Source organism: Rhizobium redzepovicii, assembly GCF_019793435.1.
Lineage (GTDB): Bacteria > Pseudomonadota > Alphaproteobacteria > Rhizobiales > Rhizobiaceae > Rhizobium > Rhizobium redzepovicii.
Genome location: NZ_JAILYH010000015.1, coordinates 164,762 through 205,970, shown reverse-complemented (window position 1 = coordinate 205,970; position 41,209 = coordinate 164,762). Strand labels below are relative to the sequence as shown.

Genomic DNA, 41,209 nt, shown 5'->3' with positions numbered 1-41,209 from the left:
CCCCAACCCCACCGCCACCGGCAAACACAACACACACCGCAACCCCACCACCCCATTCGCCTCCAACACCAAAGACCCGCCGTAAAGCCCCGCAAGTTCGCTCACGATACTCAGCCCAAACCCATTCCCCGGCACTTGCTCATCCTCCCGCACGCCAGGGAGCAGCACAGCATCCAGCCGGTCTGCCGGTATCCCCGGCCCGTCGTCCTCGATCGTGATACGGGCGGTCGGGCCGTCGCGGCGGGCGCGGAGGGTGACGTGGGAGGTGGCCCATTTGAAGGCGTTGTCGATCAGGTTTCCGAGCATTTCCTCGACATCGCTTTCGTCGCAGGCGACGCGCAGGCCTTTGGCGATATCGGTGTCGAAGGCGATCTTGCGCTCGGCATGAATCTGGCTGATGGCCCGGTGGAGATCGGCGACCGAGGCCGCCAGGTCGATGCTGGCGACATTGTCCGTCGAGGCCATCACGCGGCGAGCGGCGGCGAGGTGGTGTTTGATCCTGTTGTCGATCCGGGCGGCGAGGCTGCGTAAGGCGCCTTGCGGATCGTTTTTCTCGTCGAGCGCCAGCAACAGGCTCGCCACCGGCGTTTTGAGGCCGTGGGCGAGGTTGGCGAACTGCATGCGGGTTGCCGCGAGCCGCTCCTCATTGGCCGCCAGCAACGCATTGGTTTTCAGCGCGAGCGGCGCAAGCTCGACGGTCGCCTCATCGGGCAGGCGGGCGCGTTCTCCCCGGTTGATGGCATCGATATTGGCTGCCATGGATTTCAAGGGGCGCAGGCCGAAGCGGATCTGCCAGAGCGTGCCGGCCATCAGCACGAGGCCGAGCAGCAGCATGGAGGGAACCAGCCAGAAGAGCGCGCGGAGCGCGGGGCCGACGAGGGCGATCATCGGCGCCGTCGTGGTGATTGTCAGCGTCATGCCGTCGATGCTGCGGATGGCCTGCCGAAGATAGAGCGGTCGTCTTCCGCGATCACCGCCCGTGCCTGATGTCGGCATGCCCATCAGCACATGGCGCAGATCCTGCCGGGGCGGCGGCGCGTCGATCGTGCCGTTCATCAGGGAGCGGGAGGTCAGGCGCTGTTGCCCGTCGTCGATCTGCCAGTACCAGCCGGATGACGGGCGATCGAAGGGCGGTGCGTCGAGCGGCGCGGACAAGGTGATCCTGCCTTGCGCATCGCGCGTCACCGCGCCGGCAAGGGCGCCGATCTGGGTGTCCAGACGCTGATCGACCTGCTCGCGCACCACCGTCTTCAGCGCCAGCCAGAGCACGATCGCGGCCACAACGAGCGCCAGCGTCACGAAGATGCCGGAGAACATCAGCAGCCGGCCGGCGATCGATCTCGGTTTGAGGGCGGGGGCCTTCATGATGCCGACGTCAGCATATAGCCGCGGCCGCGCACCGTCTCGATGCGATCACCCCCGAGCTTCTTGCGCAGCCGGGCGATGATCACTTCGATGGAATTGGAGTCGACCTCGGCATCACCGTCATAGACGCGCTCGGTCAGCTCCCGCCGGTCGACGACCATCTCCTTGCGCAGCATCAGGCAGGAGAGCACTCGCCATTCCAGCGCCGTCAACTTCAGCGGCAGGCCGTCGAGTTCGAAGGTGCCGAGCTGGGCATCGAAGACCAGCGCGCCGCAGGTCAGCCGCGCGGCGGCGTGGCCGGCCGCCCGGCGCACCAGGGCGCGCAGGCGCAACACCAGCTCTTCCACCTTGAAGGGCTTGGCGAGAAAATCATCGGCGCCGGCCTTGAAGCTTGCGACCTTGTCCGGCCAGCCGTCGCGCGCCGTCAGCACCAGAACCGGCAGGTCGCGGCTGCCATCGCGCCATTCCTTCAGCACGCTGACGCCATCGATCTTCGGCAGGCCGAGGTCAAGGATCGCGACATCGAAGAGTTCGGTCAGGCCCGCATGGAGAGCGTCCTCGCCGTTGCGCGCGATATCGACCACGAAGTTTTCCGATCGCAACACGGCGGCGATCCGGCCGCTGAGGTCTTCGTCATCTTCGACGAGCAATACGCGCATGGGGCAGGGCTTTCCTCAAGGCTGGGCATCTCTGGGGACAGGCCAAAACTATCGGGCCGAGCTTAACTCAATCTGAACGGAGAGGTTCAGGCGGGCGAGGGGACGGGGCGGTTAGAGTGCGGCAACGACTGATGCAAGGAGCAGATATATGCCGAATGAAGACCAGGACAACGTGCATACCGAGGGCGCAGCCATGCCCATCCCGCCAAGACAGCGCCGGCGTCGGCTGGCGCTTCCCATCATCGCCGCCGCCGTGGCGCTGGTCATTGGGGCTGCCGGGGGCGCCGGTGCTGTCAAAATGATGCGTCCGACGCCGGAAATGGCGCCGCTGACGCCGGTGGCGATTTCGGCCATGCCCGCATCGAGCCTCGTGACGATCAAAGGCAAGGTCGCCGAGATCTACGGCAACAAGTTCGTGTTGCAGGACGACAGCGGCAAGGCGCTTATTGAAGCCGGCCGAGCCGGTGAGGGCGGCACTCTCGTTAGCCGTGACGAAGCTGTCACCGTACAGGGACGCTTCGACGACGGCTTCGTGCGTGCGAGCTACCTCGTTCGCCAGGACGGACGAACCGAAGCGCTGGGTCCGCCGAAAGGTCCGCCGCATAGACGATTTGAGGATTTCGATCACAGGCCTTGACGGGCCATGAACCATAGCCGCGCTGCGGTGTTTACAGACATGCTTCTCAATTCCGGCAAAGGAACAATTCCCATGCAAAGATTTCTCCTATCAGGCCTTGCTCTTGCCGCACTCGCCGGCGCCGCCTTCGCTCAACAACCGCCCACCCCGCCGCCCGCCGCGACCCCACCCGCTGCGGTCGACCCGGCCTCGCCACCGCCACCGCCGCCAACGAACCCGTCTGCTTCCGCCGATGACGAGCGGATGATGGGCGAGCCGGATGCGCGGCCGGGAGATCGGCCCGATGATCGGTGGCATCGTTCTAGAGACGATATGGGTTTCCGTGACGACAGAGGCTTCCGTGGTTTCCGTGGTCATCGCCCGTCACCGCCACCGCCGTCCAAGGCAGCGCATTTCCGGATCGAGGATGGGAACACCCGGATCGATCTGAAATGCGCCGAGGACGAACCGATGAAGGCCTGCGCCGATCTGCTGCTCCAGGTGATGGACCGCCTGCAGGGCCAGGACTAGGCTTGAACATCCTGGCATAGCCGGGACGCCGCACGACATTGCAACCGTCCGCGTTCTCTCGCGGGCGGCTTTGCGAAGGCCACCGTCGCCGACAGCCGCCATTCGTCTCCTCCGCAAGCATTGACGGCGGCCCGATTTGGCTTTAGCTGTGACGCTATGAAAATCGCAATGGTTCTGGCATTGGTGATCGGGCGCATGGGCAGGATGGTGTAACCATCCGGCGAAAGCACCCATGCGCGGTAAGCAGGCTCCTGACGGGGCCTTTTTTTATGCCCTGAATCCGGGGCGGGCGCCTCGTCGGACTTTCCACACATCATCACACTGATCAAGGAACGGAACCATGAGATCCCGTCATTCCATCGACACCCCGCGCGCGCAGATGACCGGCGCTGAAATCGTTCTCCAGGCGCTGAGAGACAATGGCGTCAAGCATATATTCGGCTATCCCGGCGCTGCCGTACTGCCGATCTACGACGAGCTTTTCCAGCAGGAAGACATCAGACACATTCTGGTTCGCCATGAACAGGGAGCCGGCCATGCCGCCGAGGGGTACGCCCGGTCAACGGGCAAGGTCGGCGTTATGCTGGTGACCTCAGGACCCGGCGTCACCAACGCGATCACGCCCCTTCAGGACGCCTTGATGGATTCCGTGCCGCTCGTCTGCCTGTCCGGTCAGGTGCCGACGACGCTGATCGGGTCCGATGCGTTTCAGGAATGCGATACCGTCGGCATCACCCGAGCCTGCACGAAACACAATCGGCTGGTCAACGACGTCAATGAGCTCGCGGCGGTCATCCACGAGGCCTTTCGCATCGCCGGATCAGGCCGGCCCGGACCCGTTCTGGTCGACATGCCCAAAGACGTGCTGTTTGCAAGCGGCAGTTATTCACTGCGTGAGGCTGTCGCCCCGGGACCGAGCTACCAGCCGGACAACAGCTGCGGCATCAGGGAGATCGAGGCTGCAATCGCTTTGATGACAGCGGCACGCAGGCCGGTTATCTGCGTGGGCGGCGGCGTCATCAATTCCGGTCCCGAAGCGGTAAATCGGCTGCGCGAGCTGGTCGATCTCACCGGCTTTCCCGTCACGTCGACGCTGATGGGGCTCGGCGCCTATCCGGCTTCCGGCCCGAACTGGCTGAAGATGGCCGGGCTTCACGGCTCCGATGAGGCCAACATGGCAATGCAGGACTGCGACCTCATGCTGTGCATCGGGGCGCGCTTCGACGGCGGGCTGGCCGTCGGCGTCGATGGTTTTTCACCGCATTCCCGGAAGATTCAGATCGATATCGATGCTGCCTCGCTCAACAAGACCGTGCGCGCCGATATCGGTATCCAGGGCGATGCGGGCGGCGTGCTTGCCGAATTCCTTCGTCTCTGGCGAGCGCTGCCGCGGGCGCCGGACCGGGCGAGATTGGCCGACTGGTGGAGCATGATTGCGGGCTGGCGCGCACGGCGATCGTTTTCCTATGCGGTGCGCGAGGACGTCATCATGCCGCAATATGCCATCGAGCGGCTTTACGACCTGACGAAGGATCGGGATACCTACATCACGACGGAGGTCGGCCAGCATCAGATCTGGGCGGCGCAATATTACGGCTTCGAGCAGCCGAACCGCTGGATGACATCAGGCGGCCTGGGGACGATGGGATACGGGCTGCCTGCCGCCCTCGGCGTGCAGATCGCCAATCCCGACAGCCTCGTCATCGACATGGCCGGTGACGCCTCCGTGCAGATGACGATGAAGGAAATGTCGGCCGCCGTGCAGCACAACGCGCCCATCAAGATCTTCATTCTCAACAGCGGCGATCAGGGATCGGTTCGGCAGCACGGAAATCCGGATTTCGTGAAACTGGCGGAAGCCTATGGCGGACACGGCATTCGCTGCGAGAGGCCCGCCGAACTCGATGATGCGATCCTGGAGATGATCGAGGTGAACATGCCTGTTCTGTTCGACTGCCGCGTCGCCGAACTCGCCGACCGCCTGCCGATGATCGGGCCGGGCCGGGCGCGCAACGAGATGCTGCTGTCCGGCGAGGTTGGCGCCGCGCTGTTTGCCGCGTCAGCTGATGGAGTGGGGCGCGTCGAAAGCGCGTCGCATCAAACTTGATTCATGCGACGCGCTTTAGCTCTTTGGTTGAATGGATGTCGTTCTCCCGGAACCGCTGCACACTTCCTGGCGACATGCATTAGCGGCTTTGGAGCATGGTTTGAAAATGTCAGTCGCAGCGGTGGATTCTGCGACTGGCGTCGAGTCATCAGGCCGCCGCCGATGTGGCCTTGTGCCGGCAGCATCATCGCGGCGCCAACCTGATCTCGCTCAATATCTCCACAGGCGGAAACCGGACACAATCGACGGCATCGAAATTTACCGAGAACTGCATGCTATTTTCGTTCGCCCATTTGATCGCGGCCGCTGATTTCGCCTCCGGCACTTTCGCTGCAATGGTGCAGTGAGGCGCCCAATTGCCGGGTCGATAGTGCCCATGACAGAAGGCAGGATCAATCTTTCGATGGAAAGCCGCGTGCAGTTGGAGAAGAGCGTCGTCTGGGATCGGGCGCGCCCAGAGAACGAGGAACTCGTTCTGAAAATAGCCGATGCCCGAAAAGGCTAAGGTGACGGTGGAGCGCGCGCGGAAAACACTTTCAAGCGCCTCGCCCAATCGATCTGCATCAAACGCCTGATAAACTGCGAGGGTCAGATGGGGAGGATAATTCAAGGTCCGCATCGAAGCCGTCTCTTCGAATGCCGCCGCTTCATCCCAGAGTTTGAAAACCGGCGATGCGGTCTCGTTCAGACATTTGAGGCTGATCCCGTAAGGCATTTGCGAGCGTTATCCAGTCCATCGCGCCTGGACTTTAGGCCGATATTGTTGCCGATGTCGAGCGCCCGGTCGGAGCTAACGGAGGCGGCCGGCATTGCTGGATATCGCGTGGGTTTTGTGTGTTTTCCGCCGCGGATTCGACTATCATGGGATGCTTGAACGATAGGATGCACGGCATGATCGATCATATCACCATGGCGGTCAGTGACCTTGAAAAGAGCAAGGTATTTTATGAACGCGCTTTCGACCCTCTGGGCTACCTTCGGGAAGGAAGGCGTTTTCTGGGCTTTCGATGTCGGTGGCAGCCTCTTCGAAATCCAGCACACTGACGACAAGCCGCCTCTGACCCGTTTGCACGTTGCCTTCCGGGTCCGAAGCAGGGCGGAGGTCGAGGCATTTTATCGCGCAGCACTTGAAGCCGGCGCAAGGGACAATGGTGCGCCCGGCCCGCGGCCGGAATATGCCGACAACTACTATGCCTGCTTCGTTCTCGATCCTGACGGTTACAATATCGAGGCTATGCTCAACGAGCCGGCGGCGTGAGGGTGACGACGCAGGCTGCGAACCTTGTGCGCAAGGGCGGCCAACGGATGACGCATGTGCCGCCGCTCGATCCGTTGTCGACGCTTATCGAGAATTTCCAGCAGCGCGGCGGCACGATCTGGGCCTGCCCGCCCTGCGTCACCTCGCGCGGTTATACGCAGGAAGACATGCTCGACGGCATCGTCATCGTCGGCGCCAGCGCCATGCATGCCGAAATCAAAGAGGGCGCGGCAACGCTGTCGTTTTGACTGGCTGCGCCGGGCCGGGCGACTATCGGGAGTGTCTTGGCGCCCACATTCACCGGCCTGCGCAGGCGCGACGGAGTGCCAAGCGACTATTCTTGCGCTCGGCAATATACTTGTGAGATTGTACCGATATACATGCGATACTGCCGATGCAGGCAGCGCGGGGGCTTCGATGACATCCGTAAGGGTCAATGAGCTGATATCGGTGGCGGGGCAGCCCGATGCCGCCGGTTTTGCTGCTTTTGCGGCGGACGGTTTTGCCGGCGTCATCAATGCCCGGCCGGATGGCGAGGAGCCGGGGCAGCCGGGCGATGCGGCGGAAAAGGCTTCTGCCGCTGCCGTGGGGCTCGCATACAGCTTCGTGCCGGTGAAAGGGCCCGAGATTACCGAGGCCGATATCCGCGCCTTCCAGAGGGCGATGATGCAAGCAAACGGGCCGGTCGTCGCTCATTGCAAGAGCGGCACCCGGGCGTTGACGCTCTATGCGCTCGGAGAGGTGCTTGACGGGCGGATGCAGCCCGGGGACGTCGAGGCCTTCGGTCAAAACCTCGGCTTCGATCTTGCCGGCGCGCGCCGCTGGCTGGAAAAGCGGGCAGGGCAGGCGGCTGTCGTGAAGGCTTTCTTCGAACCCCGCACTTGCAGTGTGCAATATGTCGTTTCAGACCCGGTAACGAAACGCTGCGCCATCATCGACCCGGTGCTCGATTTCGACGAAATGTCGGGTGCGACGGGAACGGCCAATGCCGATGCCATCCTCGCGCATATCGACAGCGAAGGGCTGACGGTCGAGTGGATCCTCGACACGCATCCGCATGCCGACCATTTCTCCGCCGCGCACTATCTCAAAGGAAAGACCGGCGCGCCGACGGCGATCGGCGCCCATGTCACCGACGTGCAGGTGCTCTGGAAGGAAATCTACAACTGGCCGGCACTCGAAACCGACGGCTCGCAATGGGACCGGCTGTTTGCTGATGGCGACACTTTCGAGATCGGCGGGCTTAGAGCCCGCGTGATGTTCTCGCCCGGCCATACTCTTGCCTCGGTGACCTATGTGATCGGCGACGCCGCCTTCGTGCACGACACCGTGTTCACGCCGGATACCGGCACGGCGCGCACGGATTTTCCCGGCGGCAGCGCCAGCGCTCTCTGGCACTCGATCCAGGCGATCCTGTCGCTGCCCGAGGAGACCCGGCTCTTTTCCGGCCACGACTATCAGCCTGGCGGCCGTCACCCGCGCTGGGAAAGCACGGTAGCCGCCCAGAAGCGCGCCAATCCGCATATATCAGGCATCGACGAAGCCGGCTTCGTGGCGCTGCGCCAGGCGCGCGACCGCACGCTGCCGAAACCGAAGCTGATGCTGCATGCGCTGCAGGTCAACATCCGCGGCGGGCGGTTGCCCGAACCGGAGGCGAACGGGCGACGGTATCTGAAGATTCCGCTGGATGCGTTGTAGGAACGCAGGGAGCAGCGTTGCGGCGTGCTTCGAGGCTTCGCCCGTTCGGGCTGCGCACCTCAGCATGAGGGAGGTTGGTGGATGCCGCGCCCACGACAGCGGGAATAGTAGGATGCTTAAGAGAGCTCCATCCTGGGGATGAGAATGCTGGCATCATACCGGCCAACAGCGCTCCGACGTTCCGTCTCCATATTTCGCCCACCAAACCCAATCTTCCGCAATAATGATTGACGTCGTGCGGGCGGGCGACGTAACTGGCGGTGACGGTTCCCTGAAGATGACTCCAAGGGGATTAATAGGGAACACGGTGAGGACGACCCAGTAGGGACCGAGACCGTGGCTGCCCCCGCAACTGTAAGCGGATTGTCGATCATCTCAGCTGTGGCCAGCGACTGGCCATCTCTGAAGGGCTTATGGCCCTGCCACTGCGATATATCGCGGGAAGGCGGATGAACGACTTATATCCGCAAGCCAGGAGACCTGCCGTCAATCACGATCCAATCAACCGGGCGGGGATGCCCGGATAAGGAACAGACATGATTGACCTTCTGAACCTTCGCCGAATTTCGGCATGCATCCGTCTCGATTGGGCCTCCTGCGGCTAGCGCGCGCGTCAGCGTGCCTTCGGCCGCGCGTGCGGCATAACCGTGCTTTTTCCTTCAATCGAGGTTTTTCATGCGCCAGATTCTCGCCACCATGACATTTGCCTTCGGGCTGATCGGCCTTGCGGCACCGAGCCTTGCTGCCACCCAATATCCTTTGACCATCACCAATTGCGGTGAGCAGGTGACTTTCCAGAAGGCGCCGTCGAAGATCGTTTCGATCGGCCAGGGAATGACCGAAATTCTTTTCTCGCTCGGCCTTGCCGACAAGATCGCCGGCACGGCCGTCTGGGTCGGTCCCGTGCTGCCGCAATATGCCGCGGCGAACAGCAGGATAAAGCGTCTCGCCGACAATGATCCGAGCTTCGAATCCGTCGTCGGACAGGAGCCCGACCTGGTGGCGGCCGAGTTCGAATGGCATGTCGGCGCGCAGGGCTCCGTCGGCAAGCGGGAGCAGTTTCAGGATCTCGGGATCAATACCTATCTTTCGCCGGCCGATTGCGTCGCCAAGGTCAACACCGATGGCGGCGACGGTGTGCGCAAGGAGCTGTTCACGATGGCGCTGATCTATCGCGAAATCGCCGAACTCTCAGAGATCTTCGACGTGAAGGAGCGCGGCGATGCGCTGATTTCCGAGCTGAAGAAGCGCGAGGCGGATGCCGTCGCCTCGATATCAGCCGCATCGGGCAAGAGCCTGCCCATCGTCTTCTGGTTCTCCAGCAAGGAAGTCAACGGCGACGCCTTCATTGCGGGCAAGAACAGCGCGCCTGCCTATATACTGAAGGCGATCGGCGCCAGGAATGTCGTCACCACCGAGGAGGAATGGCCGCTGGTCGGCTGGGAAACCATCGCCCAGGCGAACCCGGCCGTCATCGTGCTCGCCACCATGGACCGGCGCCGCTACGCCGCCGACGATCCGAAGGTCAAGATCGATTTTCTCGAGAACGACCCCGTGACCAAGGAACTCGATGCCGTCAGGAACAGGCACTTCGTGATGATGGACGCGCAATCGATGAACCCAACGATCCGCACGATCGACGGCATCGAGACCTTGGCGAACGGCATCAAATCCTTCGGCCTCTCGCAGTGAAGGCAGCGTCGGTCAGGAAACAAGGATGGTGGGCGCTCGCCGCGCTCACCATTTCAGCCCTTCTCCTTCTCGGACTGATGATCAGCCTTGCCGTTTCGATCGGCGAGATCGCGATCCCGCTGGCGACAACGGCGGAGGCCGTCTCCAACCGGCTGTTCGGAACGCAGTTCGAACTCAGCCGCATCCACCAGGGCATCGTCTGGGATTATCGTCTGAGCCGGGCGCTGGTTGCGGCCAGCGCCGGCGCGTCGCTCTCGCTCTGCGGCGCCGTGCTGCAGGCGCTGCTGCGCAATCCGCTGGCCGAACCCTATGTGCTCGGCATCTCCGCCGGCGCCTCGACGGGAGCCGTCTGCGTGATGATCCTCGGCCTCGGCTACGGTGTTCTTGGCCTTTCCAGCGGCGCCTTCATCGGCGCGGTCATTGCCTTTCTGCTGGTCGGCTTCCTGGCGACGGGTGCGGGAGGAACCGGCGAACGCATCATCCTGTGCGGCGTCGCCGGTTCGCAGCTCTTCACTGCGCTGACCTCCTACATCGTGACGACATCGGCGAATGCCGAGCAGGCGCGGGGCATCCTGTTCTGGCTTCTGGGTTCGCTCAGCGGCGTGCGCTGGCCGGATGTCTATCTCTCGGTGCCGATCGCGCTCACAGGTTTCGTCATCTGCATGGCCCATGTCAGGGCGCTCGATGCCTTCGCCTTCGGTACGGATGCGGCGGCCTCGCTCGGCATTGCGGTGCGCCGCGTCCAGATCCTGCTGTTCGGCCTGACAGCGGCGATGACGGCAAGCGTCGTCAGCATGGTCGGCTCGATCGGCTTCGTCGGCCTGGTCATTCCCCATGCCGCCCGCTTCCTCGTCGGGCCGGGCCATCGGCGGCTGCTGCCGGCAACAGCACTCGGCGGCGCGATCTACATGGTCGGCGCCGATATCGTCTCGCGCATCATCATCCCACAGCAGGTCCTGCCGATCGGCGTTGTTACGGCGCTCTTCGGCGCGCCAGCCTTTGCCGTCATCCTCTATCGCGTGCGGAGGAGCGCATGAGCATTACGATCGACGCGGTGAGTTTCGCCGCAGGCGACACGGTCATCGTCAACGGCGTCAGCCTGACGGTGGCAAAGGGCAAGGTGCTCGGTCTGCTCGGGCCGAACGGGTCCGGCAAATCGAGCCTGCTGAGGCTGATCTGCCGGCTGCGCAAGGTCCGCAGCGGCGTCATCCGGCTGGGCGACGACGATATCGCTTCGCTGTCGCGCGCCGCCCTTGCGCGGCGCATCGCCTTCGTCGAGCAGCAATCGACGACCGAGACGCAACTGACCGTGCGCGACGTGGTGCGGCTCGGCCGCACGCCGCATCGCGGGATGCTTGCGCCCTTCGGCGCGGAGGATGATGCCGCGGTCGAGGAGGCGCTGTTGCGGGTCGACATGCAGGCGAGGGCGGGCCAGCTCTGGCAGACGCTGTCGGGAGGCGAGCGACAGCGCGTCCATATTGCGCGGTCGCTGGCGCAGGCGCCGGGCGAGCTGCTGCTCGACGAGCCGACCAATCATCTCGATATCCAGCACCAGCTCGACATTCTCCGGCTGATCTCGAAGCTCGGCATCACCTGCATCGTCGCTCTGCACGATCTCAACCTGGCGGCAATGTTCTGCGACAGCCTGGCGGTGCTTCAGAAGGGTGAGGTCGTCGCCGCGGGCGCGCCGGAGGAGGTGCTTACCGAGGATATGATCGGCAGGGTTTTCGGCGTTCGCGCCCATGTCCAGAAGTCGGCAGTGCATGGGCGGCACCACATCCAATACGTCCTGGATTGAGGAATGGCCTTTTTCCTGGACTGGCGTATGATTTCCGAGGGCGCCTGCGCCCGGTCGAACGGAGTTTCGAGATGCTCGAACGAAATCAGTTTCCCCTGCGGCCCGTCGTCCCCGGCTTCGCTGTCGCCTGGGTCGCCATCATTTCAGGCGCGAGCGTCGCTCTCAGCCTGATTTTTGCCTGCGTCACGCCCTTCGTGGCCCTGGCGGCGGTATCGGCGGTCATTGTTCCCCGGCGCATGGCGCTGACGGCGGTCCTGCTGGCCTGGCTCGCCAACCAGATGGTCGGGTATCTCGTGCTCGGCTATCCCCAGACTTGGGACAGCTATGCGTGGGGTCTGGCGATCGGTCTTGCCGCATTTGCATCCCTGGCCGCAGCGCTCGGCGTGCTTCACCTTGCGGCCGGCCTGACCGTCACCGCGGCCGGCGCCTTCATGGCCGGCTTCGTTGCCTATGAAGGCGTGCTCTTTGCTGCGACGGCGGTGCTTCCGTCAGGCGAGGAAGCGTTTTCGGCGTCTGTGGTGGCGAATGTCCTGCTGATCAATTCTCTGGCCGCGATCGGCCTGGTCTGCCTTCACGCCGGCGCGGCAGCCGGCCGTGCGCTCGTTGCAAGCCAGGCGGGACCGGCGTTGCCTTAGGCGCAAAGACCTAAGGTGCCGGAAACCGCATTACCTCCCGCAACAGCGCAATGACCTCTGAGACCGACGGCCCTCTGACCGGTGGCGACACTGCGCGTTCACAGAACTCGCGCCAGACGAACAGCGTCAGTTCCGCGCCGTCCGCTGCGGTTTCTCCGCGTCCTTCTGCAAAGTTCTCGAGCAGACGATACCGGCCGTCCTTCCAGAACAACTCCTCCACCCAGTCATATATCGGAATGACATGAAAATGGATCGGATAACCGGGCGAGTGCCCGTATCGGCCGATATAGACGCGCTGAGCATTCAGGTCTTGTTTCAGCGCCTTCTGCGTTCTTGCAAGCAATGGGCCGAATTCGCCCAACGCCTTTTCCGATAAATCCGAAAGGTCAGTCGTGTCGGTCTTGGAACTGATCATGAGATAGCCGGGAAGGGCGGACTTCATCCGGTGGTTTACGAGCCATCCCGTGGTCTCGGCAACATGAAACTGCAGAGGAATCTGCAAGCGCCGCCTCTTTCGCTTTCGCAAAGGAACATTTCAACGCGGGAGAATAAGCAGTTTTGCAAGGGCTGCAACGGCGATCTTCAAGATCGATGCTCACTCGCTCTCGGCTCCGCGGCGCTCGCTCGCAAGCCCAACGAGCACGAATGGGTGGCGAACGGCAAGGCGCTGAAGTGAAATGCGCCAAGCATGGGTTGAGATCGTCGCCGGCAACGGCTATCTGGTTCCGGACCGCAAGCGGACCCTCCGCGAACGACAAGGCGCAAAGCTCCCATGATCCCCGATTTCCTCGTCACCCATTCCGGTGGCTTCCATGCCGATGAATTGCTGTCGAGCGTCATCCTGACCCGGCTTTTCCCGCAGGCGCGTATCGTCCGCAGCCGGGCGCCGGAATGGATCACGCCAGGCGAAGGCCGCATCATCTACGATGTCGGCGGCGCCTATGATCCTGCTGCCGGGATATTCGATCACCACCAACGCGGCGCCCCGATGCGCAACGATGGCCAGCCCTACAGCTCGTTCGGCTTGATCTGGAAGCATTACGGCCGTGATTATCTCGCAGCCTCCGGCCTTCCCGAAGCCCATGTCGAGGTGGTGCATGGCACTTTCGATGCGGGCTTCGTGCTGCCGATCGATCTGACCGACAATGGCGCGCTCAGCCCCTCGGGGCCGTTGGCGGGCTTGGCGCTGCCTGCGCTGCTGGAGACGCTGAAACCGGTTTTCGACGAAGCTGAACCCGAGGCCGACGATCGCGCCTTCCACGCGGCGCTTGCCATTGCCCGCAGTTTCGTCGAGGCGAGGATCGCCCAGAGTGCCGCAAAATTGCGGGCCGAGGCGATGGTGCATCGGGCAATCGAGGCTGCGGGGCAGGGCCGAGTTCTGGAGTTGCCGAGGGGAATGCCGTTCCGTCCCGCCATCGTCAAGGCAGGCGCCGAGCAGCTGCTGTTCGTCGTCCATCCGCGCGAAAAGGATTGGTGCGTGACCGGCATCCGCCGCGCCGACGAGGGCTTCGAACTCAGGGCGGATCTGCCGGCAGCCTGGGCCGGTCTCGCCAATGGAGAGCTGGAGGCGGTTTGCGGCATAGAGGGCGCGAGCTTCTGCCACAACGGCCGCTTCATCGCCGCCGCCAAGACTCGCGAGGCAGCACTTGCCATGGCCGATTTGGCGGTGAAGGAGGCGCTTTCGATCGGGGTGTAGTGGCCGTTATCCGCCTCGGGTTCACCTGATCTCATCTGCGTTCAGGTGAACCCAACTGTGAGGCGATTGACTTGCATCCGCGAAGGATTAAGCTTCGAGCCATAACAACCACCACCCACACGCGAGAGATAATGGAGGGTGTGAGTGGCCGGCGACCTTGAGGAGGATGAGGTTTGCCATGGATTACCGTGTTGTTCTGCTGATTGGTGCAACTGTCACTGCCCTTTTCCCCGGTGATGCCGGGGCGCAGGAGGGTGATGCGACGGCCGGCGCCACTGTTTTCAAGAAATGCGCGACCTGTCATGTCGTCGAGTCCGATACCAACAAGGTCGGTCCGTCGCTGAACAAGCTGTTCGGCAGGAAGGCCGGGACGCATCCCGATTTCGCCTATTCGGCCGCCATGAAGGCGGCCGGCGAAGGCGGCCTCGTCTGGGACGAGACGGTTCTGCGTGACTATCTCCATAATCCGAAGGCAAAGGTGAAGGGCACGAAGATGGCCTTTGTCGGCGTGAAGGACGACCAGGAGATCACCGATCTCATCGCCTATCTCAAACAGTATTCGCAGTGATGGGCAATATTCGCAGTAACGGGCAATACCCCAAATGACGGGCCGCGGCCGGGGTGGCGCATGGCTAAATTGCCGTAATTGCCGATATTTTCTATCTGTGCGATAATAAAGACGGACTTTTTGCGGAATGCGGTTTCACGGGTCAACCTGCTCGAGGAGGAGCGGAAATGGCTGTCGTGCTGATCCTCGTCCTGATTGTCGTCGGCTCCGTGCTGTTTCATGTGCTGAGCCCATGGTGGTGGACGCCGATCGCGTCCAACTGGACCTATATCGACAGTACCCTCGTCATCACCTTCTGGATCACCGGTATCGTCTTCGTGGCGGTGGTGTTGTTCATGGCCTATTGCGTCTACCGCTTTCGCCACAAGCCGGGCAACCAGGCGCATTACGAGCCTGAAAACCGCAGGCTGGAGGTGCTGCTCGCCTCGGGAACGGCGGTCGGTGTCGCGGCGATGCTGGCGCCCGGCCTCATCGTGTGGAACCAGTTCATCACGGTGCCTGCCGATGCCGCATCGGTCGAGGTCGTCAGCCAGCAGTGGCTGTGGAGTTTCCGCCTGCCGGGTGCGGACGGAAAGCTTGGCCGGGCGGAGACGCGCGACGTCAGCCCCGAGAACCCGCTCGGGCTGGACAAGAACGACGCAAGCGGCCTCGACGACATCATCATCGAGGGCGGCGAGCTGCACCTGCCGATCGGCAAGCCGGTACACATCCTGCTGCGCTCCGTCGATGTGCTCCACGATTTCTATGTGCCGGAATTCCGCGCCAAGATGGATATGATCCCCGGCATGATCACCTATTTCTGGCTCACGCCGACGCGGACAGGGACTTTCGAGATCCTCTGCGCCGAACTCTGCGGCGTCGGCCATCCGCAAATGCGCGGCACCGTCGTGGTCGATAACGACGCGGACTACCAGACCTGGCTCGGGCAGCAACAGACATTCACCCAGCTTACGGCGTCATCGGGAGAGCCGCCGCCGGCAAACTGACGCGGTGACGCGGTCGCAGGCCGGTTCAGGGAACCGGCGGGAAGGGAAGAGAGATCATGGTCGAGATTCCATCCGGCAGCATCCCCTCCGCCGAAGTCGAGGATGTCGAGCTTTATCATCCGCACAGCTGGTGGACCAAATATGTGTTCAGCCAGGATGCCAAGATCATCGCCGTGCAATATTCGATCACGGCGATCTCGATCGGCCTCGTGGCGCTGGTGCTCTCCTGGCTGATGCGGATTCAACTCGCCTTTCCAGGCTATTTCGCCTTCATCGATGCCGATCACTATTACCAGTTCATCACCATGCATGGCATGATCATGGTGATCTATCTCTTGACGGCACTTTTCCTCGGCGGCTTCGGCAATTACCTCATCCCGCTGATGGTCGGTGCGCGCGACATGGTATTTCCTTACGCGAACATGCTGAGCTACTGGATTTATCTGCTCGCGGTGCTGATCCTCGCCGCCGGCTTCTTCGCCCCGGGCGGTCCGACGGGGGCCGGCTGGACACTTTATCCTCCGCAATCCGTTCTTTCCGGCACGCCGGGCGGCAAGGACTGGGGTATCCTGCTGATGCTCACCTCGCTGATCGTCTTCATCATCGGCTTCACCATGGGCGGGCTGAACTATGTGGTGACGGTGCTGCAGGGGCGGGCACGCGGCATGACCCTGATGCGGATGCCGCTTACTGTCTGGGGCATCTTCACCGCCACCGTGATGGCACTGCTTGCCTTTCCCGCGCTCTTCGTCGCCTGCGTCATGATGCTCTTCGACCGCGTGCTCGGCACCAGCTTCTTCATGCCCGCCATCGTCGAGATGGGCACGCAATTGCAGCATGGCGGCGGCAGCCCGATCCTGTTCCAGCACCTATTCTGGTTCTTCGGCCATCCCGAAGTCTATATCGTTGCGCTGCCTGCCTTCGGCATCGTCTCGGATCTGATCAGCACGCATGCGCGCAAGAACATCTTCGGCTACCGGATGATGGTCTGGGCGATCGTCATCATCGGGGGCTTAAGCTTCGTCGTCTGGGCGCACCACATGTATGTCAGCGGCATGCACCCGGCCTTCGGCTTCTTCTTTGCCACGACGACGCTGATCATCGCGATTCCGACGGCGATCAAGGTCTACAACTGGGTGTTGACGCTCTGGCGCGGGGACATCCACCTGACGCTGCCGATGCTCTTTGCGCTCGCCTTCATCGTCACCTTCGTCAATGGCGGGCTGACCGGCCTCTTCCTCGGCAATGTCGTCGTCGACGTGCCGCTGTCGGATACGATGTTCGTTGTCGCGCATTTCCACATGGTCATGGGGGTGGCGCCGATCCTCGTCATCTTCGGGGCGATCTATCACTGGTATCCGAAGGTGACCGGGCGCATGCTGGACGAGACGCTCGGCCAGATCCACTTCTGGATCACCTTCCTCGGTACTTATGCGATCTTCTTTCCGATGCATTATCTCGGCCTGCTCGGCGTGCCGCGCCGTTACTTCGAGATGGGAGAGACCGCCTTCGTTCCGCCATCGGCCCATACGCTGAACATCTTCATCACCGTCATGGCGCTTGTCGTCGGCGCCGGCCAGATGGTCTTCCTGTTCAATCTCGTCTGGAGCCTTTTCCGCGGCCGGGAGGCCGGCGGCAATCCTTGGCGGGCAACGACGCTCGAATGGCAGACGCCGCAGACGCCGCCGGCGCACGGCAACTGGGGCAGGGACCTGCCCGTCGTCTATCGCTGGGCCTATGACTACAGCGTACCCGGGGCTGCCGAAGATTTCATTCCGCAAAATGTGCCGGCAAGCGATGGCGTTACCCGCGAGGCTCCGGCATGAACGTCATCCTGCTTTTCCTCGCCGCCATCGCCGCCATCATCATCTGGTGGCTTTCAGGGCAGCGGCTGACCTCGAAGCCCTGGCTGGAAACCGGCTCGGTGCAGTTGCCGGATCAACACGGCACCGAGCGGCCGCCCGTGCCGGCGGTGAAAATCGGCCTCTTCGTGTTTCTCGGCGTCGTCGGCGCGCTCTTCAGCCTTGCCGTCAGCGCCTATTTCATGCGTGCTGCGTCGGCCGACTGGTGGGGGATGCCGGTTCCGCGCCTGCTATGGGTGAATACTGCGGCGCTTGCGCTCAGCAGTGCTTCGCTGCAATGGGCAAAACGAGAAGCGCAGCATGGCCGCATGGAAAGCCTGCGGCCAGCGCTGGTGACGGGACTTGCGCTAGCCGTCTTCTTCCTCGCCGGGCAGATTCAGGCATGGCGGGAGCTGACGGCGGCCGGCTATGTGCTGGCCGACAATCCCGCCAACAGCTTTTTCTATATGCTCACCGGCCTGCATGGCCTGCATATTCTCGGCGGGCTCGCCGTGCTCACGCATACCACGGTCAGGGCATTTTCAGCGGAGGTCGCGCCGGACAGGCTGCGCCTCAGCGTCGATCTTTCCGCGATCTATTCGCATTTCATGTTCGCCGTCTGGCTGCTGCTTTTCGCGCTTTTTGCCGGCTGGGCGAACGACTTCGTCGATCTCTGCCGCACACTACTGAACTAAGGGGTTTGCAGATGGCACAGACTATCGAGACACACGGCGGGGCAGACCTCAGGCCGGCCGGCCTTCGCGGTGTCGCCGCCGATTTCAGCTCGGATCAGCGCGCCTTCAAGACCGCCTCCTGGGGCAAGGCGATGATGTGGATCTTTCTCCTCAGCGACACTTTCGTCTTCGGCTGTTTTCTGATCGCCTATATGACCGCCCGCATGTCGACGCCGGTTCCATGGCCCAATCCGAGCGAGGTTTTCGCGCTGCATATCGGCGGGCAGGATGTTCCGCTGATCCTGATCGCGATCATGACCTTCGTGCTGATCTCGAGCAGCGGCACAATGGCGATGGCGGTCAATTTCGGCTATCGCCGCGAACGCCGCGTGACCGCGATACTGATGCTGCTGACGGCCGCTCTCGGGGCAACCTTCGTCAGCATGCAGGCCTTCGAATGGACCAAGCTGATCACCGAAGGCGTGCGCCCCTGGGAGAATCCATGGGGGGCAGCGCAGTTCGGCTCGACCTTCTTCATGATCACCGGCTTTCACGGCACCCACGTGACGATCGGCGTCATCTTCCTGCTGATTACCGCCCGCAAGGTCTGGCGGGGCGATTTCGACGTGGAGCGGCGCGGCTTTTTCACCAGCCGAAGAGGGCGCTACGAGGCCGTCGAGATCATGGGCCTCTACTGGCACTTCGTCGACCTGGTATGGGTTTTCATCTTCGCGTTTTTTTATCTGTGGTGAGGTCGTTATGAGCGAGACAACGGCGCACGGGCAAAGCCCGCATACACAAGCACTGCACGCGCAAGATCACGGACAGCAGCATCCGATCCGGCTCTATCTCTTCGTCTGGGGCCTGCTCTTCGTGCTCAGCGCCTTTTCCTATATGGTCGATTATCTCGGGATCCACGGCTATCTCCGGTGGACGCTGATCCTGCTGTTCATGATGCTGAAGGCCGGGCTGATCGTCGCCATCTTCATGCACATGGCCTGGGAACGGCTGGCGCTGGTCTACGCGATCCTGCTGCCGCCCGTGCTGGTGCTGGTTTTCGTGGCACTGATGGTATCGGAAGCGGACTATACGATCTTCACCCGGCTGGCTTTCTTCGGTGCCACGCCTTAGACATCGGTTATCAGGTGCAACTATCTCCACCGGAGCAACGATGGCCGAGATTCTGCTGTTCCACCACGCTCAAGGGCTGACCCCTGGCGTGCGCGCCTTCGCGGACGAGATCAGGGCAGCCGGCCACATCGTGCATACGCCTGATCTGTTCGACGGGCGCATCTTCGACAGCATCGAGGAGGGGCTTGCCTATATCGGCCAGATCGGATTCGACGCGATCAGGGAGCGCGGCGTCCAGGTCGCCGACGAACTGCCCCGCGAACTGGTCTATGCCGGGTTCTCATTCGGCGTGCTGCCGGCGCAGAAGTTGGCACAGACACGGCGTGGCGCCCGCGGGGCCTTGCTTTTCTACTCCTGCCTGCCGATCAGTGGAAGATGGGCCTTCGGGCCTTGGCCGGAGGGCGTCGCCGTCCAGATCCACGGCATGGATAACGATCCGATTTTTGTCGGCGAGGGCGATATCGACGCGGCCCGCGAGATCGTGGCGAAGGTCGATGACGCCGAGCTTTTCCTCTACCCCGGCGATCAGCACTATTTCGCCGACAGTTCGCTGCCGTCCTATGACGCGGATGCGACCGCGCTCCTCGTTACCCGGGTGCTCGCATTCCTGGATCGCCGCTGATCCCGGCGGCCACCGACCCCACAAAATCCCCACCTAAATCGCGTCCTAAAACATGATGGAGGTCGCGCCGGGCGACGATCTCGGCAATGATGGCCGCCTATTCGCCACGATCCTGTCAGGCCATGCTGTTTATTCCGCTTCCCTTCGCCGTTGCCCTTCTGCTGCTTGTCCTCTTCGTTGCCGTCCTCAGGCGCGACGAGGAGGCGGTGCCGAACCGGCCGTTTCTGGCGCTCATCCTGCTTGCCGCGCTGCAATCCGTGCTCTCCGGCCTGCGTTGGGGATATGGGGTCCAGGCCGTTGGGTTGGTCGCGCCGGTGATCGCGGCGATGGTGCCGCCGCTTGCCTATGCCGGGGTTTCCCGGCTGGTGAGAACGAGCCGGCGGCCGCTGCCGGCGCGGATGGCCCTGCATGCCGTGCCCGCCGCCCTTATCCTGCTGCTGATGGCCGTTTGGCGGGAGGCGATCGACATCGCGCTGGTGCTGATCTTCGTCGGTTATGCCCTGGCGATCCTGCTTTTGATGGGCCCGGGCGCCGATGCGCTGCGGCTGGCGCCTTTCGAAGGGGCGGTGCCGGCCTACCGGGCAATCATCTTTACCGCCGCCGCCCTGTGTCTCTCGGCTGCGATCGATACCTTCGTCTTCCTCGACCTCACCTCGGCCCATAGTGCGCGGGCGCTGATGCTGATCAGTATCGGAAATCTCGCCGTCCTCGTCATTCTCGGCATTGCGGCGGCCGCCGCCAGCCGAAGCCGGGCGCCGGCGGAGATGGTGGAGACGGCGCCACGGCCGGAGACGAGCGAAGACAAGGAAACGATCGCCGCGGTCGATGCGCTGATGGAGGCCCGCAAACTCTATCGCGATACCAATCTCAATCTCGACCGGCTGGCCCGCAAGACCGGCATCCCCGCCCGCCAGATCTCGGCGGCGATCAACCGGGCGATGGACAAGAACGTCTCGCAATATGTCAACGACTACAGGATCGGCGAGGCCTGCCGGCTGCTTGCCGGCACCGAGAAACCAGTGACTGAGGTGATGTTCGAGGTCGGCTTCCAGACGAAGTCCAACTTCAACCGTGAATTCCGACGGGTGACGGATATGACGCCGGTTGCGTGGCGGCAGAGGAAGGGGTGAGGCGGACGGCCTGATCCTCGAAGGACAAGGACGGCCACTGCCACGTACACAATCGCGATCGAGGACTCCCTGGATCGTGTTCGAGGTCGCGATTGCTGTCGGGTCGGCGATGTTTGCCGGCATGAACACGACATCAGAACATGACCGAGACCTTGCGGCCAAGCTCAGATCGCTTTCGATCGAGCCCGGGACCTTGAAGATGGCGCCGCCGAAGCCTCGTGCCCGGCGGCGCGTGATCCCTGGCGCGATGCTTGTCCTTGCTGCGGCGGCACCGCTGGCGGCGGCTCTTTTCTATAGGGCCGAGACGCTGCAGCGTGTCGAGACCGCGCTTGCGGGTTTTTCGGGCGGTGATCTTGCGATATCCGCTGATAGGGTGGAGAGGCGCGTCAGAGACGGCGTCGCTGTTGGGGCGATGCGGACTCCGACCGAGGATGGAGCGAAGAGCACAGCTGCGTCGACCCGGGAAATCACCGGCTCCGGCTATGTTGTCGCCACCGATATCGCCACAGTCTTTTCCAAATATGAGGGCCGGATCGTCGCGGTCGAGGTCGACGCGGGCGACAGCGTCGTCGCAGGGCAGGTGCTGGTGCGGCTTGACGATGCCGGCGCAGGCTTTTCGCTTCGGGGCGCCGAGATATCGGGACGGGCGGCGGCGCTGGCGCTTGATGCAAGGACCATCGAGTTTGCACAGGCGCGATTGTCGTTTGCGCGCAGCGAACGGCTCGCCGGGCACGACGCCATGTCGGCGCAGTCGCTGGAGGAGGCGAGAACGGCTGTCGATAAGGCCGAGAATGCCGTCCTGCAGGCGCGCCAGGATGCTGAAAAGGCGGAGCTCGAGATCGACAAGGCGCGTGAGCGGGTGGAGGCGCTGATCGTGCGTGCGCCGATCTCCGGCATCGTCACGCGGCTCGACGCGCATGTCGGCGACACGGTGCTGTCGCGCGAGGACAGCGTGCGGGAGGATGAAAGCCTGCTCACTATTACCGATATGGCGAGCCTGGTCATCGATGCCGATGTGGCCGAGGCCAATATCGCGCTGATGCGGCCGGGCCTGTCGGGCGAGGCGATTCTCGACGGCTTCCCCGGCCAGCCCTTTGCGATCGAGGTGTCGAAGATCGCGCCTGTCATTTCGCGGGAAAAGGGGACGGTGACGCTGCGCCTGTCGCTGACGTCGCCGCCGCTGGGCATGCGGCCTGCCATGGCGGCGCGTATCCGGCTGGTGGTGGGGGATGCCGCGGCTTCCGGTGCGTCGGCCGCTGGTGCTCATCACCCGCCCTCGTCCTTCGAGGCTCCGGCCTTCGGCCTGCGCACCTCAGGATGAGGGCTGGTTGTTGTGCCGTGTGGCTGGAAAGCTGATCGGGTGCCGTGCGGCAGGCGGGCTGATTGGTGCCGTGCGGTTCGGCTTGTTGTGCCGGAGATCGCAGCTTCTCTCCGACCTCATTCTGAGGTGCCCCGCAGGGGCCTCGAAGAACCAGGGCGGCCACCGGTTACCGGCCACAGATCAACAAACCACCAAGGAGCAGAGCAATGACCGACACTCAAGACCCCTATATCGCGCTTGCCGGCGTCAGGAAGGCGTTCCGGATCGGGGCGGAGACGATACCGATCTTTTCGGGGCTTGACCTCTCCATTCCGCGCGGCGATTTCGTTGCGGTCATGGGGCCGTCGGGTTCCGGAAAATCGACGCTGCTGAATATGCTGGGCGGCATCGACAGCGCTGACGCCGGCGAGATCCGGATCGGGCGCAGCCATCTCGAGCAGATGGGCGAAGGGGCGAGGGCCGCCTGGCGGGCGCACAGCATGGGCATCGTCTTCCAGTTCTACAATCTGCTGCCGATGCTGAATGCGGCTGACAATATCGAGTTGCCGCTGCTCTTGAAGCCGCTGACGCGCAAGGAGCGTCGGGCGCGTGTCGACACGGTGATGGATCTGGTCGGGCTTGCCGGGCGCCAGCGGCAGTTTCCGTCGAGCATGTCGGGCGGGCAGCAGCAGCGCGTCGGCATTGCGCGTGCCATCGTCGCCGATCCTGATCTCATTCTCTGCGACGAGCCGACCGGCGATCTCGACCGGAAATCGGCCAATGATATCCTGGAGATGCTGGTCTTCCTCAATCGCGAGCTTCAGAAGACCATCATCATGGTCACGCACGATCCCGAGGCCGCCGCCTTTGCGAGGCGCACGCTGCATCTCAACAAAGGCGAATTCGTCGAGGGGGAAGGCCGATGACCTTTTTCCAGCTCATGCGGCGCAATGCCTGGCGTAAGCGGCTGCGCGCCATTCTGCTGATGTTTTCGGTCGGCATCGCCTTCCTGATCTACGGACTGACGGCGAGTTTCGTCAGCGGCAGCCAGGGGGCGGCCGGCGCCAGCGACAATCTGCTCGGCGTGTTCAATAAATCGGGCCGGGGGCTGCCGCTGCCGATTGCTTATCTCAACCGGATCGCGGCGGAAGGTGGTGTCGCCGCCGTCGCCTATACGGCGCGGATGCGCGGCTTCGTCGAGGTCGAGAAGAATGTCGTCGCCGTCAGCGCGGTCGATCCGCAGGCGATTGCCGCGGCCAATGGTGCCGAACTCCGGCTGACGCCCGAGCTGATCTCGGCGCTGGAAGAAGGCGGCGACCGGGTGCTCGTCGGCAGAGCGCTGGCTGAGGCGCAGAACTGGTCGGTCGGCCAGCGCATCGGCCTCACCAGTCAGCTCATGAAGGCCGACGGCAGCCGGAACTGGAGCTTCACCATCGCGGGCATCTTCGAGGGGGCTGATGCCGGCAGCGACACCTATTTCATGCTCGCTCGCTACGACATGGTCAATGCCGCCCGCGCGCGGGACAGGGATACCGTCGACGCCTTCGTGGTGCGCCCGCGCGACGGTATCGCTTCGGGCGTGCTGGCGGCGCGCATCGACGCGCTCTTTGCCAATTCTGCGGCGCAGACCCAGACGCAATCGGAAAAACAGTTCCTCGAAGGATTTCTCCGGCAGTTCGCCGATGTCGGGCTGATCGTCAGCCTCGTCGTCGGCGCGGCCTTCGTGACGATCCTGATGATATCGGTCAACACCATGCTCTTTGCCGTCAGGGAGCGCCGCTTCGAAATCGGCGTGATGAAGGTGCTCGGCTTTTCCCGGGGTCGCATCGTCGCGCTCATTCTCGGCGAGACGCTGTTCATCTTCGCCATCGGCGGGGCCGGCGGGCTCATCCTGGCCAAGCTCGCGACACTGTCGATCGGGCCGGAATTCGGCCTCGTCTTCAGCGGCGAGGTACTGCTGAAATCCATCGCGATCATTGCCGGGCTCGGCCTACTGACCGGGCTGCTGCCGGCCGTGAACGCCATGCGTCTGCCGATCGTCAACGCTTTCAAAACGAGATAATCCAATGTCATCAGCGCTCAAGCAGACCTTTCTCATGATGAGAATCAATCTCGGCAGCCTGCCGCGTCGGCTCGCGATTTCGCTGTCGATGGTGCTGTCGGTCGCTCTCGTGGTGGCGGTGCTGGCAGGGTTTCTAGCGATGGCGCGCGGCTTCGAGGCGGCTCTTGCCGGTGCCGGCTCGCCAGACATCGCCGTCATCCTCGGCGGCGGCACCAACCAGGAAACCGGTTCCGACGTGCCGGCAGATGCGATCCGCAGCCTGACCGCCATCAGCGGGGACACCGGCATCGCGCGCGACCGGGCCGGCGGGCTGGCGCTGTCGCGCGAGACCATCGTGCCGATCGATGTGAAGGGGAGCGACGGCGCCGAGCAGACGCTGTCGCTGCGGGGCATGGACCGCACAGGGCTCGATCTGCGCGGCCGCGCCCGGCTTTCGCAGGGGCGGCTGTTTGCGCCGGGCGGACGCGAGATCGTCGTCGGCGCCCGCATCGCAGACGCTTTCCCCGGCTTTGCCGTCGGCCGGAGAGTGCGGTTCGGCGCTGTCGATTGGACCGTCGCCGGTCATTTCACTTCCGGCGGCAGCGCCTTCGAATCCGAGATCTGGGCGGATCTGGATGCTGTGCAAGCGGCCTTCGGCCGGCAGGGACAGGTGCAGAGCCTGCGCGTGCGGCTTGCCGGCGGGGGCGATCCCGCGCGTGCGCTGGCGGTGCTGCGCGAGAGACTGTCCGATATATCGGGCACGCCACTCACATCAATCCCCGAGGCCGATCTTTATGCCGCGCAGGCCGAACGCACCGAGAGCCTGATCCGCCTGTTCGGCTGGCCGATCGCGCTGCTGATGGCGGTCGGCGCGACGGCGGGCGCGCTGAACACGATGATGAGCTCGGTCTCGGACCGCGGCGTTGAGATCGCCACCTTGCGTCTGCTCGGCTTTTCCCGCCTGCCGGCATTCGCCACCACCTGGTTCGAGGCGGTGCTGCTATCGGTGGCTGGCGCCGGTGTCGGCATCCTCACCTCCCGGCTCGCCTTTGACGGTTGGCAGGCAAGCACGATGGGCGCAAACAATACCAAGATGGCGTTTGACCTTGTGGTTACGCCTGATGTGATTTTGACGGCAGGTTTGCTCGGGCTGGCGGTCGGCGTGATCGGTGGTGCCCTGCCGGCGCTGGCGGCGGCAAGGCTGCCGCTGAGGGCGGCGTTGCGGGAGAGGGGGTGAAGTAGTGCCTCGAAGACCTTGGCTGCCGTGCCGTTTGGCCCCCTCATCTGCCTGCCGACATCTTCTCCCCGCTGGGGAGAAGTGGAATCGTGGGAACGTTTTGCCCTTCTCGAACGCATCCTGTGTAGACACGAAGCCTTCGGCTTGCTCCCCCAGCGGGGAGAAGGTGGCCCGAAGGGTGGGATGAGGGGGCTACACGGCATATCTTTTATTGCTCCATCGCTCCACATACCGCCGATTCATGCAATTACCCCGCCGGATAATTTTCGGATAAGTTGCATCTTTCCAGTGTGTTAGCAAATCCGCGCCATTGCCTGTGGAGTAAGGTCCGCAAACTGGCCCGCTGCCGCATTGACAACATCTTCTCGCCCTTTTGCCGTGGCGGGTTGCTCCCGCCGCGTTCGGACGGCCGGTTCCGGTCGATTCGAGTGGCGATGTAGCGATCCGACGAACAGGGCAACATTGGCGATATGACAATCTACTATGTGAACTCAGCGACTGGCTCCGACCGCAACGGCGGAACGGGCCAGAACTCGGCTTTTGCGACTTTGTCCAAAGTGGAATCCTTGACTTTGAAACCGGGCGACAGCGTGCTTCTTGCCAAGGGCAGTGTCTTCAACGAGCAGTTCGATATCAAATATTCCGGCACCGAGAGTGCGCCGATCAAGTTCGGCAGTTACGGGACGGGGACCGCACCCGTCATCCACAGCGGCGGCGATGGCATTCACAGTCTTTATGCCTCGAACATCGTCATCGAAAACCTCAAAATATCGAACACCGGCGGTGCGGCCATCTATGGCGGCGATGTCACCAACTGGACGGTCCGCAATGTCGAGATCGCCAAGAGCGGGATGTCGGAAAACGCAGGCGCCGTCACCTTCAGGAACAGCAAGAACGTCACGGTCGAAGACAGCAAGATATCTGATGTCAAAGGCGACGGTTTCTGGATCGAAAAGGTCAGTGGCGTCAAACTTCTTAACAATTCCGTCACCAGTGCCAGCGGCTCTACGGCCGATGCGATGCAGGTCAACGACAGCAGCAATATTCTGATCAAGGGCAATCATCTCGACCAGACCCATGCCGTCAGTCCGAAGGGGGGAATCGCGCTGGTGCGGGCCTCCGATGCCGTGGTCGCGGACAATGTCCTGACCGGCGGCGGCTTCGGTATCAGCGCGCCTGCGGGCAAGAATGTCGCCATCCACGGCAACGACATATCGGGATATCACGGTTACAGCTGGTCCTTCGCCGTCGGCCTCGGCGATCAGGGCAGCGCACGGGATTACGACATTTCTGGCAACCACATTCACGATGGCGCCTGGGGCGTGGCCGTCAGCGGCGCCACCGGCACCAGCTATAGCCTGACGAATATCAAGGTCCACGACAACGTCTTCGACGACCTCACACAGGCGGCGCTGAAGGTCGACAGGCCGGCATCCGGCTCCTTCTACAACAACACCATCGAGACCGGCGTCAAGGCCACCAGCATATCCCCCGCCATCGTCGACGCGCATACCTTTTCCGTCAGTAACAACCACACGGTCGCAAGTGTCGAGACGGCGCTTGCAAGCACCGAGGCCAAGGTTGCCGCAACGACGGAGGCGGTCTCCGACCCGGCAGTAGTCGCCGTTCACGACAATCTGAAGATCTTCACCGATACGGGCGAAGCCCATCGCGGCAATCTTCTGGAGAACGACAGCTCCGACAACGATACGCTGGTGCTTCGCCGCTTCGGCGACGAAGCCGTCGGCAAGCACGGCCTGACACTGACTGGAGACTACGGTTCCATCCACGTGGACCGGGAAGGCAACTATGCCTACACGCTCGATGAAACGAAGCTGCCCGACGACCATAGTGGACATGTGAGCGAGTCTTTCAAGTACGGCATCGACGATGGAACCTCCCATCACAGCGACGCGGATACGCTGACCGTCTTCATCCATATGGATGGCTTGCTAAGCTAAGATAGGGGACGGCCTCTCTCCGCCCTCGTCCTGAAGCGTCCCGTAAGGGGCATTGAAGGGCGAGGGCGGCTGTTCCCTTACGGTAATTGCAAACGGTCCATTACCATTTCATTCACCTTTCGGTCGTTATTTTATAGATTATTTTCTCTTAAGTTGTATTGTCGAGGATGCAGCCACCGCCAGGCTTCTCGGGAGCATTGCAGGCCACAGCCTGTCTACCGCCGTCGTGACAATCGAAGATTGTTCTATGGCCTTTCGCCCCGACCGCATCCGATCCACTCATCGCAGCTGATCCCCACACAGCTGCGCGACAATGCGAGCATATGGCGATATGACAGTCTATTATGTGAACTCGGCGACAGGCGCCAACAACAACAGCGGCACGAGCGAGGATGCGCCTTTTGCATCCTTCTGGGCGGTGGAAAATTTGAAGCTGCAGCCCGGCGATAGCGTGCTGCTCGCCGCGGGAAGCGTTTACAACGACCAACTCGACCTGAAATATTCCGGCACCGCCAGCGCCCCGATCACCATCGGCAGCTACGGGATCGGCGATGCGCCGGTCATCCATAGTCCCGGCGACGGCATTCACAGCCTTTATGCGTCGAACATCGTCATCGAGAACATCAAGATCTCGGATACCGGCGGTGCAGCTATTTATGGCGGCTATGTCTCGAACTGGACCGTGCGCAATGTCGAGGTCGATCACACCGGCTTGGCGGGCAAGTCCGGTTCCGTCACCTTCCGAACAGGCTCGAATATCACCATCGAAAACAGCACGATCAACGACGTGAACGGCGATGGCGTCTGGATCGAGAAGATCAATGGCGTCAATCTTCTCAACAACACCGTTACCAATGCCCACGGCACCACGGCAGATGCCGTGCAGATGAACGACAGCAGCAACATCCTGATCAGCGGCAACTATCTCGACCAGACGGGCGCCATTAGCCCGAAGGGCGTGCTGGCGCTCGTCCGGCCTGTCAATGCCGTGATCGAGGACAACACGCTGGTTGGCGGCGGCTTCGGGGTGGCCGCTCAGGCGGGCACGAATATCGCCATCCACGACAACGACATATCGGGGTATGGCGGCTACAGCTGGTCCTACGCCGTCGGCCTCGGCGACCAGGGCGACACCAGAGACTATGATATCTCAGGCAATTACATCCATGACGGCGTATGGGGCGTGGTGGTCAGTTCCGCCGGCACCACCAGTTACGTTCGCGAAGATATCGATGTCCACAGCAACATTTTCGACGACCTGTCGCAGGCGGCGCTGAAGGTCGACAGGCCTGCATCCGGAGCGTTCCACGACAATGTCATCGCCAGCGATGTCACGCCCTACAGCATATCGCCGGCCATCATCGCCGCGAACACCTTTCCCGTCAGCAACAACACGACGCTCGACGAGGCCGACGCCCTGTTTGTGAGCCTTGATAGCCACGCTGCCGGCGATACAGCGCATGCGGACACGGTTCCGATAATCGTCGCAGCCCATGACAGTTTGAAGATCTCAGCCGACACGGATGTTGCCCATCATGGCAATCTCCTCGAAAACGACAGTTCGGCCAATGGGATCCTGCTGCTTCGCCGCTTCGACGGCGAAGTCGTCGGCAAGAACGGTCTGACGCTGACCGGCCAATACGGCAGCATCCATGTCGACGATCATGGCGACTACAGCTACACGCTCGACGCGGCGAAGCTTGCCGGGCTTACCGGAGATGTGAGCGAGACGTTCTATTATAAGATTTCGGATGGGGCAGCGCATCATTACGATACGGATACGCTGAGCATCTCCATCGATGTGGACGGCGTGCTGACCTGACAAGGGATGCCGGCAAACTCATCGGCCGCCGAGCAGGATTCTGGTGACGTCGATTTCGATTTCCGCGCAGATGATCTCGTATTCGGTGACGATCGCCGGGTCGGCCGACATATCCTTGCGCATGCGATCAAGAACGGCGCAGGCCTCGCCATAGGCTCCGCAGAGTTCGTAAAGATGCGGTTGGCTCGCCGCGGCGGCCCTGATTGTTGCCCGCGTCGCGGGCAGCCTCATCATCAGCCTGGCCAGTCCCTGTTCGGCGATTTGCCGGGGGATGTGCGCTACGCCTTCTTTCCTGACCATGCCGTCAACCCTCGCTGCCTATATTCCGCTGTCGAGAGTTAGTACGCGGGAATGCAGCATCTGGTTTCATGCCGGATGCAAGATCGTCCTTTAAAACCCCGATGGTGGAGGAAGTCCGGCAAGGCCAGCCGTTGGCGATCGGCGGCTTTCTCTGCTATCCGCTTACGAAGAGAGGCCGATCGCGATGGTGGCGGAAAGCACGCCGCCGTCGAGCTTCTCGAGGTCGAACATGTGATCGGCGGCGTCTTCCGGGATGATGCCGTCAGCTTCATTGCGGGTATCGCGGGCAGGGCGTCCGAGATAGTCCGGATGCTCGCCATAGATGATGTCGCTCAGCGTATCGTCGAAATAGATCTGGCTGACGAGAAGCTCCTTGCCCTCGACGAGGATGCGGCAGTGAACATGCGGCGTGCGGCCCTTGTACCATCCTGGATAGGTCGTCAGGAAGCTTGCCTGCCCCTCTGCATCCGTCAGCTGGCGTCCGCGAAAAGCGAGGCCGCTGATTGCCTCGGCGTCGCCGAGCGTACACATGTCGGCGGCCTCGCGGCCGGAATAGATGCCACGACGATCGGTATGCCAGATTTCGATATCGGCATTTTCGATCGGCCGGCAATCGGCTGCATGGACGATGCGAAGGGCCAGCCGCAACGGCAGTCCTGCCTTTCCTTCCGAGACGTCCTGACGGGCCGGAATATTGTTGACATGGCAGGGGCCAAGGGTCTGGGCTGATGTCACGATGCAATTCGGACGGCTGCGGAAGAGCGGCGCAGGCAGCTTTTCCAGTGCGACCGATTTTGTGCCGCCGCTCAGGAAGTCTGTTCCCTTCCAGTCGAATGCCCTGGCGGCAACAGTGATATGCCGCCGTGGCCAGATCGCCGCCGCGGCCACGGTCGAAGCGACAGTAGTCGCACCTCCAAGCACCAGGGTCCGCCTCTTCATCTGTCTTCCTCTGCCTCAAGACGCATGTAAGGGAGCGGGCCGGAAACTCCAATTAAATCTTGGCAATGATCGACGGCAGCGAAATCTTCGGCATCCAGGGAGCGCCGGGCTCGACGGTGACATATGGCGGCTCAGCTCTCGCCCCTGTAAGGGACAGAGATGCGCTCACCAACTCTATCCCTGCGGACGCCCTCCCGGGCCAGGTCTCTCAGGTCTCGTTCGTGCAACCCGCAAACAGGTTTGAGGCTGAGACAAGTCGAAGTCGCGTCATGTATCGTCGCCATGGCCATACTGGGCGCAACTTCCCGCGATGAAATTAGACGGCGTAACCTAAAGGCGCGGCGGTCCAATATCAGCATCATTACATGCGCCGGCCGGGTCATTGAGGCATAATCGCCGTCGAATTCCCGATCATTAAAGCGAAGATGGGAGACTGTGATGGATGATCGAACAGTGCGGACGGCGCTGGAGCGTCATTGGGAGGCTTCGGACGCCCGCGATTTCGACGTCGAACATGAAATCTACGCCGAGGACGCCGTGCTTTACTACCCGCAATCGGGCGAGCTGATCCGCGGCCGGCAGAATATCCAGGAGAGCCGGTTCGTCCAGCCGAACAGGAAGCGTTTTACGGTGCGGCGAATGATCGGCGGCGGTGACCTCTGGGTCACTGACTTCATATTGACCTACGACGACGTGCCATCTTACGCGGTGAGCATCATGGAATTCCGCGAAGGCCTGGTGGCCAACGAAACGCAATATTTCGCCGATCGGTTTGAACCTGCACCCTCGCGTGCGCATCTCGTTGATCGCAGGTGAAATCTTGTCACGATAATGCGCTACCAAGCAGGTTGAATTGCTGCAAAATTTCTTGAATCGATTTTGGTTTCAATTATGCAGCAGGCATTCGACATTCGTTTCCGAGCCGGGGCAGGGCGCATGGAACCAACCCACTTATTCGAGCTTGTTATCGCGATGTTTCTCGCGATTATCGCGCTGCATTATGCCGCCCACAGGCTCGGACTGCCTCCGTCCGTCGCGCTGCTGACCGGTGGCGCCTTGCTGGCATTTGTGCCGGGACTGCCGGCGATTTCGGTCGATCCCGAGTTGGTGCTGGTCATCTTCCTGCCGCCGCTGTTGATGGACGGCGCCTGGTCGATCGCGCTGTCGCGGCTGCGGCGGCATATGATCGGCATCGCTTCGCTTGCCGTCGGCGCGGTATTCTTCACCTGCGTCGTCGTGGCCGTTGTCGCCCACCTTATCTTTCCGTCACTTCCCTGGGGCGCCTGCGCGGCACTGGGTGCTATCGTTGCGCCGCCGGATGCGGTTTCGGCGCGCGCCGTGCTGGAGCGCGTACGACTGCCACGGCGGCTTCAGATTCTGCTGGAAGGCGAGAGCCTGCTCAACGATGCGAGCGGCCTGGTGCTCTTCCGTTTTGCCGTTGCCGCCGCCGCAACAGGCGCTTTCAGCGCGGGGGAGGCCGCCGGCAGTTTCTTCGTGCTGGCGCTGGGCGGCGCCGTCGTCGGCATCGCGGTCGGATTGGCCTGGGTCAAACTCATCCGCCATCTCGGCGATGATTATCTCATCATCGCGGCCACCGTGCTGCTCGGCTGGATTTCCTATCTGTTGGGCGAACTGCTGCATGTCTCCGGCGTCATCGCCACCGTCAGCACGGGCCTGATCGCTTCCTGGCATCAGCACACGGTCTTTTCAGCGGCGACGCGCATGCGCGGCACGTCGTTCTGGACGGTGATGATCTTCCTGATGGAAGCGGCGGTCTTCACATTGATCGGGCTGTCGCTGCGGGATGTCGTCGAACGCGGCGGCGGTTTGACTACCGTAATCGCGACCATGGGGCTGCCGATGCTGGCAATCCTCGTGACGCTCGTGGTCGCGCGTTTTGCCTGGGTCTTCGCCTCCGATCTCGTCATCCGCGTCTGCGCGGCTCTGGGGTTCACACGCGCCCGGCCGCTCGGAACCGGCGGTGCGACCGTCCTGAGCTGGGCAGGCGTGCGCGGCGTGGTCACGCTCGCCCTGGCGCTTAGCCTGCCAGAGGGGTTCCCGGGCCGCGACTTCATCCTCGCCACGTCCTTTGCCGTCATTCTCGGAACCGTGCTCGTGCAGGGCACGACATTGGGGCGGGTGATTGCCTGGGCGCGGCTACCGCCGGAGACGGAAAGAGCGCGTCTCACCATGAGCCAGGCTGAGGCCGCCATGGCACAGGTGCAGTTCGGGATCGTGCAAAACCTGGCCTATGACGCAGAGGGAAAGCTCATCCACCCGCAATTGCTGGAACGCTACCAGCGCAGGGCAACGGCGATCGTCGACTATGCCGAGAGAACCGAGCACTACGTGCCGTTGCTGCACGCTCACTTCGACGTCGTTCTCGAAGCGGTCGCGACCGGGCGCCGGGAACTCATTCGTCTCCACCGCGCCGGCGACATCGATGACGAGACGTTGGACGAGCTGGAACGCGATCTCGATCTCGAGGAACTGAGCGCGATCTCGGCCAAGGCCTGACGTTCAATGTCCTACGCCGCGGAGTTCGCGATGCGGGACAACTCTCCCAACTCACTTCGCTGCCGTGCTCTAAATCGCAATCTGTTCGCCGAGCTCGACGACGCGGTTTGACGGCAGGTTGAAGTAATCGGAGGGATCGATCGCCAAGCCTTCCAATGCCATGAATATGCGCTCCTGCCAGCCGGGCAGGCCGGTGTTCGGCGTCCTCACAAGGTTCCGGCGACCGAGATAGAAAGAGGTCTTCATGATCTCGAACTTGAAACCTCCCTCCCGGCAGAGCGCCAGCGCCCTGGTGACATCAGGATCGTCCATGAAGCCGAAGGTGAGGTCAAGGCGCACGAAGCGCGGCGAGAGTTGGCTGATCTTGATGCGCCTGTTGTCGGGGACATAAGGTTCGTCTTCGGTCCAGACGGTCAGGATGACGTTCTGCTGATGGAGCACGTGGTTGTGCTTGAGATTGTGGAGCAGAACGTTCGGCGTCCGGTCCGGGACGCTGGTCAGGAAGACTGCCGTTCCCGGAACGGTGACCGGCGAATGGTCCGACTTTCGCTCGATCGACCTGATGAAGGAGTCGAGCGGGATTTCATTGTTGGCGCGCAGTCTCTTCAGATAGGCCTGCCCGCGGGTCCATGTCCACATCAGGATCATGATCGCCAGCGCAAGGGCGACCGGAACCCAGCCGCCATCGTAGATCTTCAGGAGGTTGGCCGCTAGGAACAGGACTTCGATGATAAAGAGCGGCAGCAGCAGGGCAGCGGCGAGCACGAGGGAGTAGCCCCAGACGGCGCGAAGGAACTGGAAGACCAGCATGGTCGAAATGACCATGGTTCCGGTCACCGAGATGCCGTAGGCCGTCGCCAGCGACTCGGAGTCGCCGAAGGAGAAGATCAGCATCAGGACGCCGACCAGGAGGAGAAGATTGACGCTCGGCACGTAGATCTGGCCGGTGTTGGTCTCCGACGTGAACTTGATCCGCAGCCGCGGCAGGAAGCCGAGGTGAACCGCCGAACGGGCCAGCGAAAACGCACCGGTGATGACGGCCTGGCTGGCGATGATCGTCGCCATCGTCGCCAGCAGCACCACCGGCAGCAAGGCCCAATCGGGATACATCAGAAAGAATGGATTGGCAGCCGTTTCGGGATGGGCGAGAACGAGCGCGCCTTGTCCGAGATAGTTGAGGAGCAATGCCGGAAAGACGAGCACGAACCATGCCGTCTGGATCGGGCGGCGTCCGAAATGCCCGAGATCGGCATAGAGCGCTTCGCAGCCGGTGACAGTCAGAAAGACGGCGCCGAGCACAATGAGGCCGACAGTGCCGGCATGGGTAAGAAACAGGAATGCATTGACCGGATTGAGCGCCTCCAGAATCGCCCAATCGTCACCGATATGGATCAGACCGCCCGCCGCCATCGCCAGAAACCACAACACCGTAATCGGCCCGAAAAACATCGAGACGGCAGCGGTTCCCCTCGACTGGACGCCAAACAGAACGATCATGATCGCAGCCGACGCAAGCGGGACATAGTCGGCAAAGGCCGGGGTGACCAGCTTCAGGCCTTCCAGCGCCGACATGACCGACAGAGCTGGCGTGATCATTGCATCGCCGATGAAGAGAGCCGCTCCGATCAGGCCGGCGAAAAAGAGCACGGGAACGTTCCGTCCCATCTTCTTCATCAGGAGGGCGAGAAGCGAAAGCGTGCCCCCTTCGCCGTCATTGTCCGCCCTGAGAAGGAAGAGCACATATTTGAAGGTCACAATGATCGTCAGCGTCCAGACCATCAGCGAAATGAGCCCGATAACCTCGGCCTCATGCACGCCATCGGCGGCAAAGGGCCTCAGCGCCTCACGAAGGGCATAGAGCGGGCTGGTGCCGATATCGCCATAGACGACGCCGATCGCGCCGACGACCAATCCGACAAAGCCCTTATGGCCGGCACCTTCACCCGTATTGTCTGCACGTGTTGATGTCATGGTTCCCCGCTCATGCCACTTGGCCATGCACACAAACATATGCCGCATTGCAGAACGGCAAGTAAATTGATGCGGATGCGAATTTTTTGTGAGGGCAGAAGGCGGGGCTGAGGAGGCCAGCATCCACTTGTGGCGTCATAAGCAGTGGCTTGACGGCTGCTTCCGGCGAGCCGCCAACCGCTCTTGAAACGAGCGGGGGCGTCAGCATGCTGACAGGAACTGTCAGCAACGGTGGGAGAAAAGCGAAAACCGCGGATTTTGGGGCCAGTCGCCATTTCGTCGGAATGTCCGGCTATCTCGGATGCTTGGGCTCAACCCCGCCCCAATCGGAGCAAGTCCCCGAGATGAAGCCGCATTATCGCATTTTCTTCATTCAATTTGCAGTGGCCCTTTCCGTCGGTGCGTTTCTTTCGCGGCTGCCCGACCTTCAGCGCAAGTTCGGCCTTGCCGAGGGCGAACTCGGCCTTTTGCTCGCTGTCTTGTCCTCGGGGGTTCTGTGCGGACTGACGTTCGCGGTGAGGTTCATCGAGAGGCTCGGTGCACGCAAAACCGCCTTCGTCACCGTCTTCGGCGCGTCGCTGTTTTTGGCGCTGATCCCCTGGATGCCTTCGGCTCCGTCGGCGGTGCCTTTATTCTTCATTGCCGGCATTTTCACCGGAGCATTCGAGATCAACGCCAATATCGAAACCGATCGCCATGAGGCGCTGCTTAAGTATCGCATCATGAACCGGGCTCACGGCATGTGGAGCCTCGGCTTCTGCCTCACCGCCCTTGTTGCCGCCGGCATGCGGCAGGCTGCCGTGTCCATCGAACTGCATACCTTCCTCACCCTCGTCATTGTCTTGATTGCTGGATCGATCGTTTTCTCCGGGATCGAGAATGCGCCCAAGCGGCGCGATGCACACCCCGGACATCCGCCGCTTATCGCCTTTCCCACCGTCGGGCTCCTGCCCCTTTGCCTCGTCGGTGCAGCTCCGCTTCTTGCCGAAGGCGCAAGCGTCGATTGGTCGGCGATCTATATGCGGGACGTATTTGCCGTCGAACCCTTCGTCGGCGGGCTCGGCGTGACCATCTTCTCCTTGCTGATCGCCATCGGGCGGCTCGGCATGGACCCGGTCGTCGACCGCTTCAATCCCCGCCCGGTCGCCATAACCCTCCTTGGGATCACGGTCATCGGTGTTATGACGGTTGCGACGGCGACGCATCCTGTTGTCGCGCTTGCGGGCTTCGGCCTGACGGGGATCGGCTGCTCATCGGTCTATCCGCTTGCCATCTCGGCTGCGGCCCGGCGCAGGGATCGACCTGCACTCGTCAGCGTTGCAGCGCTCGGGCAGACGACGTTTCTCGTGTTTTTCGCGGGGCCACCGCTGCTCGGTTTCGTTGCCGAACAGCTCGGCATCCGCTTTTCGTACTGGACAGTCGTCCCTGTTCTCGTCGCGGCACTTCTGGTCACCAGGGCGCTTGCCGCGGATCCTGCTCCGGTCACCGACCGGCCTGAACCGGTGCAACCTCACGGTTGACTCGCCGCGGTGGCTATCCGCTATCCGGCAGTGTCTATCTCCGCAACCGACAGGGTGGTGCACGACCACCTTTGGCCCCTGAATGGGCGCGGGCGCAATGTATTTCCCATCGAAATTGAGTATTACTGTGGCTATCTTAAATATAGCTCGTACAGGTGATGGCCGCGGTCGCTCACTGCTGTCAACTTTTTGGTGAATCAACTTGTTGCTCAATCACTTGCGGGTGAAGTTCATCCAACCCGGAAGGAGCTGGGTTCGGATGGTGAAACTCTCCTCTTTCGGCCCGACAAACATGCGGTTTGCGGAGTTTGTTGGTCGGGGTCAGCCCCTGCCTGCAGCGGTTTCGTGCCTTTCTCCGGCTTAATTTCCGCCGCCAAAATGCCAGTATTAGTTGTTTCTAAATCACGCCATAATTGGCTTCTACGTTGCCGCGCCTGTTTTATTCTTCGCCACATTTCTGAATTTCAGCGTTATACAAACAATGGTGGGTAACTATGAAGGTTATTCTCGTCATCGTCCTCACGGTGCTTGCCGTGCCCTGTGAGGCGGACATGCTGGGCACGGCAGTCAAGTACAAGAGCATGCACGAACGCTCCATCTCCTTCCTCAGCATCAATCCCCGCAGGGTATCGTGGTGCGGGGCGTTCCTGGCCTTTGTCGCCAAGCGGTCTTCGCGACAACCGCCGCCCAACCCCAATATGGCGGTGTCCTGGAGGAAGTTCGGCAAGCCGGTGTTCTTCCGCGCCGCCAGGCGAGGGGATGTCGTCGTGATCCGCACGGGCAGGCGCTTTCATGTGAGCCTTTTCGATCACATCGACCAGCGCCGGCAGTACGTCTACCTGTTCGGCGGCAATCAATCCAACCGGGTGCAATTGTCCAGGTATCGCGCCAGCTCGGTCGTGGCGGTGCGACGATGATGCCGGCTTGGCCTCTGCTGCGAAGCTGATTTCGCCGCCATCCCTTGAGAGTGCCTTCCTTCGATCGCGGCGCGTTTAAAGTTTGCGCGCCCTTATATGCAGGAAGATCGGCGCGATGCGGGTGTCGGCGACGACAGGCTCGGCCCTTGCCAGCTCCGGAGCCGCTGTCGGCTCGCCGAAGGCCTCTATAGTCAGCCCCGCGCCGACGATCATCGAAACCCAGGTCGACAGCGTCCGGTGAAAGCGCGGGATGGCAAAGGGCGTTAGCATCGCCCGCTCCGTTTGGGGTATGGAGGAAAAGATCCAGCGCTCGATCCGGCTGTCGCTCTCGTCGAAATAGTCGGCGATCTCTACCGCGACCCGCTCGCCGGCCTCGTTGCGGATATTGCGGCGCGTCGGCGGCATGAAACACGGATGAAGGATGGAAAACTGCAGGAAGCCGCCGGGTTTCAGGACGTAGTGGATACCCTTCAGCACCTGGCGCTGGTCGGCCATGTCCATCATCGACATGAAGGCGGTGATGAAATCGAAATTCGCTTCCGGGAAATCAATGCACTGGCCGTCGCCTAGGATGTAATCGATGCCGAGCGGCGCCTGCATTTCGGTCTCGCGGGCATAACGAATGAAGGTCGGCGCGATGTCGAGGCCGGTCATGCGGGCGCCGAGACGGGACGGCGCGGGTATTCGAGCCTTCGCTGCAACCGAGGTCGAGCCCAGCAAGGCCGGCGACCGGCGGCAGCATCTCGAGAAATGCCGGCGTATTCAGCGCGTCTCGATATTTGTCGTAGCCGGCCCGGCTATAAATCGTCCAGGTCTCGGCATTGCTCTCCCAATGGGCGGCGACGTCGCTGGCTTTCATGGCTCTGCTCCTCTGCGCGATCGGAATGGGGGGGGAGCTATAGTCGCAGCGGAAGATTGGAGCAAGAACGTCCACCCCACGCTCCCCTCATTCCTGTGCTCGTCACAGGAATCCAGCCACGGCGCGTCCGCGCGTGATTGAACCGATACTGCAACGGAAAAGAGTCTTCGCGGCCAAGGACTTGGGCGCACTGGATTCCTGTAACGGGCACAGGAATGAGGGAGTGCGGGGTGGGCGTCCGCGCCCTCTTAGAACGCAGGGACTTGATGTGCCGCAACGGAAGTGTCACCCCCGACCGACGCTCCTGAACGCGGCAATGATGCTCTCCGCCGCCAGTTCCGCCTGATCCGATGTCGTCTGGAAATTGGTGACGGAGAGGCGCAACACGTCGCGGCCGTGCCATTTGGCGCCGCCGGCAAAGATCAGGCCATCCGCCTGGATCTTTTCGATCGTCTTTCGGGTCATGGTGTCGCCTTCTTCGTCCGGACTGTCGGCCGCGAAGCGGATGATGAGCTGGTTCAGCGTGACCTCGTTCAGAATGGCGATGCCGGGCTCGCGCCCAAGCAATTCGGCCGCCAGCCGCGCCGAAGCGCAGCACTGGTCGATGAGGGCGGCCACACCGTCGCGGCCGAGATGTTTCAGCATCGCCCAGGTGGCAAAGCCGCGCGCCCTCCTTGATAGCTCGGGCACGTAATGGGAAGGATCGCGTTCACCTTCGCCGGCGAGCGGCAGATAGCTTGCGGCAATCGTCATGGCGCGGCGATGAGCGATTTCATTGCGGATGATCGCATAGCCGCAATCATAGGGTGTCTGCAGCCATTTGTGACCGTCGGTCGCCCAGCTATCGGCGGATTCGATGCCGCGGCTGAGATGGCTGGTCTTCACCGACGCTTGCGCCCAGAGGCCGAAGGCGCCGTCGATGTGCACCCAGGCGCCTTTCGCTTTCAGCGGCGGGATGATCGCGGCGAAGTCGTCGAAAGCGCCGGTATTGATCTGTCCCGCCTGGAGAATGGCGATGACGGGACCGGAGACCCTCTCGAGCGCGCCCGCCAGCGCGGCCGGGTCTATCCGTCCCACCGGATCGGTGCGCACGCGCAGCACGCGATCATGGCCGAGGCCCAGGAATTGCAGCGCAGAGAACACCGTCGTGTGAGCGTCGTCGCCGATCAGTACGGTGATTTCGGGCGCGCCGAACAGGCCGCGGGCATCGCCATCCCAGCCGACTTGGCGCAGCACCTCGCCCCGCGCCGCGGCAAGGCAGGTGAAGTTCGCCACCGTCGCGCCCGTAACGAAACCGACCGAGCTTTCAGCCGGCAGCTTCAGAAGATCGAGAAGCCATCTGGCAGCAACGGTCTCGATGGCGGCAGCGGCCGGGGCGGCGGTATGGTTTCCGGCATTCTGGCCCCAGGCGCTGGTGAGGAAATCGGCTGCGACGCCGACGGGATGGGAACCGCCGATGACCCAGCCGAAGAAGCGTGGTCCGGTGGTTGCATGCAGCCCGGGTTCGGCGCCACCTGCGAGCTGCGTGATGACATCAAGCATTTGCGAACCGACCGTCGGCAGCGGCTCACTGAAGGCGGCAAGCGAGGTGGCATAGTCGTGAGCGGGCATATGGCGGGCGGGTATCGTCTGCCGAAACCCGGCCGCAAGCCGGGCAGCTTCCTGAAACAGAGATGCAATTGCCGACATGCAGATCCCCCTGCCGCCGACGTCCCCTGGATGCCCTCGACGCAAGCTGTCGGCGCATGCAGTCTAGCCGATCTTGCCGACGCTGTCTTGGCAGCGAAATATAAGATCGATCTTGGGCGTCGCGGAATTTTGCAGCCTTACGGCGCCGCCGGCAGCGTTTGCTCGATAACGCCCAGCAGCCAGGCGACGCCGGCATCCATCAAGGCGACCTTGGGGAGAACGGCATTGATGTGAAGTCGCGTGAGTTCCAGCGGCGCGTTGACGCTTTCCAGGTCGAAGCGCGCCGCATGCATGGCGGCAAACCGTCTCGGCAACGCGCAGAGAAAATCGGTCTCGGCGAGGATGGCAAGGGCGAATGTGAAGTTCGGCACGGTCAGCGCGACGCGCCGCGCGCAGCCGTGCTTGGCCAGGGCCTCGTCGACGAAACCATGGGGATCGCCGCTGAGCGAGACGACCAGATGCTGCATCTCGCAGTATCTGACCAGGGTCGGTTGGCCGGCGAAGGTATGGCCGGTCCGCATTGCCACGACGAAATCCTCTTCATAAAGCCGGCTGACGTGGAAGCGCTGCGGAATGTGCTCGGTGGGAATGACCGCGATGTCGGTCAGCCGGTCGTCGAGATCGGCGAATGCGTCGCGCCACGCACGCTCCGGCGAGGTTTCGTTGGGCGCCGGCAGCAGTTGGCGGATGCCGATATCGATGCCGGGTGCGGTGCGGTGAAGCTTGTCCAGGAGCGGCGCCAGCAGCACGGCCGAAACACCGTCCGGTGCGGCGATCGTGAAGCGGCGGGTGGAGTTTGCGGGATCGAAGGGTTCGGCGGCTGAAAGCATCCTTCGCACGCGGGCGAGAACATCGGCGATCGGTGCCGCCAGTTCCGTGGCGCGCGCCGTCGGCACGACGCCCTTGGGCGTTCGCAGGAACAGTGGATCGTTCAGCAGTCGCCGCAGCCGGCCCAGCCCGTGGCTGACGGCAGAAGAGGTTAGGTTCAGCCGCTCGGCGGCGCGGCCGACATGACGCTCCTCCAGCACGGCCTCGAAGAGCACGAGCAGATTGAGATCGCTGCGGGAGAGATCAACTGGATTCAGCATATCGCTGAAATCATATCATTGGATTCAGTGCCGCTGAAGTG

Annotated in this window: 36 protein-coding genes, 3 pseudogenes and 1 riboswitch; of the genes and pseudogenes, 29 read left to right on the top strand and 10 right to left on the bottom strand. The window is 62.4% G+C overall.

What is annotated here, in order from left to right:
• Together K6N12_RS23790 and K6N12_RS23785 are read right to left on the bottom strand one after the other, a co-directional pair.
• On the bottom strand, window positions 1-1,365 hold a 1,365-nt coding region (locus K6N12_RS23790; protein WP_222148982.1), incomplete at its 3' end, for a sensor histidine kinase.
• Entirely contained in the window at window positions 1,362-2,024 is a 663-nt protein-coding gene (locus tag K6N12_RS23785; protein ID WP_097625982.1) for a response regulator transcription factor, read from the bottom strand. The genes K6N12_RS23785 and K6N12_RS23790, both read right to left, overlap by 4 nt.
• A 148-nt stretch (window positions 2,025-2,172) precedes the next feature.
• On the opposite strand from K6N12_RS23785, the gene K6N12_RS23780 reads away from it, so the two are divergent.
• The 3 genes from K6N12_RS23780 to ilvB all read left to right on the top strand — a co-directional run bounded on the left by K6N12_RS23780 (window position 2,173) and on the right by ilvB (window position 5,278).
• Window positions 2,173-2,661 carry a hypothetical protein gene (locus tag K6N12_RS23780; protein ID WP_097625981.1) on the top strand — a complete coding sequence of 163 codons (489 nt, stop codon included), beginning with the start codon at window positions 2,173-2,175 and terminating at the stop codon, window positions 2,659-2,661.
• 72 nt (window positions 2,662-2,733) lie between these two features.
• Window positions 2,734-3,171, top strand: coding sequence for a hypothetical protein (locus K6N12_RS23775; protein ID WP_097626072.1), 438 nt, complete (start codon window positions 2,734-2,736; stop codon window positions 3,169-3,171).
• Between the two features lie 379 nt (window positions 3,172-3,550).
• Window positions 3,551-5,278, top strand: coding sequence for a biosynthetic-type acetolactate synthase large subunit (gene ilvB / locus K6N12_RS23770; protein WP_165503976.1), 1,728 nt, complete (start codon window positions 3,551-3,553; stop codon window positions 5,276-5,278).
• Window positions 5,279-5,462: 184 nt separating this feature from the next.
• Here the strand turns inward: ilvB and K6N12_RS23765 are convergent, their stop codons facing one another.
• A complete protein-coding gene (locus K6N12_RS23765; protein ID WP_097625979.1) occupies window positions 5,463-5,993 on the bottom strand; it encodes a 2'-5' RNA ligase family protein in 531 nt (176 codons plus the stop codon).
• A gap of 176 nt (window positions 5,994-6,169) precedes the next feature.
• On the opposite strand from K6N12_RS23765, the pseudogene K6N12_RS23760 reads away from it, so the two are divergent.
• The 7 genes and pseudogenes from K6N12_RS23760 to K6N12_RS23730 all read left to right on the top strand — a co-directional run bounded on the left by K6N12_RS23760 (window position 6,170) and on the right by K6N12_RS23730 (window position 12,359).
• Window positions 6,170-6,536: pseudogene (locus K6N12_RS23760) on the top strand (VOC family protein).
• Window positions 6,537-6,556: 20 nt separating this feature from the next.
• Window positions 6,557-6,784: pseudogene (locus K6N12_RS23755) on the top strand (DsrE family protein); the annotation flags it as partial.
• Window positions 6,785-6,953: 169 nt separating this feature from the next.
• Window positions 6,954-8,234, top strand: coding sequence for a bifunctional sulfur transferase/dioxygenase Blh (blh, locus tag K6N12_RS23750; RefSeq protein WP_097625978.1), 1,281 nt, complete (start codon window positions 6,954-6,956; stop codon window positions 8,232-8,234).
• 247 nt (window positions 8,235-8,481) lie between these two features.
• Window positions 8,482-8,736, top strand: a riboswitch (cobalamin riboswitch).
• Between the two features lie 173 nt (window positions 8,737-8,909).
• Window positions 8,910-9,926 (top strand): ABC transporter substrate-binding protein, encoded by a 1,017-nt coding sequence (locus K6N12_RS23745; protein WP_097625977.1) that lies wholly within the window; start codon window positions 8,910-8,912, stop codon window positions 9,924-9,926.
• Complete coding sequence (locus K6N12_RS23740; protein ID WP_131711779.1) at window positions 9,923-10,963, top strand: FecCD family ABC transporter permease; 1,041 nt, start codon at window positions 9,923-9,925, stop codon at window positions 10,961-10,963. The genes K6N12_RS23745 and K6N12_RS23740 overlap by 4 nt, the downstream gene beginning before the upstream one ends.
• Entirely contained in the window at window positions 10,960-11,724 is a 765-nt protein-coding gene (locus K6N12_RS23735) for an ABC transporter ATP-binding protein (RefSeq protein WP_097625975.1), read from the top strand. Before K6N12_RS23740 ends, K6N12_RS23735 begins: the two co-directional genes overlap by 4 nt.
• Before the next feature lie 71 nt (window positions 11,725-11,795).
• Complete coding sequence (locus K6N12_RS23730) at window positions 11,796-12,359, top strand: hypothetical protein (protein WP_097625974.1); 564 nt, start codon at window positions 11,796-11,798, stop codon at window positions 12,357-12,359.
• A gap of 10 nt (window positions 12,360-12,369) precedes the next feature.
• Here K6N12_RS23730 and K6N12_RS23725 read toward each other — a convergent pair whose 3' ends face one another.
• The gene (locus tag K6N12_RS23725; protein WP_097625973.1) at window positions 12,370-12,861 is read right to left on the bottom strand and encodes an HIT family protein; all 492 of its coding nucleotides are present in this window, start codon (window positions 12,859-12,861) and stop codon (window positions 12,370-12,372) included.
• Window positions 12,862-13,131: 270 nt separating this feature from the next.
• On the opposite strand from K6N12_RS23725, the gene K6N12_RS23720 reads away from it, so the two are divergent.
• The 15 genes from K6N12_RS23720 to K6N12_RS23650 all read left to right on the top strand — a co-directional run bounded on the left by K6N12_RS23720 (window position 13,132) and on the right by K6N12_RS23650 (window position 29,368).
• On the top strand, window positions 13,132-14,055 hold the full coding sequence (locus K6N12_RS23720; protein WP_097625972.1) for an MYG1 family protein: 924 nt from the start codon (window positions 13,132-13,134) through the stop codon (window positions 14,053-14,055).
• A gap of 178 nt (window positions 14,056-14,233) precedes the next feature.
• Complete coding sequence (locus K6N12_RS23715) at window positions 14,234-14,623, top strand: c-type cytochrome (protein WP_097625971.1); 390 nt, start codon at window positions 14,234-14,236, stop codon at window positions 14,621-14,623.
• A gap of 167 nt (window positions 14,624-14,790) precedes the next feature.
• A complete protein-coding gene (locus K6N12_RS23710; RefSeq protein ID WP_097625970.1) occupies window positions 14,791-15,609 on the top strand; it encodes a cytochrome c oxidase subunit II in 819 nt (272 codons plus the stop codon).
• A 56-nt stretch (window positions 15,610-15,665) separates the two neighbouring features.
• The gene (gene ctaD, locus K6N12_RS23705; protein WP_097625969.1) at window positions 15,666-17,435 is read left to right on the top strand and encodes a cytochrome c oxidase subunit I; all 1,770 of its coding nucleotides are present in this window, start codon (window positions 15,666-15,668) and stop codon (window positions 17,433-17,435) included.
• Entirely contained in the window at window positions 17,432-18,145 is a 714-nt protein-coding gene (locus tag K6N12_RS23700) for a cytochrome c oxidase subunit 3 (RefSeq protein WP_097625968.1), read from the top strand. The genes ctaD and K6N12_RS23700 overlap by 4 nt, the downstream gene beginning before the upstream one ends.
• Before the next feature lie 11 nt (window positions 18,146-18,156).
• A complete protein-coding gene (locus tag K6N12_RS23695) occupies window positions 18,157-18,876 on the top strand; it encodes a heme-copper oxidase subunit III family protein (protein ID WP_131711778.1) in 720 nt (239 codons plus the stop codon).
• A gap of 7 nt (window positions 18,877-18,883) precedes the next feature.
• Entirely contained in the window at window positions 18,884-19,255 is a 372-nt protein-coding gene (locus K6N12_RS23690; RefSeq protein ID WP_097625966.1) for a cytochrome C oxidase subunit IV family protein, read from the top strand.
• A 40-nt stretch (window positions 19,256-19,295) separates the two neighbouring features.
• Complete coding sequence (locus K6N12_RS23685; protein ID WP_097625965.1) at window positions 19,296-19,877, top strand: dienelactone hydrolase family protein; 582 nt, start codon at window positions 19,296-19,298, stop codon at window positions 19,875-19,877.
• 86 nt (window positions 19,878-19,963) lie between these two features.
• Window positions 19,964-21,007, top strand: a complete 1,044-nt coding sequence (locus K6N12_RS23680; protein ID WP_179867123.1) for a helix-turn-helix domain-containing protein — start codon at window positions 19,964-19,966, stop codon at window positions 21,005-21,007.
• Window positions 21,008-21,083: 76 nt separating this feature from the next.
• Window positions 21,084-22,328 carry an efflux RND transporter periplasmic adaptor subunit gene (locus K6N12_RS23675; protein ID WP_222148981.1) on the top strand — a complete coding sequence of 415 codons (1,245 nt, stop codon included), beginning with the start codon at window positions 21,084-21,086 and terminating at the stop codon, window positions 22,326-22,328.
• A 206-nt stretch (window positions 22,329-22,534) separates the two neighbouring features.
• A complete protein-coding gene (locus K6N12_RS23670) occupies window positions 22,535-23,233 on the top strand; it encodes an ABC transporter ATP-binding protein (protein ID WP_097625963.1) in 699 nt (232 codons plus the stop codon).
• The gene (locus K6N12_RS23665) at window positions 23,230-24,369 is read left to right on the top strand and encodes an ABC transporter permease (protein ID WP_097625962.1); all 1,140 of its coding nucleotides are present in this window, start codon (window positions 23,230-23,232) and stop codon (window positions 24,367-24,369) included. The genes K6N12_RS23670 and K6N12_RS23665 overlap by 4 nt, the downstream gene beginning before the upstream one ends.
• Window positions 24,370-24,373: 4 nt before the next feature.
• The gene (locus tag K6N12_RS23660; protein ID WP_097625961.1) at window positions 24,374-25,585 is read left to right on the top strand and encodes an ABC transporter permease; all 1,212 of its coding nucleotides are present in this window, start codon (window positions 24,374-24,376) and stop codon (window positions 25,583-25,585) included.
• Window positions 25,586-26,055: 470 nt separating this feature from the next.
• Complete coding sequence (locus K6N12_RS23655) at window positions 26,056-27,546, top strand: right-handed parallel beta-helix repeat-containing protein (RefSeq protein ID WP_097625960.1); 1,491 nt, start codon at window positions 26,056-26,058, stop codon at window positions 27,544-27,546.
• Between the two features lie 331 nt (window positions 27,547-27,877).
• Window positions 27,878-29,368 carry a right-handed parallel beta-helix repeat-containing protein gene (locus K6N12_RS23650; RefSeq protein ID WP_097625959.1) on the top strand — a complete coding sequence of 497 codons (1,491 nt, stop codon included), beginning with the start codon at window positions 27,878-27,880 and terminating at the stop codon, window positions 29,366-29,368.
• An 18-nt stretch (window positions 29,369-29,386) separates the two neighbouring features.
• Here the strand turns inward: K6N12_RS23650 and K6N12_RS23645 are convergent, their stop codons facing one another.
• Together K6N12_RS23645 and K6N12_RS23640 are read right to left on the bottom strand one after the other, a co-directional pair.
• On the bottom strand, window positions 29,387-29,668 hold the full coding sequence (locus K6N12_RS23645) for a nodulation protein (protein WP_097625958.1): 282 nt from the start codon (window positions 29,666-29,668) through the stop codon (window positions 29,387-29,389).
• A gap of 162 nt (window positions 29,669-29,830) precedes the next feature.
• Window positions 29,831-30,607 (bottom strand): dioxygenase family protein, encoded by a 777-nt coding sequence (locus K6N12_RS23640; protein WP_097625957.1) that lies wholly within the window; start codon window positions 30,605-30,607, stop codon window positions 29,831-29,833.
• A gap of 438 nt (window positions 30,608-31,045) precedes the next feature.
• Here K6N12_RS23640 and K6N12_RS23635 point away from each other — a divergent pair, with 438 nt between their 5' ends.
• The gene (locus K6N12_RS23635) at window positions 31,046-31,423 is read left to right on the top strand and encodes a nuclear transport factor 2 family protein (RefSeq protein WP_097625955.1); all 378 of its coding nucleotides are present in this window, start codon (window positions 31,046-31,048) and stop codon (window positions 31,421-31,423) included.
• A gap of 120 nt (window positions 31,424-31,543) precedes the next feature.
• Window positions 31,544-33,124, top strand: coding sequence for a Na+/H+ antiporter (locus tag K6N12_RS23630; protein ID WP_097626069.1), 1,581 nt, complete (start codon window positions 31,544-31,546; stop codon window positions 33,122-33,124).
• A gap of 69 nt (window positions 33,125-33,193) precedes the next feature.
• Here the strand turns inward: K6N12_RS23630 and K6N12_RS23625 are convergent, their stop codons facing one another.
• Entirely contained in the window at window positions 33,194-35,095 is a 1,902-nt protein-coding gene (locus K6N12_RS23625) for a potassium transporter Kup (RefSeq protein WP_097625954.1), read from the bottom strand.
• A gap of 344 nt (window positions 35,096-35,439) precedes the next feature.
• Between K6N12_RS23625 and K6N12_RS23620 the strand changes: the two genes are divergently transcribed.
• Both K6N12_RS23620 and K6N12_RS23615 read left to right on the top strand, forming a co-directional pair.
• Window positions 35,440-36,615 carry an MFS transporter gene (locus K6N12_RS23620; RefSeq protein WP_097625953.1) on the top strand — a complete coding sequence of 392 codons (1,176 nt, stop codon included), beginning with the start codon at window positions 35,440-35,442 and terminating at the stop codon, window positions 36,613-36,615.
• Between the two features lie 494 nt (window positions 36,616-37,109).
• Window positions 37,110-37,532, top strand: a complete 423-nt coding sequence (locus tag K6N12_RS23615) for a TIGR02594 family protein (protein WP_097625952.1) — start codon at window positions 37,110-37,112, stop codon at window positions 37,530-37,532.
• Between the two features lie 75 nt (window positions 37,533-37,607).
• Here the strand turns inward: K6N12_RS23615 and K6N12_RS23610 are convergent.
• The 3 genes and pseudogenes from K6N12_RS23610 to K6N12_RS23600 form a co-directional block, all read right to left on the bottom strand.
• A pseudogene (locus K6N12_RS23610) lies at window positions 37,608-38,391 on the bottom strand (class I SAM-dependent methyltransferase).
• A 285-nt stretch (window positions 38,392-38,676) separates the two neighbouring features.
• Complete coding sequence (locus tag K6N12_RS23605) at window positions 38,677-40,080, bottom strand: pyridoxal phosphate-dependent decarboxylase family protein (RefSeq protein ID WP_097625951.1); 1,404 nt, start codon at window positions 40,078-40,080, stop codon at window positions 38,677-38,679.
• Between the two features lie 137 nt (window positions 40,081-40,217).
• Window positions 40,218-41,168 (bottom strand): LysR family transcriptional regulator, encoded by a 951-nt coding sequence (locus K6N12_RS23600; protein WP_131711775.1) that lies wholly within the window; start codon window positions 41,166-41,168, stop codon window positions 40,218-40,220.
• Window positions 41,169-41,209 lie beyond the last annotated feature (41 nt).

Coding starts and splice junctions, on each gene's coding strand:
- K6N12_RS23710 (WP_097625970.1), top strand. CDS start 14,791: ATGGCTGTCGTGCTGATCCTCGTCCTGATTGTCGTCGGCTCCGTGCTG.
- K6N12_RS23695 (WP_131711778.1), top strand. CDS start 18,157: ATGGCACAGACTATCGAGACACACGGCGGGGCAGACCTCAGGCCGGCC.
- ctaD (WP_097625969.1), top strand. CDS start 15,666: ATGGTCGAGATTCCATCCGGCAGCATCCCCTCCGCCGAAGTCGAGGAT.
- K6N12_RS23645 (WP_097625958.1), bottom strand. CDS start 29,668: ATGGTCAGGAAAGAAGGCGTAGCGCACATCCCCCGGCAAATCGCCGAA.
- K6N12_RS23730 (WP_097625974.1), top strand. CDS start 11,796: ATGCTCGAACGAAATCAGTTTCCCCTGCGGCCCGTCGTCCCCGGCTTC.
- K6N12_RS23745 (WP_097625977.1), top strand. CDS start 8,910: ATGCGCCAGATTCTCGCCACCATGACATTTGCCTTCGGGCTGATCGGC.
- K6N12_RS23785 (WP_097625982.1), bottom strand. CDS start 2,024: ATGCGCGTATTGCTCGTCGAAGATGACGAAGACCTCAGCGGCCGGATC.
- K6N12_RS23635 (WP_097625955.1), top strand. CDS start 31,046: ATGGATGATCGAACAGTGCGGACGGCGCTGGAGCGTCATTGGGAGGCT.
- K6N12_RS23615 (WP_097625952.1), top strand. CDS start 37,110: ATGAAGGTTATTCTCGTCATCGTCCTCACGGTGCTTGCCGTGCCCTGT.
- K6N12_RS23685 (WP_097625965.1), top strand. CDS start 19,296: ATGGCCGAGATTCTGCTGTTCCACCACGCTCAAGGGCTGACCCCTGGC.
- K6N12_RS23600 (WP_131711775.1), bottom strand. CDS start 41,168: ATGCTGAATCCAGTTGATCTCTCCCGCAGCGATCTCAATCTGCTCGTG.
- K6N12_RS23715 (WP_097625971.1), top strand. CDS start 14,234: ATGGATTACCGTGTTGTTCTGCTGATTGGTGCAACTGTCACTGCCCTT.
- K6N12_RS23665 (WP_097625962.1), top strand. CDS start 23,230: ATGACCTTTTTCCAGCTCATGCGGCGCAATGCCTGGCGTAAGCGGCTG.
- K6N12_RS23735 (WP_097625975.1), top strand. CDS start 10,960: ATGAGCATTACGATCGACGCGGTGAGTTTCGCCGCAGGCGACACGGTC.
- K6N12_RS23670 (WP_097625963.1), top strand. CDS start 22,535: ATGACCGACACTCAAGACCCCTATATCGCGCTTGCCGGCGTCAGGAAG.
- K6N12_RS23765 (WP_097625979.1), bottom strand. CDS start 5,993: ATGCCTTACGGGATCAGCCTCAAATGTCTGAACGAGACCGCATCGCCG.
- K6N12_RS23780 (WP_097625981.1), top strand. CDS start 2,173: ATGCCGAATGAAGACCAGGACAACGTGCATACCGAGGGCGCAGCCATG.
- K6N12_RS23640 (WP_097625957.1), bottom strand. CDS start 30,607: ATGAAGAGGCGGACCCTGGTGCTTGGAGGTGCGACTACTGTCGCTTCG.
- K6N12_RS23655 (WP_097625960.1), top strand. CDS start 26,056: ATGACAATCTACTATGTGAACTCAGCGACTGGCTCCGACCGCAACGGC.
- K6N12_RS23605 (WP_097625951.1), bottom strand. CDS start 40,080: ATGTCGGCAATTGCATCTCTGTTTCAGGAAGCTGCCCGGCTTGCGGCC.
- K6N12_RS23625 (WP_097625954.1), bottom strand. CDS start 35,095: ATGACATCAACACGTGCAGACAATACGGGTGAAGGTGCCGGCCATAAG.
- K6N12_RS23660 (WP_097625961.1), top strand. CDS start 24,374: ATGTCATCAGCGCTCAAGCAGACCTTTCTCATGATGAGAATCAATCTC.
- K6N12_RS23650 (WP_097625959.1), top strand. CDS start 27,878: ATGACAGTCTATTATGTGAACTCGGCGACAGGCGCCAACAACAACAGC.
- K6N12_RS23775 (WP_097626072.1), top strand. CDS start 2,734: ATGCAAAGATTTCTCCTATCAGGCCTTGCTCTTGCCGCACTCGCCGGC.
- K6N12_RS23680 (WP_179867123.1), top strand. CDS start 19,964: ATGATGGCCGCCTATTCGCCACGATCCTGTCAGGCCATGCTGTTTATT.
- K6N12_RS23720 (WP_097625972.1), top strand. CDS start 13,132: ATGATCCCCGATTTCCTCGTCACCCATTCCGGTGGCTTCCATGCCGAT.
- ilvB (WP_165503976.1), top strand. CDS start 3,551: ATGACCGGCGCTGAAATCGTTCTCCAGGCGCTGAGAGACAATGGCGTC.
- K6N12_RS23620 (WP_097625953.1), top strand. CDS start 35,440: ATGAAGCCGCATTATCGCATTTTCTTCATTCAATTTGCAGTGGCCCTT.
- K6N12_RS23630 (WP_097626069.1), top strand. CDS start 31,544: ATGGAACCAACCCACTTATTCGAGCTTGTTATCGCGATGTTTCTCGCG.
- K6N12_RS23690 (WP_097625966.1), top strand. CDS start 18,884: ATGAGCGAGACAACGGCGCACGGGCAAAGCCCGCATACACAAGCACTG.
- blh (WP_097625978.1), top strand. CDS start 6,954: ATGACATCCGTAAGGGTCAATGAGCTGATATCGGTGGCGGGGCAGCCC.
- K6N12_RS23700 (WP_097625968.1), top strand. CDS start 17,432: ATGAACGTCATCCTGCTTTTCCTCGCCGCCATCGCCGCCATCATCATC.